Annotated in this window: 53 protein-coding genes (2 of these 53 cut by a window edge); 19 read left to right on the top strand and 34 right to left on the bottom strand. The window is 58.3% G+C overall.

What is annotated here, in order from left to right; translation table 11 throughout:
* On the top strand, position 1 holds a 1-nt sliver of the coding sequence (locus GRX64_RS04140) for a substrate-binding periplasmic protein (RefSeq protein WP_166263942.1). Its footprint begins 770 nt before the window's first position; just 1 of its 771 coding nucleotides falls inside the window; its start codon lies off the left edge, out of view; its stop codon straddles the left edge of the window (only 1 of its three bases is visible, at position 1).
* 48 nt (positions 2 to 49) lie between these two features.
* Here GRX64_RS04140 and GRX64_RS04145 read toward each other — a convergent pair whose 3' ends face one another.
* The 12 genes from GRX64_RS04145 to GRX64_RS04200 form a co-directional block, all read right to left on the bottom strand.
* Complete coding sequence (locus GRX64_RS04145; protein ID WP_166263944.1) at positions 50 to 931, bottom strand: alpha/beta hydrolase; 882 nt, start codon at positions 929 to 931, stop codon at positions 50 to 52.
* Between the two features lie 24 nt (positions 932 to 955).
* Positions 956 to 2,302 (bottom strand): catalase family protein, encoded by a 1,347-nt coding sequence (locus tag GRX64_RS04150; protein ID WP_207308726.1) that lies wholly within the window; start codon positions 2,300 to 2,302, stop codon positions 956 to 958.
* Positions 2,299 to 3,786 (bottom strand): Dyp-type peroxidase, encoded by a 1,488-nt coding sequence (locus GRX64_RS04155; protein ID WP_166263946.1) that lies wholly within the window; start codon positions 3,784 to 3,786, stop codon positions 2,299 to 2,301. Before GRX64_RS04155 ends, GRX64_RS04150 begins: the two co-directional genes overlap by 4 nt.
* A 17-nt stretch (positions 3,787 to 3,803) precedes the next feature.
* Positions 3,804 to 5,144 carry a hypothetical protein gene (locus tag GRX64_RS04160; protein ID WP_166263948.1) on the bottom strand — a complete coding sequence of 447 codons (1,341 nt, stop codon included), beginning with the start codon at positions 5,142 to 5,144 and terminating at the stop codon, positions 3,804 to 3,806.
* Between the two features lie 16 nt (positions 5,145 to 5,160).
* On the bottom strand, positions 5,161 to 5,745 hold the full coding sequence (locus GRX64_RS04165; protein ID WP_207308727.1) for a hypothetical protein: 585 nt from the start codon (positions 5,743 to 5,745) through the stop codon (positions 5,161 to 5,163).
* Positions 5,742 to 7,454 (bottom strand): GMC oxidoreductase, encoded by a 1,713-nt coding sequence (locus tag GRX64_RS04170; RefSeq protein ID WP_166263950.1) that lies wholly within the window; start codon positions 7,452 to 7,454, stop codon positions 5,742 to 5,744. Before GRX64_RS04170 ends, GRX64_RS04165 begins: the two co-directional genes overlap by 4 nt.
* A 24-nt stretch (positions 7,455 to 7,478) precedes the next feature.
* Positions 7,479 to 8,438 (bottom strand): alpha/beta fold hydrolase, encoded by a 960-nt coding sequence (locus GRX64_RS04175; protein WP_166263952.1) that lies wholly within the window; start codon positions 8,436 to 8,438, stop codon positions 7,479 to 7,481.
* A 3-nt stretch (positions 8,439 to 8,441) separates the two neighbouring features.
* Positions 8,442 to 9,116, bottom strand: a complete 675-nt coding sequence (locus GRX64_RS04180) for a COG1470 family protein (protein WP_166263954.1) — start codon at positions 9,114 to 9,116, stop codon at positions 8,442 to 8,444.
* Positions 9,117 to 9,142: 26 nt separating this feature from the next.
* Entirely contained in the window at positions 9,143 to 9,952 is an 810-nt protein-coding gene (locus GRX64_RS04185; protein WP_166263956.1) for a COG1470 family protein, read from the bottom strand.
* Positions 9,953 to 9,970: 18 nt separating this feature from the next.
* Complete coding sequence (locus tag GRX64_RS04190) at positions 9,971 to 10,471, bottom strand: hypothetical protein (protein WP_166263958.1); 501 nt, start codon at positions 10,469 to 10,471, stop codon at positions 9,971 to 9,973.
* A 240-nt stretch (positions 10,472 to 10,711) separates the two neighbouring features.
* Positions 10,712 to 11,524 carry an alpha/beta hydrolase gene (locus tag GRX64_RS04195; protein WP_166263960.1) on the bottom strand — a complete coding sequence of 271 codons (813 nt, stop codon included), beginning with the start codon at positions 11,522 to 11,524 and terminating at the stop codon, positions 10,712 to 10,714.
* Positions 11,521 to 12,930, bottom strand: coding sequence for a flavin-containing monooxygenase (locus tag GRX64_RS04200; protein WP_166263962.1), 1,410 nt, complete (start codon positions 12,928 to 12,930; stop codon positions 11,521 to 11,523). Before GRX64_RS04200 ends, GRX64_RS04195 begins: the two co-directional genes overlap by 4 nt.
* A gap of 116 nt (positions 12,931 to 13,046) precedes the next feature.
* Here GRX64_RS04200 and GRX64_RS04205 point away from each other — a divergent pair, with 116 nt between their 5' ends.
* Positions 13,047 to 13,688: a TetR/AcrR family transcriptional regulator gene (locus tag GRX64_RS04205; RefSeq protein WP_207308728.1), complete on the top strand. Its 642-nt coding sequence runs from the start codon at positions 13,047 to 13,049 to the stop codon at positions 13,686 to 13,688.
* Between the two features lie 141 nt (positions 13,689 to 13,829).
* Here GRX64_RS04205 and GRX64_RS04210 read toward each other — a convergent pair whose 3' ends face one another.
* A complete protein-coding gene (locus GRX64_RS04210; protein ID WP_166264129.1) occupies positions 13,830 to 14,051 on the bottom strand; it encodes a VF530 family protein in 222 nt (73 codons plus the stop codon).
* A gap of 149 nt (positions 14,052 to 14,200) precedes the next feature.
* Here GRX64_RS04210 and GRX64_RS19775 point away from each other — a divergent pair, with 149 nt between their 5' ends.
* On the top strand, positions 14,201 to 14,356 hold the full coding sequence (locus GRX64_RS19775) for a DUF1127 domain-containing protein (protein ID WP_166263966.1): 156 nt from the start codon (positions 14,201 to 14,203) through the stop codon (positions 14,354 to 14,356).
* Positions 14,357 to 14,475: 119 nt separating this feature from the next.
* Here GRX64_RS19775 and GRX64_RS04220 read toward each other — a convergent pair whose 3' ends face one another.
* The 3 genes from GRX64_RS04220 to GRX64_RS04230 form a co-directional block, all read right to left on the bottom strand.
* Positions 14,476 to 16,020, bottom strand: coding sequence for a SpoVR family protein (locus GRX64_RS04220; protein ID WP_166263968.1), 1,545 nt, complete (start codon positions 16,018 to 16,020; stop codon positions 14,476 to 14,478).
* Positions 16,017 to 17,303 (bottom strand): YeaH/YhbH family protein, encoded by a 1,287-nt coding sequence (locus tag GRX64_RS04225; RefSeq protein ID WP_207308730.1) that lies wholly within the window; start codon positions 17,301 to 17,303, stop codon positions 16,017 to 16,019. Before GRX64_RS04225 ends, GRX64_RS04220 begins: the two co-directional genes overlap by 4 nt.
* Positions 17,304 to 17,400: 97 nt before the next feature.
* The gene (locus GRX64_RS04230; RefSeq protein WP_166263971.1) at positions 17,401 to 19,323 is read right to left on the bottom strand and encodes a PrkA family serine protein kinase; all 1,923 of its coding nucleotides are present in this window, start codon (positions 19,321 to 19,323) and stop codon (positions 17,401 to 17,403) included.
* Between the two features lie 350 nt (positions 19,324 to 19,673).
* Here GRX64_RS04230 and osmF point away from each other — a divergent pair, with 350 nt between their 5' ends.
* From osmF to GRX64_RS04250, 4 genes are read left to right on the top strand one after another with little or no spacing between them, the layout of a single operon-like run.
* A complete protein-coding gene (gene osmF, locus GRX64_RS04235) occupies positions 19,674 to 20,594 on the top strand; it encodes a glycine betaine ABC transporter substrate-binding protein OsmF (protein WP_166263973.1) in 921 nt (306 codons plus the stop codon).
* Between the two features lie 25 nt (positions 20,595 to 20,619).
* A complete protein-coding gene (locus GRX64_RS04240) occupies positions 20,620 to 21,780 on the top strand; it encodes an ABC transporter permease (RefSeq protein ID WP_166263975.1) in 1,161 nt (386 codons plus the stop codon).
* 12 nt (positions 21,781 to 21,792) lie between these two features.
* The gene (locus tag GRX64_RS04245) at positions 21,793 to 22,740 is read left to right on the top strand and encodes an ABC transporter ATP-binding protein (protein WP_166263977.1); all 948 of its coding nucleotides are present in this window, start codon (positions 21,793 to 21,795) and stop codon (positions 22,738 to 22,740) included.
* On the top strand, positions 22,740 to 23,486 hold the full coding sequence (locus tag GRX64_RS04250) for an ABC transporter permease (protein ID WP_166263979.1): 747 nt from the start codon (positions 22,740 to 22,742) through the stop codon (positions 23,484 to 23,486). The genes GRX64_RS04245 and GRX64_RS04250 overlap by 1 nt, the downstream gene beginning before the upstream one ends.
* A gap of 1 nt (position 23,487) precedes the next feature.
* Here the strand turns inward: GRX64_RS04250 and tmpT are convergent, their stop codons facing one another.
* Complete coding sequence (gene tmpT / locus GRX64_RS04255) at positions 23,488 to 24,156, bottom strand: thiopurine S-methyltransferase (protein ID WP_166263981.1); 669 nt, start codon at positions 24,154 to 24,156, stop codon at positions 23,488 to 23,490.
* Between the two features lie 191 nt (positions 24,157 to 24,347).
* Between tmpT and GRX64_RS04260 the strand changes: the two genes are divergently transcribed.
* On the top strand, positions 24,348 to 25,283 hold the full coding sequence (locus tag GRX64_RS04260) for a D-2-hydroxyacid dehydrogenase (RefSeq protein ID WP_166263983.1): 936 nt from the start codon (positions 24,348 to 24,350) through the stop codon (positions 25,281 to 25,283).
* 82 nt (positions 25,284 to 25,365) lie between these two features.
* Here GRX64_RS04260 and GRX64_RS04265 read toward each other — a convergent pair whose 3' ends face one another.
* Positions 25,366 to 26,628: an OmpP1/FadL family transporter gene (locus GRX64_RS04265; protein ID WP_166263985.1), complete on the bottom strand. Its 1,263-nt coding sequence runs from the start codon at positions 26,626 to 26,628 to the stop codon at positions 25,366 to 25,368.
* A 200-nt stretch (positions 26,629 to 26,828) separates the two neighbouring features.
* Between GRX64_RS04265 and GRX64_RS04270 the strand changes: the two genes are divergently transcribed.
* The gene (locus GRX64_RS04270) at positions 26,829 to 28,148 is read left to right on the top strand and encodes a YihY/virulence factor BrkB family protein (protein ID WP_166263987.1); all 1,320 of its coding nucleotides are present in this window, start codon (positions 26,829 to 26,831) and stop codon (positions 28,146 to 28,148) included.
* 105 nt (positions 28,149 to 28,253) lie between these two features.
* Here GRX64_RS04270 and GRX64_RS04275 read toward each other — a convergent pair whose 3' ends face one another.
* From GRX64_RS04275 to GRX64_RS04340, 14 genes are all read right to left on the bottom strand, one after another.
* On the bottom strand, positions 28,254 to 29,297 hold the full coding sequence (locus GRX64_RS04275) for an HDOD domain-containing protein (protein WP_166263989.1): 1,044 nt from the start codon (positions 29,295 to 29,297) through the stop codon (positions 28,254 to 28,256).
* A gap of 151 nt (positions 29,298 to 29,448) precedes the next feature.
* Positions 29,449 to 30,384 carry an AEC family transporter gene (locus tag GRX64_RS04280; protein WP_166263991.1) on the bottom strand — a complete coding sequence of 312 codons (936 nt, stop codon included), beginning with the start codon at positions 30,382 to 30,384 and terminating at the stop codon, positions 29,449 to 29,451.
* Between the two features lie 143 nt (positions 30,385 to 30,527).
* Positions 30,528 to 31,748 carry a DUF445 domain-containing protein gene (locus GRX64_RS04285; RefSeq protein WP_166263993.1) on the bottom strand — a complete coding sequence of 407 codons (1,221 nt, stop codon included), beginning with the start codon at positions 31,746 to 31,748 and terminating at the stop codon, positions 30,528 to 30,530.
* Between the two features lie 35 nt (positions 31,749 to 31,783).
* Positions 31,784 to 34,978 (bottom strand): efflux RND transporter permease subunit, encoded by a 3,195-nt coding sequence (locus GRX64_RS04290; protein WP_166263995.1) that lies wholly within the window; start codon positions 34,976 to 34,978, stop codon positions 31,784 to 31,786.
* Complete coding sequence (locus tag GRX64_RS04295; protein ID WP_166263997.1) at positions 34,975 to 36,243, bottom strand: efflux RND transporter periplasmic adaptor subunit; 1,269 nt, start codon at positions 36,241 to 36,243, stop codon at positions 34,975 to 34,977. Before GRX64_RS04295 ends, GRX64_RS04290 begins: the two co-directional genes overlap by 4 nt.
* A 24-nt stretch (positions 36,244 to 36,267) precedes the next feature.
* Positions 36,268 to 37,011 (bottom strand): 16S rRNA (uracil(1498)-N(3))-methyltransferase, encoded by a 744-nt coding sequence (locus tag GRX64_RS04300; RefSeq protein WP_166263999.1) that lies wholly within the window; start codon positions 37,009 to 37,011, stop codon positions 36,268 to 36,270.
* 6 nt (positions 37,012 to 37,017) lie between these two features.
* Positions 37,018 to 38,367, bottom strand: a complete 1,350-nt coding sequence (locus tag GRX64_RS04305) for an adenosylmethionine--8-amino-7-oxononanoate transaminase (RefSeq protein ID WP_166264001.1) — start codon at positions 38,365 to 38,367, stop codon at positions 37,018 to 37,020.
* Between the two features lie 384 nt (positions 38,368 to 38,751).
* Positions 38,752 to 39,498, bottom strand: coding sequence for an amino acid ABC transporter ATP-binding protein (locus GRX64_RS04310; protein ID WP_166264003.1), 747 nt, complete (start codon positions 39,496 to 39,498; stop codon positions 38,752 to 38,754).
* A gap of 14 nt (positions 39,499 to 39,512) precedes the next feature.
* Positions 39,513 to 40,184, bottom strand: coding sequence for an amino acid ABC transporter permease (locus tag GRX64_RS04315; RefSeq protein ID WP_166264005.1), 672 nt, complete (start codon positions 40,182 to 40,184; stop codon positions 39,513 to 39,515).
* Positions 40,185 to 40,254: 70 nt separating this feature from the next.
* The gene (locus GRX64_RS04320) at positions 40,255 to 41,013 is read right to left on the bottom strand and encodes a transporter substrate-binding domain-containing protein (RefSeq protein ID WP_166264007.1); all 759 of its coding nucleotides are present in this window, start codon (positions 41,011 to 41,013) and stop codon (positions 40,255 to 40,257) included.
* 263 nt (positions 41,014 to 41,276) lie between these two features.
* Positions 41,277 to 42,146 carry a methylenetetrahydrofolate reductase [NAD(P)H] gene (metF, locus tag GRX64_RS04325; RefSeq protein ID WP_166264009.1) on the bottom strand — a complete coding sequence of 290 codons (870 nt, stop codon included), beginning with the start codon at positions 42,144 to 42,146 and terminating at the stop codon, positions 41,277 to 41,279.
* Positions 42,147 to 42,160: 14 nt separating this feature from the next.
* Entirely contained in the window at positions 42,161 to 43,555 is a 1,395-nt protein-coding gene (ahcY, locus tag GRX64_RS04330; protein WP_166264011.1) for an adenosylhomocysteinase, read from the bottom strand.
* 135 nt (positions 43,556 to 43,690) lie between these two features.
* A complete protein-coding gene (metK, locus tag GRX64_RS04335; protein ID WP_166264013.1) occupies positions 43,691 to 44,881 on the bottom strand; it encodes a methionine adenosyltransferase in 1,191 nt (396 codons plus the stop codon).
* 122 nt (positions 44,882 to 45,003) lie between these two features.
* A complete protein-coding gene (locus tag GRX64_RS04340) occupies positions 45,004 to 45,996 on the bottom strand; it encodes a metalloregulator ArsR/SmtB family transcription factor (protein WP_427901641.1) in 993 nt (330 codons plus the stop codon).
* A 238-nt stretch (positions 45,997 to 46,234) separates the two neighbouring features.
* Between GRX64_RS04340 and tkt the strand changes: the two genes are divergently transcribed.
* The 4 genes from tkt to fba all read left to right on the top strand — a co-directional run bounded on the left by tkt (position 46,235) and on the right by fba (position 51,602).
* Positions 46,235 to 48,235, top strand: coding sequence for a transketolase (tkt, locus tag GRX64_RS04345; protein WP_166264017.1), 2,001 nt, complete (start codon positions 46,235 to 46,237; stop codon positions 48,233 to 48,235).
* Positions 48,235 to 49,266, top strand: a complete 1,032-nt coding sequence (gene gap / locus GRX64_RS04350; protein ID WP_166264019.1) for a type I glyceraldehyde-3-phosphate dehydrogenase — start codon at positions 48,235 to 48,237, stop codon at positions 49,264 to 49,266. Before tkt ends, gap begins: the two co-directional genes overlap by 1 nt.
* A gap of 38 nt (positions 49,267 to 49,304) precedes the next feature.
* Positions 49,305 to 50,465 (top strand): phosphoglycerate kinase, encoded by a 1,161-nt coding sequence (locus GRX64_RS04355; RefSeq protein WP_166264021.1) that lies wholly within the window; start codon positions 49,305 to 49,307, stop codon positions 50,463 to 50,465.
* A gap of 72 nt (positions 50,466 to 50,537) precedes the next feature.
* Positions 50,538 to 51,602 carry a class II fructose-bisphosphate aldolase gene (fba, locus tag GRX64_RS04360; RefSeq protein WP_166264023.1) on the top strand — a complete coding sequence of 355 codons (1,065 nt, stop codon included), beginning with the start codon at positions 50,538 to 50,540 and terminating at the stop codon, positions 51,600 to 51,602.
* 322 nt (positions 51,603 to 51,924) lie between these two features.
* Here fba and GRX64_RS04365 read toward each other — a convergent pair whose 3' ends face one another.
* A complete protein-coding gene (locus GRX64_RS04365) occupies positions 51,925 to 53,208 on the bottom strand; it encodes a hypothetical protein (protein WP_166263879.1) in 1,284 nt (427 codons plus the stop codon).
* Positions 53,209 to 53,359: 151 nt separating this feature from the next.
* On the opposite strand from GRX64_RS04365, the gene GRX64_RS04370 reads away from it, so the two are divergent.
* The 3 genes from GRX64_RS04370 (at position 53,360) to GRX64_RS04380 (ending at position 55,560) form a co-directional block, all read left to right on the top strand.
* The gene (locus tag GRX64_RS04370) at positions 53,360 to 54,034 is read left to right on the top strand and encodes a Fe2+-dependent dioxygenase (protein ID WP_166264025.1); all 675 of its coding nucleotides are present in this window, start codon (positions 53,360 to 53,362) and stop codon (positions 54,032 to 54,034) included.
* Positions 54,035 to 54,249: 215 nt separating this feature from the next.
* Positions 54,250 to 55,215: a DnaJ C-terminal domain-containing protein gene (locus tag GRX64_RS04375; RefSeq protein WP_166264027.1), complete on the top strand. Its 966-nt coding sequence runs from the start codon at positions 54,250 to 54,252 to the stop codon at positions 55,213 to 55,215.
* Between the two features lie 9 nt (positions 55,216 to 55,224).
* Positions 55,225 to 55,560: a chaperone modulator CbpM gene (locus GRX64_RS04380; RefSeq protein WP_166264029.1), complete on the top strand. Its 336-nt coding sequence runs from the start codon at positions 55,225 to 55,227 to the stop codon at positions 55,558 to 55,560.
* Positions 55,561 to 55,617: 57 nt separating this feature from the next.
* Here GRX64_RS04380 and GRX64_RS04385 read toward each other — a convergent pair whose 3' ends face one another.
* Entirely contained in the window at positions 55,618 to 55,791 is a 174-nt protein-coding gene (locus tag GRX64_RS04385; RefSeq protein ID WP_166264031.1) for a DUF6435 family protein, read from the bottom strand.
* Positions 55,792 to 55,908: 117 nt separating this feature from the next.
* On the opposite strand from GRX64_RS04385, the gene GRX64_RS04390 reads away from it, so the two are divergent.
* The 3 genes in view from GRX64_RS04390 to GRX64_RS04400 are tightly spaced (each overlapping or abutting the next) and all read left to right on the top strand, a layout consistent with a single transcriptional unit that may run on beyond the window.
* Positions 55,909 to 56,754 carry a DUF6502 family protein gene (locus tag GRX64_RS04390; RefSeq protein WP_166264033.1) on the top strand — a complete coding sequence of 282 codons (846 nt, stop codon included), beginning with the start codon at positions 55,909 to 55,911 and terminating at the stop codon, positions 56,752 to 56,754.
* Positions 56,751 to 57,209, top strand: coding sequence for a hypothetical protein (locus GRX64_RS04395; protein ID WP_166264035.1), 459 nt, complete (start codon positions 56,751 to 56,753; stop codon positions 57,207 to 57,209). Before GRX64_RS04390 ends, GRX64_RS04395 begins: the two co-directional genes overlap by 4 nt.
* Positions 57,199 to 57,671 carry the start of a DUF5666 domain-containing protein gene (locus tag GRX64_RS04400; protein WP_166264037.1) on the top strand. It continues 973 nt past the right edge of the window, so only the first 473 of its 1,446 coding nucleotides appear in the window; its start codon is at positions 57,199 to 57,201; its stop codon lies off the right edge, out of view. The genes GRX64_RS04395 and GRX64_RS04400 overlap by 11 nt, the downstream gene beginning before the upstream one ends.

The raw sequence follows: 57,671 nt of genomic DNA on the forward strand, positions 1-57,671 counted from the left end.
GCGCTCTTCTTTTCCATCCTTCCCTGTACTGATCCCCTTCGGGTATCGCTCAGTGGGCTGCCGGTGACTCCGTCACTGTCTCGCCGGTGATGACGGTCGGATGCAGTTTTTCCATCAGTTTGCTGCTGCCCGTGTCCCGGGCCTCAAAACGTCTTTCCACAAAATGACTCAGGTAGTGCGCGTTCAGCAGATGCCCGCTGCCATCGCATTCGAATATTCGGCCGCTGAACCGGTCGGCATTGCCCAGCACGCCGATTCGCGCCACGTAGTCCTGGCGGTGGCAAAAATGCTCGGCGTATACCTGAGGCAGTACCAGCTCGGTGGCGGCACTGGCGAAGGTGTACAGCTCCAGTTTGTTGAGCAGCAGCGAGCGGCTGCCAGTGAGCTGGCGGGCGAGTTTGTAGAGCGCACCGGTGGCGATGATGCCGCCCTGGGAATGGGCAATCAGGACCACCTTATTGTGCGTATCCAAAGCCTCCATCAGAATTTGCGCAACGCTGGTTTCGAGGGTGGAGATCGGTTGCATGGTGCGGCCTGCCGCGCATTCCAGCAGATCCAGCACAATCCCGTCCGATGGATTGTGCATCAGGTAAACCCTACGCTGGAACAGGTCGGCGAGGGCCTTGCCATTGAGCCTCAGTACATTGCGATCGGTACAGATACCGTTGAGAAAATACCAGGCCTGATTGTCTTCAATGGCCTGGCCCTGTTCGGGCACCTCATACGGCAAGTGCGGCACCTCGCGAAACGGTGCGTACAGAGGCAGGACGGTGGCCCGCAAGGCATGGGCAAAATGATGGACGGACTCGTAGTTGCCCGGCCGGAATTCCGACCAGAGTGCGGTTTGATCCACTGGCGACAGGACGCCAGGCAAGTAAGTTAAGTTTTTGATGACAGTGACGGTGCGTTGTAATGCCTTGGCCAGGTCCATGGCGCTTCCCCCTTGTGTGTAGGGTCAGTGAAGGTGTTGCCCGGTCGCGTTCATGGCCTCCGACACGGCTTCGTCGGCCGTCGCCGGGCCTGCCGCTGTTGTAACAGGCGCAGTGGCGGACGTGGAGGCGGACGTGGTGTCGGGTGCAGTTGCGGGTGTCGGTGCTGGCGTGGTCGCCGTCGGGGCAAATTGCTCGTCGCCGGTGGGTTCCAGGTGAGGTTCGTCATTGATCGCCTGGCGCATACGGGATGTCGACAAATAGACGGTCTTGCGGGCCCGGTTCTGGTTGCCCAGTGGTCGATGCACCGGCAACGTGTGCCAGGGGTTGATGGTCAGGTTGCGGGCAAACGCATCTTGCGCCGGGTAGTCAAAGCGTTGCTTCGGTATGTCCAGGGTGGCGATGGTGATGAACGGTGACAGGCTTTCCGGCCATACCACCGAGGCATCCTCGATGGGCATGGCCACCGGGTCTTTCTGGAACTGAATGGCAAAGTCGAATGTGACGGCGGTTTTGGCCAGCGTGGCGATCATCGCCTCGCGCAGGTAATTGTCGGTCAATGGGCCGACCTCCGAGCGTTTGGACAGTCTTGGGATCAGTGCGTATTTGATGGCACGCTCATGCCCATTCTCACGGCCGTAGCGGTAAGGCACGCAGCTGTAATACGCCAGTTCGAGCGGGTTGGCATGAGTGCGGGCATAGAGACCCTGCATGATCATGTCGAGGTAGTGCGAATCCAGTGGGTTCAGGAAATACCAGGACGGTGTCCCTCGCGCAATCTGGTGCTGCAGTTTGACGTTTTCCTGCACGTTCGGGGTGGTGAAACTGGGGGAACTGATGCCCGAAAAATCCACCGTGTGCTGTTCATCGTCCAACAGTTTTCTGCCCGGTACGCCCATCAATTTGATACCGATACTGAGAATGCCATTGTCCTGGATGTCGGGCACCACTCGCGGTCCGGGGCCACCAAAGCGGACATAAGCCGGGTAGCTTCGACCCGGCTTGAAAAGCCCAACCTGGAGGCGTTTGGGTAAATTTGGTTTGACCGTCAACGTTGCTCTTACCAACCCATAGGTTTTGGTATTACCGGCTCGCTCGGCGGTTTTGCCGGTTTGCCGATACTCCTTGACCAGAAAGCGGTTCATGGTTTCGGTGATGTCCTGGGTAATCCGGGCCTCTCCCGGCTTGACCAGTTCTTCCCCGATCGCAAGCCCTTCATCTTTGAGGCGTCGGCGAATCAGGCGCTGGGTCATGCGTTCGATGGGCTGCCGGAAGCGTTGGTCAAAGGCGTCGCGATAGAGGGGGTCCAAACGCCGGGCAATACCAATAAAAAACGTTGCGCCGGCTTCAACCATCCGTGGAATCAGGCTCATGGAGTGGCTCCTTTACGAGTGCGGGGTCGCCGGCCATTGGCGGGCGGGGAAAACAGGAAAGTCAGTGCGCGACGGCTGGGTAAGAAGAAGTAGCCACCGCCGCGAGTCTGGACAAAGGCCGGCAAGTCCTGGAGCTTGCAGCGGGCCGGTCGTTGTTGAATGGTGAACTGCTGTTGCGGCAGGCCGTAGGCCTGGCGGGCACCAACCAAAGGGTCCGGGTCCTGGTACAGGCCGTTGAAGTTGGGGTTGTTGGCCCACGTGTGTTGCACAAATTCAAACTGGCGACCGATATTCCCATTGAGGCAAATAAAATGCAGGCCCCGGGCGACGGGCGCTTCTTCCCGGTCAAGGTCATCGAGAAAGCGGGCGGGATCCAGGCTGTCATCAAACGGAGTGCCGTAGACCCGCCCCCGCCGGAGCAGGCGGTGCCGGTTGCTGAAGGCGACCGATTTTTCAGAGCCGGGCTCCGGCGGCAAGCTGTCCCGGGGGTGCGTGCGTCGAATGTGCGCCCCCAGAGGGCATTTCAGACCCTCCTGGTCGGAGCGATGGTAGCGGAAATCGTCTTTGTCGATCACGCTTGGGTCATCCCGCGTGGGAGATTGCACCAGTGCTGTGCCGCTGGGCCAGCGGCCAACCAGTTTGGCGGCAATGCGGACCGGGTCGGCACGTTCATGGTCGGTTGCCTCGGCTTGGTGCTTCATGGCGTGCCAGAAACCGGGCACATCCTGATCCAGTTGCCGAAACACCAGGTAAGTGCCATTTAAACCGAGGTCGTGTTGATCACTGCCCTCCGGGTCAGCGGCGAGCAGGTTATGCTGGTCCTGTCCCGGTTCCACCAACGGCCGCTGGGTGAAGCGACCATAACCATTGGGGTAACCCAGCAGGAACTCTCCCAGTGGCACCGGGTTGGGGTGAGGGCGGTCCCACAGGTCAAATTCTGCGATGTAGGGTTGGCCAATGCTGTCCCGGAAGCCAAAATGTTCCTTGAAATCGGGCAGGGGTTCGGTATCCAGTCGGGCTATCTGTGCCAGACCGTGGTCGGTCATGCCGTCTCTGAGTTGGTGGCACAGGGTGTTGAGGGTGACGGTGTCCTGGCCAAAACACATCAGCAGCAGGTCCACCTGTGTCGTATTAGGGCCACCCCAAAGCCATTGTTCGGGGGCGTTATCACCCTCATCACCGAGGATGCGACGCTTGTGGGGCGTCGTCATGCCAGATCGGAATTCGTCAGAGAAACGCTCCAGAATGGTCTGCTCAATGCGCAGGTTGGTCAGCCCGTGGTAAGTGACGGCGAGGTTCACTGCTTGTTCGTCGGGGCGGTGACTGGCGTAACTGATCTGGCCGGTGAGCTCTCGCAGCCATGGCCTCGCCCGGCGGAGGTCCCGGATTTTCAGCAACAGATAGCAGGCCGCTGGCAGTGCACCGTAGCCCCTGATAACCAGGCCCTGAATGTCATCAAATTCGAGCGTGTCTGGAATTGCCATCGAAGATCATCCTTTAATTACAGTCGCCGTAACCAGGCTTGCGCCTGAGCCTCATCCATACCGCCCTGTAGCCCCTCTCGAATGGCCTCATTATTGGCAATGTTGACGGCCGTCAGATGTGGGTAGGGGGTGAACCAGACCTGGTTCTCAATTTGATGGAGACCGAGGTAGTCCTTGAAACGCTGCTCTTTGCGAGCGCCTTCGTGCACCAGCCAGCGAGTTCGGGGATAGCCAACGCCGTTACTGAATATCAGGTTCAGTCCCCAGGCCACCTTGTCGATGAAATCGACCATGTAGCTCTCCAGACTGCCGTCGTAATTGCTGGTGAACAGCAAGCGACGATCGTTGTCGAGCAGGGTCCAGCGGGCAAAGTGGATGGTATCGACTCCATCCAGTCCCAGGACGGGGACGCCGGCCAGGTCGCCCTTGTTGAAGACATGACGTAAGGTCGCCTGGGCTGCCGCCAGCAGCGCTCGGGCATTGGTGCGTCTCAGCCAGCCGGGTTTCACGTAACCGACGGCAGCAAACGGGTTGTGGGCCGCAATGTCCTCGGTGGCGCGCAATTGGTTGAGACGGCTGAGGGCCGGCCGGTGAGTGTATTCTTCATCGCTGAATTCACGCCCCCGTAGCACCAGAAGCCAAACCAGCAGAATCGGCCAGCCCCAGAACAAAATCAGGCCGCCAAGTGCCATCAGAGTGGCAAAACGGAGGTCTTCCACCGCTCGCCAGATCAGCGAGGGCCGGTTGGGGCTCGTCAGTGCCCAGGACAGTTCCGGGTTTCCGCTGACATACTCAATGATGATGCTCCGCAATTCCTGGGCGGTAACGATGTTGGCCGCGTCCAGATCACTGAGGAACGACTGCAGGGCTTGATGCAGTTCGTCCTCCTGCCGAATCTGGCGGGCACTGCGCCCGACGGTATTGATGTAAAATGCCTGCGAGTCGATGGTGTGGCGTCGCAGGTACGCCCGCCGGGAGGCGCGGGTACGCTTGCGTCGCGGAGGGTAACCGCGGCAGGCGTTCAATACCTGGTCCAGCCCATGGGCAACCTGTTGCACCATTTCGTCAATAAACTGCGTGGCGGATCCGTCCACATTGGCCATAAAGATCAACGTCGTACCATAGGTTTCAGGATCATTCGGGCCGTCCAGGAGCAGGAAGCGGGCAAAGTGCAGCTGGCTGAAGACCGAAAACGGCATCACCGGATTATCGGGCGGGTCGTCATTAATGTCGGCCAGCACCTGACGCAAGGTCGGCTCCCGCGAGGCAACCACCGGCATCCGAATGGTCAGTGCGTTCTGTGGCATTGGGTGCAGAGACGCCAATGCCACTTTGACGCCATGTATGACTCGCTTCATAAACTCGCGCTGCCCTTCAGGCATTGGCTGGGATGGGTGTCTCAAGGGCAAAGTCGAGTATTCGGCGCTTGCCCCACCAGACTTTGCCCAGGTAGACCCCCGGTTCCACCTCGCGAATTTCATCGCGAATTTTACGTGCCAGTAGCGACGTGCTGCGGTAGTCGATCACGATGGTCTCTTTGCCATCCATCCAGCTTTGGTCACGGTAGGTTTTGGCAACGATCAGGTTAAGTCCCAATGGGGTGATTTTATTGACCACCACGCCGTTGCTGTAGCCCGGAGAAAACAAGTCGAACACCTTGCCCTGCCACGCCAGCAGCCGAGCCAGCCCGGCAAATACCCGGGGCAGCGGACCGCCGGCCAGAATGGCCGTACCCCGGGTGTCACCCTGGGGAATGCTGCCGGGTTTGGCTTTTTGATAGAGTGAGTCGAGCTCCTCCCGGGACAGTTTCAGCCACTGCCGGACCGGGGAGTCCGTACGCTGTTCGCGCGTGCTGGCGGCCGCCTTACGGGTCGGGCGTTTGGCTTTGGTGGCCTGGGTTTTACGTTTGGTCGGTTGCTGTTTGGTGTCCGCGGTGGCGGTGTCAGTGTCAGCGTTCATGGTGCCAATTCCTTCTGGGTTGTGGTGGGTGCCCGTCTGCTCCCAGCCTCGACGGGCACGGGTAAACGAGCGGTGCGTTCGTTGGTCGGGGTGCTGGCGTCGTCCTCGCGCAGTTCCCGGCCATGGATAAGATGGAAGGCAACCCGTTCAGCAATAGCGCTAATGGTGGCTGACGGGTTCACACCAATGGCGGCCGGCATCAAGGCGCCATCGGCGACATAGAGACCCTTGTAGCCCCAGACTTCACCGCAATCGTTGGTGACGCCGGTCATGGGGGTGTCCGACATGGCGCAGCCGCCCAGTGGGTGTGCGGTCAGGGTTTTATGCAGGGGGAGGCCAATCAAGGGGGTGCGCCACAGGAAGCTGTTGATGAATCGGCCTCCCGATGCCTCGCTGAGGTTGCGCATTTGCTGCACCATGAAGCGGAACATTGGCAGGCTCTTGCGAGCCGACCACTGCAATCGCACATCGCCGTGCCTGTCCAGCGTCAGCACACCATTGGCGGCGTCGGTGCCCATGCCGAGGTAGGGTAAGACGTGGGTTAGAAATCCGTCTTCCAGCAACTCCTCCAACTGCAACTTCAGACCCGCGCCCAGCGCGTCACTGACATAGTGGCGGCCTTGGCGAAGCGTGCGCCGTAATCGGCCCCGGGTCGGAATCGCATGGTTGAAATGCCAGACAAACGGGTCGGGGAAACCGAGGTCTTCAATGTATATGTACTGGTCTTTTTCCTGACGGAATCCGACGCCGGCTGTAATGCTAGGCCCCCGGCCAGGATCGACGATTCGGTCCCGGTAACGGGTGCCGGCAAAAATGAAATCGCCGTTGCCGGAGAAGCGTTGTCCGAGCTGATCGGATAACCGTGGCAGCGTCCGGGTCTGAAGTTTGCAGCGGAGCAGCAACTCGTTGGTGCCCAACGTTCCGGCAGCGACCACCACCTGCTGCGCATAAAAGGTTTTAAAGCTGTCGCTGGGCGGATCGGCGGGCGGCGTCGTGAGGTCCCTGCAGGTGACGGCATAGCCCTGACCGTCCGGGGTGATGTTGAGAGCCTGGTGTTGCGGTAAGACCACCGCGCCATATTCTTCGGCCAACGGAATGTAGTTCAGGTCCAGCGTATTTTTGGCGTGCACATGACATCCCAACAGGCAGTTACCACAGTGCTCGCAGCCGGGCAGAACCCCTTCGGCGGTCTCCAGGTCAGCAAACCGCACGCAGACGGGCACCCGGTCGGCGTGACGTCCGATACTGTTGACCGCATCCTCAAATGCCTGGGTGCGACTGGGCACCGGCCTGGCGAAGTGATCACGGATGGGGGTGGCCCCCAGCATATCCGCGGCCAGCGTGTAATAGGGGCGCAAGCGTCGAAGTGTAATGCGCCGGGGCCAGGATGGCTGGTCAAAAATGAATGCGGGCGGTCGGATGTGTACATTGAAGTAATGCAGCGAACCACCGCCAACCCCGGTGCCTTGAATCACGTCCATGTTGCGAAATGCCCGGTATTCAATAAATCCATCGCCGTTGGCACGGTGTTTGTCATTGGCGAGGGCAAGCCGGGCGACTTCGCCGGAGCCTCTGGGGAAGTCAAGCCGATCCCAGCGTTTACCCTTTTCCAGTAAACAAACGGCGCGTCCGGCCTGGGCCAGCCGGCAGGCGGTGATCGCACCGCCGAAGCCGGAACCGATGACCACAACGTCGTATCGTGCTGTCATTTCCCTATCCCCCTTGCCGTGTGCTCACGCGGCGGTTTCCATGGATGACCGGGCTGCAGGTAGCCGATCGCTCTGATCGAGCAGCCGGTAGAGTTCTCGGGCCAGTAAATCCGGCGCTTCAAGATCGACAAAATGGCCAATGCCTTCGAGTGGGCGCCACTCGACCGGGCAGCCGGCGTCGCGGTGACTGGCCTGGGCCACCCGCGCAGACAAGGCGCCGTCCTCAAGCCCCCAGATCAGCGTGACGGGCACCTGAATCGGGTTGTCATAAACCTGTTCCAGTTGCGCACGAGTGCTGGTGTGAATCAGGGTTTTGACGAATTCCCGGTAATAATTCACCGGTCCCCGCAGGTCTTTCGGACGTTCGAAACGGTGGACGATTTCCCGCACCAGATCCCGATCCATATGCCCCCGCGAGCCTTTTCTCAGTGTGAACGACAGCGTCAGCATTGTGCGGCCCAGCCGTGTGGTCAGCAGACGTTCAGGCAGGCGGGGAATCTGGAACGGTGATACCCACGGGATGCGAAGGGTCTGAAAATCCTCAAACCTCAGCACCGCGCGTACCAGGGTGCGGGGGTGCGTGCAATTCACTACCACCAAACGGCTGATACGTTCGGGAAAACGGTGGGCGTAGATCCAGCCCAAGGCCCCGCCCCAGTCGTGGCTCAGCAGCACAGGTTTGTCCAGCCCCAGCTCAGTTATCAACTGATCGATATCGTCGGTCAACGAGAACACATCGTAGCCATTGCCGGCGGCATCGGAGGCCGGGTAGCCTCTTAAATCCGGGGCAAAAAACGCGACATCGGGCATTTGCCGCATCAATGGGCGCCAGCCAACCCAGCCTTCTGGAAATCCATGCAGGCACAGCACAGCGCCGCGGGCCGAGCTGACATGCCGATCATGCGGTTTGTCGGGGGCCGAGATGGCCACATGCAACGAGGTATCATTAACGGTAATGCGCCGGTGCCGGATCGTGTTTGCCATAGCTCAGCCCGCCTGTTTTGAGGGTTTAAAACAATCTTCTTCGCACTGGAAGTGGTTAAACCAGTGATGGGCCTTAATTCGTTTGGGAATCTCGCCCTGTTCGATGTGGCAGCAACACGCCTGCTTGGGGCGAACGACAAGCCAAACCTGAATGAATTGGTCGTACGCCCCGGCGACAGTGATGCGGGCACTGTAGGTGCTGCCCGCAAAGGTCTCGGGAACGGTAAAGCTGATGACGGCCGTCAGCGACTCACCCGGGGCAAGGGTTTTCTTGTCGGGAAAAACCTTGACGGTCTCTTTCGTGCACGGAAAAGGCATCGCGGTCAGGGTGAATTCCCGTTCAACATCGGCGGTATTGGTGACCTGGACCTGATACTGAAAACTGTCGCCCGGGCAGCCGGTCCAATGGATACGACCGACGCAGGCACTCGGGCAACGGGTTTCGGGAATGCCGCAACAAGGTTGGTGTTTGTCATGACGGCAATGACAGGCGGGGCAGAGGTCACCATAGCTGCCATCGAACGTCTTCCGGACCACGTCGGCTGCACCCTGCAGTGATGCTGCCAGCAAGCGGGGTGGCAGCAGGACCAGATTGAGTCCCGACGGCAATATCTTGAGTCGGTCCCCGGAGGAGGGATCGCACGTCAAGTCGGGGGTGGTGCAGGGGGCGTGGGTCATGGCGGTCTCCTTGGCTGGGTGGCTTCTTACGGCTGCCGTTTGGCTTGAATGGCTCGGCCGCTGCCGGTGCAATAGAGTTCCAGCCACACCCGGTCGTCGTTGATTTTTATAAAACCCAGGTAACGCCGGCCCTTTTTCAGGCCAGCAGGGAGCATGAGGCTTAAGGTGCGTTCAATGGCCTCCCCCGCTGACAAAGACGCCTCGATGGCGGGTGTGAACTGGATTCGGGCGGGCGCGATGAGTTGTTTGCGAAAGTCGTGCAGTAATCGATTGGCGAAATCTTCGTAGCTTTCATCCGGGCCGGTTTCACGCAATGAATAAACCAGCGTCCGGCCGATCCAGTCGTATTCCCGCAGCCACACCATGCCCACATCGCCAATGTCGACAGGCACGTTGCCAAGGTTCGAGAGGGTTATATTACAGCGAAGGGTCTGTCCGCTGACGCCCTGAAGCCGCAAGTGGGTCGGCTCTATCATCAACTCCTGATGGGCCAGTACCTCGACATTAACGGGGGTTTTTTGCTTGCCACAGATCACCGTGGTTTGGTAATGACCGGGCGGCGTACTGCTTGGCAGTTGCAGGGCTGCCATGGTTCGGCTTTCACCATGGGGAGCAATGCGTGCGGCCAGCACCATCCGGGTGGGTGCCAGTGGTTTGCTGTCTTTGCGATACCGCTGGGGCGGCCGGGTAGCCAGCGCCCGAACCTTGATTTTATGGTCGGAATTATTGACCAGGGTCAGCGCACCGCGGCACTCAAACGGAGCGCCGGAAAACGAGTAAGGGCCATCGGTCAAATGCCAATCCGAGCCGGGTTCACCTGAGTGTGTGCCTTTCACCGTCCGTCTCCTTGGTGTTTATTCGCACTGCTCCGCCGACTTGGCCTGGTAGTCTTCGGCGACAATCATGCCCTCGCCACACGTCTCAAACTCGAACACCTTGATCCCGAACAGGGTCAGACGAAAACGATAATTGAGCGGAAAGTGAAAGCGCATGGGTCGCAATCCAAGCTGCACGTCCAGTTGCGGGAGTTCCCGAATCCGGACGTCGAGGTCAAGGTCCACTTTGTTGTCAGTTTTAACCGTGCTGTCCGTGTTCAGACGGCTGTCGGAGTCCAGGGCGATGGTGGGCAGGTTGTCCACCGAGAGGGATACAATGACGTTAACATCGGGCAGATTGGTCACACCGATGTTGATGGCCGGCAGTTCTGTCACGCCGATACTGATGGGCGCCAACTCCCGGATTCGAATCTCATCGAGGTCAAAGTCGATACCCCCGGCGAATTCGATGCCTTGTCCTGCACCAGTATTGGGGAACTGTTTGATCCGGATATTGTCGAGGGGAACATCCACGCTCATAGCGGACTCCAGGTATTCAGTTTTGATCGTTTTGCGACGGTCAACTGAAACCGCAAGACTCCACAGCAGGGCGACGGCCAGAACAGCCAAAAGACGGAGTGTTCAGTTACGATTTGTGGGCAAAAAATTCAGGGAAGGACAGCAAAAATCCTTTTGCCATGGCCAGAGTCTGCAATAGATTGCCGGGGCGCGCAAGCGGGTTTTGATGAATTTCCCGGTCCTTTTCGGGTACGTCGTTTATTACGTCAGACCCTTTGGTGGCGCCTTCTCCAGCCATTTTAAGGTGCGATCAACGATGCCTTCCCAGCCCGGCTCTCCCAACAGCCAGTGTGCGTGCTGGGGGTACTCCCAATAGGTCAGGGCGTCACCGTACCAATTGGCCAGTTTTCGACTTACGGCCACCGGCACAATGCGGTCCCTCTGGCCGGCCAGGGCCAGCATCGGACAGGAAATACTGGGTTTATTGACCCGGTTGGTGTGCCGGAGATTCAATGGACCAAAAGCCACTTCGTACGCCACGTGCCCGGATTCATACACCAGGTCGGCCAGCAGGGGGGCATGGGCTTGCCGTGGCATGGCATTGAACAACAAATACGAAGCTTCAATGGGCGCCAGTTTGAATGCCTTGTGCCACAAACCGGGACGCGCAAAATGCCGGGCCATGCCCGGTAGTGTTTTCGGCCTTAAAGGAAAGATTGCCCCGGGCGCGGCCGGGTTAATCAATACTGCGGCGGCCAGCGATACCTCTGTGGCCAGTATCTGGGCAATCAAACCGCCCAGCGAATGCCCCATGACAATGGGCGGCTCCACCAGCGACTCAATAACGGTTGCGGCCGCATCAACGTAGTCCCGTAGCGTGGTTTTACCCAGCGTGCTGCGCGCCTGTTGGTCCAGGCTGACCCGATGCCCCGGCAGCCGTATCGCCAGGCAGTGGTAGCCTTCGGCTTCCAGCCGTGCCTGCCAGTTCGCCCAGACTTCCGGCTGGCTCCACATGCCGTGGATCAAAACCACCGGCGGTTTGTGTCGTTCGGCGCCGGCTATCACGTCGTTCACTGCCTCGCCCTCGCATGGCTGTTGTCGACCTGATGGTCGGTCTGGTTGGCCGCGGCGAAGTGCTTGTAGTATCCCGGCAACCCTTTGGGTGGCTGGCCAATATCGATACCCGCCTTTTTGAGTTCCACCTTCAGGTCATGACGGAATTTGTGGTAGTCCACTTGGGTTGAGTGACGGCTGCCCGTATCGAATTTGAGATGCGGGTGATCAATCTCGTGCTGGATGGCGCCGGCCAGGTCGGCAGGGCGTTGGTATTTCCCGAGAATCTCCAGGCACGCCAGCTTGGCTTGATAGTCCGCCAGTGGCCAAATGCAGCCCAGGGGCTGGAACAAACCAATGAAATACAGGTTCCGGTAGTCCGGGTGCATCATCTTCCGGTAAAGGGGCACCCGAGTGGCGTGCTCAAAATCGATAAAGGCTGTATCAAAAAACGGAAAGCTGATACGAAATCCGGTACACGCCACGATGATGTCATAGCTTTCGAAGCGCCCGTCGGTGAACTCGACGGAGTCGTCCTGCAAGGCTTTAACACCTGGGCGGGGCTTGACCCGGCCATGACGAATAAAGTCCAGCAAATCAGAATTGACCGAGGGATGATGACTCAGCACCAGCTTTTTCGGTTTGGGCAATCCGTATTTTTTGGCGTAGTCACCCTGTAACAACTTCAGGAGCACCGTAAAAATAAGCTGTCGGGCCTTGCCAGGCAGCCACGGTGTGCGGCTGCCGAGGACATCGGAGGGTAAACCGAACATGAACTTGGGCAGAAACCACTGAGGACTGCGCATGCTGAGCCCGACCCTGCCCGCCAGCCGAGCCGATTCCACCGCCACATCGCAGGCGGAATTGCCGGCCCCGATCACCAGCACGTTCTTTCCGCGCCAGCTGTCATCGACGCCTTTAAAGTCGTGGGAGTGCATGAAGCGGCCCTCGAAATGGCCGGGGTATTCGGGCATGCGGGGGTTCCAGTGGTGGCCGTTGGCCACCATCAGGTGGCTAAAGGTGGTGACGGACGTGTTGCCATCCGGACCGGTATGTTGAACGTCCCACTGGCCGTCATCGTTGCGGTGGATATGATCTACCGTGGTATCAAAGCGAATTCGCTCCATGACTCCGAAATGTCGGGCGTAGTTCTCGAAGTAGGCCTGCAGTTGTTGATGGTTGGGGTAATCCGGGTAATCTTCCGGCATCGGAAAATCTTCATATTCGGACCAGCTTTTCGAGCTGATGATGTGGGTATTGTCATAGACGCTGGAGTGGCCGGTTTTGGAATTGAACACCCAGTTGCCGCCGACCTTGTCGTTTTTTTCGAAGACGGTCACATTCAGCCCGGTTTCAAGGCAGTTTTTAGCGGCGGTCAGGCCACTGGGGCCCGCGCCGATGACGCACACGTGCACAGCTAAAGTCATGATTGCGCTCCTTAATTATTATTCTGGACGCTGTTATTATCGAAATAGTTTTTTTGAAATCTAACTTTTGTCGGATATAGTGTCAACGGACAACCCATCAAACTGGAAAGGTGCTCGTGGAAAGCCCCACCAAATCGCCGTCAATTAGCAACCGTAAGCCACTGCAAGGCCGTAGCAGGGAGCGGGTCAATAAGGTGCTGGCGGTGGCCGAGACGCTGCTGCTGGAGGTCGGCCCCGAGGGTCTGTCGATCCCGGATGTGGCCCGACAGTCGGGCGTGCCCAGGGCATCGATCTATCAGTTTTTCCCCAACAAATACGCGTTGTTGCTGGCCATCGCCGACATTCACCTGGGGCGTGTTGCGGCATTGATCGGCACGATAGAGCATCAACTTCGGGGCGCAAGCCTTGAGGCCCTGGGTACCATCACGACGCGTGCGGCGGCAGACTATTACAACCACCATCCGGTGGCGAGCATGTTGATTCTGGGTGGCCCGATGAGCCGCAATGCCTACCTGGCCCAGGAATTCACCATTCAGGATATTGGACGTCGGCTACGTGCGTTGCTGGCACGGGACCGGCCACAACTGGTGGTGCCCGACGACCCGGACGTAATGACCATCGCCGTGGAGATTGCATTCGCCTGTATGAAGCATTCCTATTTTACCCACGCCAGCATTACCGATGCGATGGCTGAGCAGGCGGCACAGGCGGCGGTGGCCTATTTACGATTGTGGCTGCCGGAGACGGCGTACGACTGAGGTTGCGGGCCGGCTTGTCGAGAGCGAGCAGTGACGTCACGCCTCCGCAAACCTCCCGCCCAAAACCCGGTCCGGCACGGTTTAGACACCACGGTTCCGCCGCCGCTCATGGGCTATTGGACCGTGAGAGGGGCGGGCATGCTAATCGGTAAACGTTGAAATATACAGATGCTCAACCTTGTCCCTTGCCCAGGGCGTTTTCCGCAAAAACTTGAGGCTGGACTTCACCGATGGGTCACTTTTAAAGCAATTGATACGAATTCGGCTCGCCAGACCTTCCCAGCCGTAGTGAGCTTCAAGCCGGACAACAATCTGTTCCAGGGTAATGCCGTGCAGGGGGTTGTTGGGTTGTGCGTTGTCCATGGTGACCGTGTTCGCTGTGCAGTGAGTGGGTTTACGGAGTGCTGATTCTCTGTGCATTGCGTATTCTGCGTATAGTGTGCTAGGGCAGAAATCTCTAACATAGTAGCCTCCTAACTAATTGACTCATTCAGTTTAGAGAGACCCTTTCTATGTTTAAGAAAATCAGAGCAAAACAGCAACTTTGGAACATCCGCAGAAGTTCGCGTAATCAGCTGAGCAAAATGGACCGTCACCTGTTGCGAGACATCGGTGTCACCCCGACAGACGCTCTCAATGAGATCCGCAAGCCATTCTGGCGCGGCTAAGCATAAGAGCGAGGGGGCAAGTTGTATAGGCTTTTCCCTGCATTGTGCTGACGGGCAATTCCCCGTCAGCACAATATTCCACGTTACTGTGCGTTAACAACACCAAGTTTTCCCTCCGATTATTCTCCATCCGCATCCAGATGCCTGACCGGGCAGTGAAACTCTTCCACCACGGTGCCGTCTTCGACACTTTCAAGGTGAACATCAAAACCCCAAAGCCGGTGAACGTGACGCAGTACTTCGCTGCTGGAGTCGTCCAATGGCACATTATTGACGGGGATGTGGCGCAGGGTCAGTGAGCGGTCGCCACGGACGTCGACGTTCCAGGCCTGAATGTTGGGTTCGCGGTAGCTCAGGTTGTATTGACGGGCGAGTTGCTCCCGCAAACGCCGGTAGCCCATTTCGTCGTGAATGGCGGTAATCCGGTACACGTCTTCCTCATCGTCGTCGGCGATGGCAAACAGCTTGAGATCCCGCATCACCTTGGGTGACAGAAATTGCAGGATGAAGCTCTCATCCTTGAAGTTCTTCATCGCGAAATGCAGGGTTTCGACCCAGTCGCTGCCGGCGATGTCGGGGAACCATTCCCGGTCCTCATCGGTCGGATGCTCACAGATGCGACGCAGGTCGGTGAACATGGAAAATCCGAGCGTGTACGGGTTGATGCCGGAATACCAGGGACTGTTGAAGGGCGGCTGATAGACAACCGCCGTGTGGCTCTGGAGGAATTCCAGTATGAAGCCATCGGTGACCAGGCCTTTTTCATACATCCGGTGCAGTAACGTGTAGTGCCAGAAGGTGGCCCAGCCCTCGTTCATGACCTGGGTCTGGCGCTGGGGATAAAAGTACTGTGCCAGTTTGCGCACGATACGGACGATCTCCCGCTGCCAGGTTTCCAGTAGCGGCGCGTTCTTCTCAATGAAATAAAGCAGGTTTTCCTGGGGTTCCGCCGGATAGCGTGTTTTCCGCCGGGCGTCATCTTCCTCGTCCAGTTCCGGTTTCGGGATGGTGCGCCACAGATCGTTCAGCTGGAGTTGCAGGTAGTCTTCCCGGTCTTTCTGGCGCCGCTGCTCTTCGGCGGCGGAAATAGGGGCCGGGCGCTTGTAACGGTCAACGCCGTAATTCATCAGGGCGTGACAGGAGTCGAGGATTTCTTCCACCGCATCCAGCCCATGGCGCTCTTCGCAATCGGCAACGTAATTACGGGCAAACACCAGGTAATCGATGATGGCACTGGCATCGGTCCAGGTCCGGAACAGGTAGTTGCCCTTAAAAAACGAGTTGTGGCCGTAGGAAGCGTGGGCAATAACCAGGGCCTGCATTGGCAGGGTATTTTCCTCCATCAGGTAAGCGATGCAGGGGTTGGAGTTGATGACGATTTCATACGCCAGCCCCATTTGCCCGCGCTGATACCCTTTCGAGGTGTTCAGAAATTGCTTGCCAAAAGACCAGTGGTGGTAGCCCACGGGCATGCCGACCGAGCTGTAGGCGTCCATCATCTGCTCGGCACTGATGACTTCAATCTGATTGGGGTAGGTATCAAGCCCATACTCCGCCGCGCACTTGGCGATTTCGTCGTCGTATTGCTGGATCAGGTCAAAGGTCCACTCCGAACCGGTGGAAATTGGCTCACGCACGCTGGGTTTGTCAATCGAAGCTGTCATGCCGCTTTCCTCTCGAACAACTGCCGGAAGACCGGGTAAATCTCTCCCGGGTCGGCAATTTGCTGCATCGCGAAACTCTGGGGGAAGCGCTCCATGATTTTTTCATACTCGTACCAGAGCATTTGATGGTCTTGCGGGGTAATTTCAACATAGGCGAAGTACTGCACCAAAGGCAGCAGGCTGTCGGCCAGTACCTTACTGCAGACCGGTGAGTCATCGTTCCAGTTGTCACCGTCGGATGCCTGAGCCGCGTATATGTTCCATTCCGAAGGCGAATAGCGCGACTGGATGATCTTGTGCATCAGTTTCAGGGCGCTGGACACGATGGTCCCGCCGGTTTCCCGAGAGTAGAAAAACTCCTCCTCGTCGACTTCCTTGGCGCTGGTGTGATGGCGGATGAACACCACGTCGATGCGCTTGTAGTTCTTTTTCAGGAACAGGTACAACAGGATGAAAAACCGCTTGGCGATGTCCTTGTGCATCTGGGTCATCGAGCCGGACACATCCATCAGGCAAAACATCACCGCGCTGGTGGCCGGTTGTGGTTGCTTCAGGTGCTGGCGGTAGCGTAAATCGATTTCGTCAATCCAGGGAATGCGCCGGATGTTGGCTTTTAGACGGCTGATCTCCGCCTCCAAAACCTCAATCTGGTCTTTGTGGCTGAACGCGGGGTCTTGCTCAAGGGGGCCGGCTCGCAAGCTTGCCAGTTCCTCTTCCAGTTCCCGGATTTTTCGTTTACGCGCCCCGCCCAGACTCAGGCGCCGGGCGTGTGCGCCCCGCAATGAGCGCACCACATCCAATTTGGCGGGAACGCCCTGGGTCGAGAAACCGGACCTGACATATTTGAAGGTCTCGGTGTCTTTCAGTTGTTTGCGGGCCAGGTTGGGCAATTCCAGATCATCGAACAGGAACTCCAGAAATTCGTCCTGGGTAATCTGGAAGGCAAACTCGTCCAACCCTTCGCCGTCCGGGCTGGCCTGGCCCTGGCCTTGGCCCTGGCCACCGCCCGGGGGTTTCGGCAGAGTGTCACCGGCCACAAACTCTTTGTTGCCCGGATGCACCATTTCCCGCTTACCGCCCTGGCCATGATGAAAAATCGGTTCCTGAATGTCCCGCGAGGGAATACTGACGCTTTCACCGCGTTCAATATCGGTGATCGAGCGCCGTTGCACGGCCTCGGCAACCGCTTTTTTGATGTGCTGACGATAGCGTCGCAGAAACCGTTCCCGGTTGACGGCGCTCTTGTTTTTGCCATTCAGTCGTCGATCGACTATGTGGGTCATACCCATAACTGCACTCCGGTTTTGGAGATTGGAGAGAGGGCGTTGAACGTCATTGTGGCCCGCGCCTCTCTCTGGCTCCCGAAATCACGAATCTGCGTCAGTGGGACTTGCGAACCCGCAGGTACCATTCGGCCAGCAATCTGACCTGCTTCTCGGTGTAGCCTCGATCGACCATCCGTTCGACGAACTGCTTGTGTTTTTTCTGATCTTCGTTGCTGGCCTTCGGGTTGAACGAAATAACCGGCAGCAGATCCTCTGTGTTGGAGAACATCTTCTTCTCAATCACGCTGCGCAGTTTTTCGTAACTGAGCCAGGACGGATTACGGCCCTGGTTGTTCGCCCGGGCGCGCAACACAAAGTTAACCACCTCGTTGCGGAAATCCTTGGGATTGCTGATGCCCGCAGGTTTCTCGATTTTTTCCAGCTCATCATTGATGGAGGAGCGATCGAGGATTTCGCCGGTTTCCGGGTCACGGTATTCCTGATCCTGAATCCAGAAGTCGGCGTAGGTCACGTATCGGTCAAACAGGTTCTGTCCATACTCGCTGTAGCTTTCCAGGTAGGCGGTCTGAATCTCCTTGCCGATGAATTCCACGTAGTGTGGCGCCAGGAATTCCTTAATAAAGCGCAGGTAGCGCTCCTGGGTTTCCTGTTGGAACTGTTCCTGCTCGATTTGTTTTTCCAGCACATAGAGCAGGTGAACCGGGTTGGCGGCGATCTCCGAATTGTCGAAGTTGAAGACTTTGGACAGAATCTTGAACGCAAACCGGGTGGACAGGCCGTCCATGCCTTCGTTCACCCCGGCCGCATCCCGGTATTCCTGAATCGATTTGGCCTTCGGGTCGGTGTCCTTGATGTTCTGGCCGTCGTAAACCCGCATCTTGGAAAATATGCTCGAGTTTTCCGGCTCCTTGGTGCGCGACAGAATCGAGAACTCGGCCAGCATTTTCAGGGTGTCCGGGGCGCAGGGGGCGCCGTAGAGCGAACTGTTGCGCAACAACTTCCGGTAGATGTCGATTTCTTCCGTCACTCGGACACAATAGGGCACTTTGACAATGTACACCCGGTCCAGAAAAGCTTCGTTGTGCTTGTTGTTGCGGAACGTCTGCCATTCCGATTCGTTGGAGTGGGCCAGAATGACACCATCGAACGGCACCGACCCCATCCCTTCCGTGGTGTTGTAGTTGCCCTCCTGGGTTGCCGTCAGCAGCGGGTGCAGAACCTTGATGGGTGCCTTGAACATCTCCACAAACTCCAGCAAGCCCTGGTTGGCCTTGCACAGGCCGCCGCTGAAGCTGTAGGCATCGGGATCGTCCTGGGAGTAGTCTTCCAGCATCCGGATATTGACCTTGCCGACCAGGGCAGAGATGTCCTGGTTATTGTCGTCACCGGGCTCGGTTTTTGACACCGCAACCTGGTCAAGGATCGACGGGTAGCGTTTGACCACGCGGAACTTGCCGATGTCGCCGCCAAATTCGTGCAGGCGCTTGACGGCCCAGGGCGACATGATCGGCTTCAGGTATCGGGTGGGGATGCCGAATTCTTCCTGCAGGATGCCGCCGTCTTCGTCCGGGTCGAACAGCCCCAGCGGCGACTCGTTCACGGGCGAATCCTTGATCGCGTAAAATGGCACTTTCTGAATGATTTGCTTCAGCTTTTCAGCCAATGAGGATTTACCGCCGCCCACGGGGCCCAGCAGGTAGAGAATCTGTTTCTTTTCCTCAAGGCCCTGAGCGGCGTGGCGGAAGAACGACACGATGTTCTCGACGGCTTCCTCCATACCGTAAAATTCGGAGAACTCCGGATAGCGTTTAATGACCTTGTTTGAAAAAATGCGGGACAGTCTGGAATCTCGGGAAGTATCAATTAATTCGGGTTCGCCTATCGCCATCAGCATCCGTTCGGCTGCAGTGGCGTAAGCGGAAGCGTCCTTTCTACAAATCTCCAGGTATTCCTCGAGAGAATACTCCTCCTCCTGAGTGGCGTCATACCGGTTTTTGAAATGCTGAAGAATGCTCATTTTAACCCCTCGCTCGCAGTGTAATTAGCTATCAATCACGCAAAAATTCCCCGATCAAATTCGGACCGCCGGTACCGGCGATTCATAGGTAGTTGGATGAAATGGATGGAATCTTATCACCAGATACGCCGGCGGACGGTTACTGGTTTGGATATTTTTAGCTTAGTTCAGTCTTCGGGGCTTGGACAGTGACAGATCTGTTTTGTTTCGTGTCTGGACGTATTTTCATGAAGTCCTTTTTATCCTTGCCTTCATCTGTGTGTCGCTTAGACTTTAAAGTGTGATTCGCGAATTTTGCGCCAGTATTTCGGGACCGAAACCGGTCTTTTCCCACAACATAAGGAGCGATCGTGTCTCTTCTAAAGAGCATTCGATGTGGTGTGTCTGTTTTACTTCTACTGGCGGTTGTCGGCCACGTGATTGCCGCCGATCCGGTGGTGGTGTCATCAAAAATTGATACCGAAGGTTCCGTGTTGGGCCAGATGATTCTGCAAAGCCTTGAGCGTGAAGGTATTCCGGTGGAGAACCGGATACAGCTGGGAGGCACCAGTATCGTGCGCAACGCCATCAAGGCCGGGGAAATCGACATCTATCCGGAATACACCGGTAATGCCGCTTTTTTTCACGGTAAAACTGACAGCCCGGTCTGGAAAAATGCGGAGCAAGCCTATGAAACCGCCAAATCCCTGGACTTCCAGGCTCACCAGATCGTCTGGCTGACACCGGCCAATGCCAACAATACCTGGGCCATGAGCGTGCGGGGCGATTTGGCCCGGGCGCAAAACCTCGCCACTCTTGAGGATCTGGCGGCATACCTCAATAAGGGCGGCGCCTTTCGCTTCGCTGCCAGTGCGGAGTTTGTGGAGTCGGCGAGCGCGTTGCCCGCCTTCCAGCAAGCCTATGGGTTTACGCTGGGCGCCGACCAGCTTCTGGTGCTGTCCGGTGGTAATACCGCCGCCACCATCCGGGCCGCGGCGCTTGACAGCAACGATGTAAACGGTGCCATGACCTATGGTACGGACGGTGGTCTCAGTGCGTTGGACCTGAAAGTAATGACCGATACCAAAGGCGTGCAGCCTGTGTACCAGCCTGCGCCGATTGTCCGGGCTCAGGTGCTGGAGCAATACCCTGCCATCGCAGACATCCTCAAACCAGTGTTTGACGCACTGGATCTTGAAACCTTGCAGCGTCTGAATGGGGCCGTTGCGGTCAACGGTGCCCCACCGGCGCAAGTGGCGAAAGAGTTCCTGGACAGTCTGAGCGGACGCTAGCGGATTGTTGGCGCCCGCCTCCGACATGCCCAATCGGGTTGTGCCCGTGTTGGCCAGCCTGGCGCTAGTCCTGATCTGGTGGTTGGATTTTGGCATTGTGCAGCCCAACCGTATTGTTCCGGGTACGGGGTACGGCCTGGTTGAGGCCATTGGCGCTGCGAACAGCGCCGGCCTGAGTGCCGGACTGCTGGCGCTGATGGTGATGGCGCGGCATCGGTTTCGTGCCCGTTTTTATGGGTTGGGCGCGTTGGTGGCGCTGCTCTTGATGTGGCAGCCGATTCTGTTGGCCGAGTTTGCCGATCGCCAGCTGCCGGCGGACGCAGCCTATGCCCGCACGGCGATTGGCGCAGGCTTTTGGTCGTTGTTGTTTCTACTCGGCCTGATGGCCATTGAAGTGCTCAGTCAACTGCCGTCACCCCGGGGGCATCATCTCATCCTTGTCGCCCTGGTGTTGGTGGTGTGGGGTGTCTGTGTGGCGGCCGGCCGGCTTGATAGCCTGTCCCTGGTGACCGAGTATGCCAGCCGTCCCGACCAATTCCGGCAGGCGCTGACCCATCACCTGGCGCTGTCGCTGAGCGCCGTGTTGTGCAGCCTGGTGATTGCCATTGCCCTGGCCATCATGATGATGCGCCGTGATCGCTGGCGTCAGCCGGTGCTGGCGACCGTCAGTTTTCTGCAGACCATCCCCAGCCTGGCGTTGTTTGGCTTGCTGATCGCACCGTTGAGCGCGCTTTCAACGGCCTTTCCCTTCCTGCAGACACTCGGCATTCGGGGGATTGGCTGGGCACCGGCGCTGCTGGCGCTGGTGGCGTACAGCCTGCTGCCCATCGTTCGAAACACCTACGTCGCGCTGTCGGAAGTTCCGGATGATCTGGTGGACGCCGGCCGCGGAATGGGCATGAGCGAGCGCCAACTGTTTTTGAAACTGAAACTGCCCCTGGCAATGCCCATCATCATCGAAGGCGTCAGGGTGACCACCATTCAAGCCATGGGATTGACCGCGGTGGCGGCATTGATCGGCGCCGGCGGCTTTGGCACCTTTATTTTTCAAGGTCTGGGACAGGCCGCAATGGATCTGGTGCTGCTGGGCGCACTGCCGACCATTGCGCTGGCGCTGGCCGCCGATGGGGTGTTAACGGCACTGGGTCAGGTTTGCCGGCCCGCCGGCCTCAAGGCCAATGGTTAAGGATTGCGAGCAATGATTGAGTTAAAAGGCGTCAGCTGTCGGTTCGGCTCAACGGTTGCGGTCGACGCCATCAACCTGACCGTGGAAACCGGCGAGGTCTGCGTGCTGGTGGGCAGTTCGGGATGCGGCAAATCCACGACACTGAGAATGATCAATCGCTTGCTACCGCACAGCGCCGGTGAAATCAGTGTTGATGGTCAGGACATTCGCCGCATCGACGTTCGCAAGCTGCGCCTCAATATGGGCTACGCGATACAGGGCACTGGGTTGTTTCCACACTGGACTGTCGCGCGCAATGTTGCCCTGGTGCCTAAACTGCTGGGCTGGTCCCGGGACCGGATCACGACCCGGGTCGACGAATTGCTGACTTTGCTGGGGCTGGCGCCGGAAACCTTCGCCAACAAATACCCAGAGCAGCTGTCCGGCGGCCAGGCCCAGCGGGTGGGGGTGGCGAGGGCCTTGGCAGCGGACCCCAACATACTGCTGATGGATGAGCCTTTTGGCGCGCTGGATGCGATTACCCGCGACAATCTGCAAAACGAGATGCTGCGCATTCAGCGGCAGGTTCACAAAACCACCGTGTTCGTAACCCACGACATTGACGAGGCCTTAAGGTTAGCCACACGCATTGCCGTCATGGATCAGGGGCGGATTCTGCAGCACGATACCCCGGAAAATATCCTGCGCAGCCCGGCCAACGCGTTTGTGGAAAACCTGCTGGGCAGCCAGGACCGGGGGCTGAAGCTCAGTGCGCTGCGACGGGTGGGGGACGCGATGAGTCGTCACCCGCAACCCTGCGAGCCAGATCTCGAAACGGATTGGCTGAGTGAAGATGACAGCCTGCGGCAAGCGTTGTCGGTCATGCTCTGGCATGAAGCGGAACAGCTGCCGGTACGCGACGCTGGGGGAGCCGAAATAGGGGTGCTGAGTCGTGACCAGATCTGGACCGGGGCCACCTGATGCGCGTGTTCATAAGGCCGTGTGTCTGGTTGCTGGCACTGTTGTTTTGCGCCAGCTTCATGTCAGTGTTCGAGGCCCTGTTTGGCTGGTTTCAGCCCGGACAAACGTCCCTTATCTATCAGCGTGCCGGGTTTTTATCCCTGCTTCAGAATCACGTGTTGCTGGTCTTGATCTCTGGCAGCATCGGCACCGCGATGGCGGTCTCGGCGGGGATTCTGGTGACCCGTGGCTGGGGGCGGGATTTCCTGCCCCTGGCCAGCCAGGTGGCGTCCATTGGCCAAACCTTTCCGCCGGTCGCGGTGTTGGCCCTGGCGGTGCCGGTGCTCGGCTTTGGCGAAGCGCCCACCTTAATGGCGCTGGTTCTCTATGGTTTGCTGCCCATCCTGCGCAACACCCTGGTCGGGCTGGATGGCATTGCCCCGGCGGTCAAGGAAGCCGCCAGCGGCATGGGTATGTCGCCGACACAGGTTTTGCTCAAGGTGGAATTGCCCTTGGCGGGCCGGGTTATCCTCGCCGGGGTGCGAACGTCGGTGACCATCAATATTGCCACGGCCGCCATTGGCTCCACCATCGGAGCCAGAACCCTGGGTGACCCGGTGATCGCCGGCCTGGTCAATGGCAACACCGGCTATGTGTTGCAAGGCGCACTGCTCATCGGATTGTTGGCGATCACCACAGACAGTCTGTTTGAGGCGCTGCAGCGGACCTGGAGCCAGCGGCTATTAGCCGCCGCCGTGGCAGGCTAGTTCACCCGGCGTTGCTGCGCCGCTTGAGTTTGAATACGCTCTCGGTGGCCCCGCTCAGGCCTTTGCGCTTGGCAAACGGGTGATCCTTGGCAAGGGCGTTGGTCAGTACGTGTTCAATGTGCCAGTCCGGGCCATACAGGGTGTGCACTTCGGCGTCGCTGACATTGAACGGCGGGCCCTGCATTTCATCATTCTGGTAATCCAGCGTGACCAGCAAAATGGCGCATTGGTCCGGCAATATCGCGGTGAGGTGTTCGACATAGTTTGCCCGCATCGCCGGCGGCAATGCGATCAGGGCGGCGCGATCGTACACCAGGCGTATGTGTTTGAGGTCGTCCGGGACCAGTTGGAAAAAATCGCCACACCAGAGTTGCAGGCTGTCATGGGTAAAGGTAGTGAACGGTTGTCCCGGATGAACCTGGGCCTTGGCGTTGCCTTCCTCAAAAAAGTCTTTGCAGGCCACATCGCTGAGCTCGACCCCCAGCACAGGGTGGCCCTGATCGTGCAGCCACCAGAGGTCTTTGGCCTTGCCGCACAGTGGAACAAACACCGCTTCTTTGCCCTGCTGGACCAGCTCCGACCAATGGTCATGGAGGTAGCGATTGATGGTGCCTTCATGAAATCCGATTTCCTTGTTGGCCCACCGGGTGTGCCAGAATTCGTGATCCATCGTGCTGTCCTGTTGGCAATGAATGTAAGGGACGCTTCAGTACCGCCTTAGACCAATGGAGGTCGGACAGAATTGATCAGCGCCTCCATGCTGAGTGTAAACTAGTCCATGGGGATGTGAAGTCGCTGTGAGCGACGTCGCTGTCAACAACAAGACAAGGTGCCTGTTTTTTAGCCACGAGGATGGACCGAATGAAAGCCGTGTTTCTGGATGCCGCAACGCTTGGATCGGACGTGGATCTCACGTCACTGAATGCCGTGCTCGACGAGTTGGTCCTGTATGACCACACTGCACCGGATCAAGTTCAGGCGCGCATTGACGGCTTTGACACCATACTCACCAACAAAGTGGTGTTGAACGCCGAGCATTTCAATGCCTGCAAAACTCTCAAGCGGGTGGCGGTAGTTGCCACCGGCACCAATAATATTGATCTTGCCGCGGCCAAGGCGGCGGGGATTCGCGTAATGAACGTGACGAATTACGGCCGCTCCACCGTCGCGCAGCACACCCTCGCCCTGATACTGGCGCTGGCGACCCGGTTGCTGGACTACGATCGCGACGTGCGGGCCGGGCGTTGGGCCAAAAGCGACATGTTCTGCCTGATGGACCATCCCATCATGGAGCTGGAGGGCCGCACTCTGGGCATTGTGGGCTACGGCGATCTTGGCCAGGGGGTGGCGGAGCGGGCCCAGGCCTTTGGCATGAACATTCTGTTGGGGGCCCGGCCAGGGCAGAAAGCCGGCGTAGTGGACGTTTATCCGCGCATTCCCCTGGATGACCTGTTACCGCAGGTGGATGTGCTCTCACTCCATTGCCTGCTCACCGAAGACACCCGCAATATGATTGGTGCCCGGGAACTGAAAATGATGAAGCCGGATTCGTTGCTGATCAATACCAGCCGTGGTGGCCTGGTGGACGAGCAGGCGCTGGCGGATGCCCTGCGGGCGGGCGACATCGGTGGCGCCGGTTTTGACGTGCTAACCGAAGAGCCGCCGCGTCATGGAAACCCGTTGCTGGCCGGCGATATCCCAAACCTGATCATCACCCCCCATTCCGCCTGGGCCAGCCGTGAGGCCCGGCAGCGAATTATTGAGATTACCGCCCGCAACCTCAGCTCTGTAGCCTGAGGGTATTCTTAAACCAAAAAAACCTCGGCGCCGAAACAGAAAAGCCCCGGCGTGGCCGGGGCTTTTGCTTGCTTGGAACGTGTCAGAAGGTCCAGCCCACGCTCGCGGAAACGCCAACCTGGTACATCTCCAGAGCAATCGTCTGGTTGGGCGCCAGCGGATTGGGGCCGGAGACCTGTTTCGTCGGCGAGAAGAAGGCCATCCCCGACAGTTCCAGGCGCTCGCTGAAGTGGTGGGTGAAACCGCCGGTGAAATGCCATTCCTGAATGCCCGGAGCGAGGATATTGAACAGCACATCCTCGCCAGAAATCGGGTTTTCACCGTAGCTTACGCCGGCACGCCAGGCGTGGTCCCGCGTTTGCTGCCACTGCCACCCCAGCTTCACGATGGTCATGTCATCCCAGCCAAAACCGGCACCGTCATCGTCCCCAAGCCGGGCGGTCTGAAGATTTGGTAGCAGTGGGTTGCCGACGCTTCTGATCTCGCTGTAACGGATGTGCTGAAGGTCAATCAGGAACCAGTGGTTTTCGATGCCGGACCAGGCGATGCCGGCGTTGAACATTTGCGGAATGTCGAAATCACCCTGCTCGGCAAAGAGGCCACGGTACTGGTCGAACTCACCCATTTTCAGGATGTTGCGCCAGCTGACACCGCCACGGAGGGTGTCGGTGATTTCGCCCTGCCAGCCAATCTGGTAGCCATAGCCCCAGGCTTCGTCATCGCCGTTGTTGGACAGGGCGCTGGCATCGGACGAAAACGGCGCAAAGTTCTGCAGGCCCTTTGCCTCAAACCGCTGGTAGGCGATTACCGGAGAGAATCCGATGGCTTGATGGTCGGCGAACTTCCAGGACCAGGTCGGAGCAATGAACAGCTGTTCCAGGTTGACGCCGGTGCGACCACCATAGAAGGGCCCGCCATTCCCGCCGTTCCCGTCTTGATAGTCGGTATTCATGCCGCCATTGGCAAACACAGACACCCCGAAGGCCGTCGTATCAGACAGTTGGCGATTGAAACCGAAATGGGGAATGGCAAAGCCGTTCCTGCTGCTTTTATAGGTACCCGGCTGCAGAGAAAAGGCCGGGGGTGGTGAAACCGGGCCATCAACGGTGTATTCCCTTCTCGGGGAAAATACCTCGACACCGCCATCAATACGGTTACCAATAAACGCCATGCCCGCCGGATTGGTGGCGGCGGCGATGCTGTCCTGCGAAAGGGCAGAGCCAGCCCCGGCCATGCCTTTGCTGATGGTGCCATAGCCATGGGCAAAGTAGCCGTTGGTGGCGAATGACGTCGCTGGCAATATAGAGAGTGCGCCGACAACGCCGAGAGCCAAAGTGAAACGCATAACTGAACACCTGTTCGGATAACGTGGCCATATATTAAGAGGGGCAGGTTGTACCGCAATCGCGTTATAAGAGGAAGTAACGATTATTAATATGTTTATATCGGAGGCGTTGCGCTCGTCCCCATGGCCATCAACCATACGTTGCTATGCCGGGTTATCTATCTGATACTCTGTATAAAATTCAAACTGCAGGAATTCGTGTGGCTTCTTTCCAAATTAAAGAACGGCTTCAGGCCGTCGAGGACTGGATTCTCGCAAACCCCAACCCACCCCATAAATGGCCCTGGACATGGCTTTACAGTGCGGGTCGAACGACGTACGCGCTGATACGGGATATCATTCATGGCAACCTCACTCTGCACGCCATGAGTCTGGTGTACACCACGCTGTTGAGTATCGTGCCGTTGCTGGCGCTGAGTTTTTCCGTGCTCAAGGCAATGGGTGTGCACCAGCGAATGGAGCCGTTTCTTTACCAGTTTTTTGAGCCGATGGGTCCCCAGGGTATTCAGATTGCCGAGCAGATTCTGGGGTTTGTCGACAACATGAAGGTGGGCGTTCTGGGCTCCGTCGGCTTGGCATTGCTGGTTTACACCGTGGTGTCACTGCTCCAGAAAGTCGAGCGCTCATTCAACATGATTTGGCGCGTGCCCGATATGCGTTCAGTGGCCCAGCGATTCAGTAACTACCTGAGTGTGATCATGGTAGGGCCGCTGCTGATGGTGTCGGCGATAGGTGCCAGTGCCACAATCTTCTCATCGAACTTTGTCCAGTCACTGATCGAAATCGAGCCGTTTGGCTCGTTGATTCTGGTGATCAGCCGCTTTACGCCATTCTTCCTGGTGGCCGGTGCGTTCACCTTTGTGTATGTGTTTATGCCCAACACCCGGGTCAAACTGAAGTATGCCGTTGTCGGTGGACTGATTGCGGGTGTGTCCTGGCAGGCTGGCGGTATGCTGTTCGCCTCGTTTGTGGCCGGGTCGGCCAAGTATGCGGCCATTTACTCCAGTTTTGCCATCGGCATCACACTACTGATCTGGGTGTACCTGAACTGGATGATTCTCCTGCTGGGCGCCAGCATTGTGTTTTACTTGCAGAACCCGGGGTCTGTTGCCAAGCGTCAATCGGTCCGGTTCTCGCCTGAGCTGCAGGAATACGTCGCAATGGTGGTCATGTGGATGGTGTGTAAACCGTTCAGCGAAGGCAAACCGGCCCCACAGCAAGAAAACCTGGAGCAGGCGCTGCGGGTGCCGGGTGAGGTCTCCCGGAGCATCAGCGACAAGCTTATACGCAACGGCTTGCTGTCCCTGGCCGGTGCCAATGGCGACTTGTTGGTGCCGGGCCGGTCATTGAACCTGATTACCGTCGATAACGTGCTTCAGGCGGTGCGAAAAGATGAAGACAGCATCGTGCGTCGATTACCCAAGGTGCTGCCGGTGGGCTTGATGGAGCGGGAAGGCGGCCACTCCAAAACGTTTGCGGAGTTGCTTCAGGTTGAGGCTTCGCCACCGGTTGCCGATTGACCGGAGAGCTAACGTATTGCGGGCGAATCAGGTCCGACACCGAATGCGAGAAAAGACTGTGGGGGACCAACAGGTCCCGGATCGGCAGGTTCTGGTTCGCCGTTATCAGGACGTAGATGATGTGGTCATGCCATCCCCGAGCATGTTCAGCACCCCTTTTCGGATTCTCGCAAACTGATCATCCGACAACCTTAAAACCAGGCGCAACTCTGCTTCTGGCAGGTTTCTCTGGTGCGCGTGCAGCAATACTTCACGAGTGCCGAGAATAAAACCGTCGTTCAGCGGCGTGTGGCTGCTGGTGGGGGCTGGCCGTTCAGCAGTCAGCAATTGAGCGTGGAGCGTGGGGGGCAGGTTCCATTCATTAGCCAGCATCTGGGTTGTTTGCCAGTCGAACTGCTTCATGGCCGCGCGCAGAACCTGAGGCTCAATCTCATGCATGGTCAGCTGAGACCGGTAAATACGCTGAACTTCGCGTCTGATGGTTATATAAGACAACGCCGGCAGTAACCCCACCATGAACAGCGCCTGGGTGTCGCCACCCTGACTCTGGGCGATCAGTTCCGCAGACCTTGCGCAGGCGAGCCCCCAACGCCATACCCGCTGGGCAAACAATGCCTCGTTACTGTTTCTCGCCGCCAGCATGGGGCGTAACAGGGTGGCGGAAATCACGCTGCGAATGCCATCAATACCCAGCACAAATATGGCTTGGTCGAGGGATTCAACGGTGTGTTCGCCGGGCCTGAAAAATGGGCTATTGACGACCTGAAGCAACTGTTGAACCAGCGAGGCGTCCGAGAGGATGATCTTGGCCAGCTTGTTGCGGTCCATGGTGTCATCCGACAGCGCCTGTAACAGCATCGGCAAACTCAGGGGCTGGCGTGGCAATTCGTCGAGTTTTTCAAACTTGATCCGATGGCGCAGCTCATCCAGCACCACATCCTGATGGCTGGAGGGCTGAGCAAAGGTGGAGGGCGGTGTATCCAGCAGCCAGCAAAACAGGTGGTCTTCCATGGCTTGCAGCTGCGGCTCGACGTCGTGCTCTACTTGACGGGTTTCGTGGGCGGGATTGAGTAGCCGCGAGGGATTTGCTGGCGCGATTGTCCTGCGCGGTAAAAACAGCCCTGTGAGTCTGGATAGAAATCTCGTCATCCTTATCCCTCGGAAGTAACGATTGTTGAAAGTAACGATTATTGAAAGTTACGGGTATCAAAAATAACGATTGAATGGCGCGGCAAGTTGCGACAATCAGCCAGTATAGATCCAGGATGCTCAGGGCGCATCCGGGGGCGATAGTTTATTATTATCCGGCGAGGCCAAGCCTCTGCAATCCGTAGACGCCCCCCGTTATTGTAACCAGCGACAGTATGGTCGTCAGCGCAATGATGTTAGCGGCAAGTTTGCCGTCACTGCCTGCCGCACGTGCCATGACATAGCTTGCCGCTGCAGTGGGGCTGGCCAGGAACAGGAAGAGAATGCCCAGTTCCGGGCCTTCAAACCCGACCAGCCAGGCCAGCCAAGTGAACAGGAACGGGTAAAAAACCACCTTGATCAGACTGCTGGCCAGGGCGGTTAAGCCGGAGTCTGCCAAGGATCGAAACGACAGTGCACCACCAATACAAATCAGGGCGACGGGCAGGGCGATGGCCGCCAGGTAGTTCCCGGACACCAACAGCCATTCGGGTAAGGGAAGGCGTAGGTAGGACGCGAGGAGTCCCGTCAGAACCCCCAGTATCAGGGGGTTGCGAAGCACGCGGGACAATAGCTGCAGCAAACTCGGCCGCGCCTGACCGCTGTATATTGACAGCACAATCACCGACAGGATATTGAACAGGATAACCGCCACGCCGGATAGCACGCCCCCACTGGCAAGGCCAAAGTCGCCATACTGGTTCGCGGCCAACGCGAGCCCCACGATGCCGCAGTTACCACGGAAAGCGCCCTGTACAAACAGCCCCCGCTGCTCGAACGGCACTCGCCATATCGACCAGGCCCAGGCACCGGCGAAACACAGCAGGGATGCCAGGCAAAAAAAGCCCGCCAATGCCGGACGAAACGCGTGATCGAGATCGGCGCGGTAAATGCTCAAAAACAGCAGTGCCGGCAGGGTGACGCGAAAGGTCAGGCTGGACGCGGTGGCGATGAAGGCATCGTCGATCCATTGGAATCGTTTCAACAGGATACCGACCAGCACCATCATAAAGATTGGGCCGGTGACAGTGAAAACCTGAGCCAGCATGACGTGCTTCCTGAGCGGGTGGCAGGTGGGCTGCCGAAAGGATGAAAGTTATTATTTTGCCACTGACCGGAAACGGCGGGCCATTAGACATTGAGGGATAATGCTGGCACGTGAGGCCGACAGTGGGAACCGGCCGTGAGGGCTCAGTAACCGAAAATAAACACCAGTTGCGCGACACCGGCCGCGAAACCGAGGAACGCGCCTACCAGAATCAGTTTGATCTCATCTTCCTGGAAACAGGGGCGCAGCAAATCCTGGAACTCCACCGATGACAGCGCGATCATCCGCTCGACCATGATGCTCTCAACTGCCTCGGCGCGGTCTTTCTCAAACACGGGATTGCTGAAGGAGGTTTTTGAAATCTCGATGGCTTTTTCACCAACCTGCTGTTTCAGGGTGGCAAAGCCGGTAGGGCCAAACGCCACCTGGGTTAACGCCTTGCCCAAGCCGGCGGTTTCATCCACCAGGGGTTTGATGTGCTTCTTGACCATATTGCGGGCCCGGTCGCCGTTGGGTCCGTTTAGAATCGCATGGATGATGTTGCCAACGGTGAGAATTTCGTGGGTAACAATGTGACAAAAAGACTGTGCGACTTCCGTCTGGCGCTTGAGGAACAATCCCTGAAGCCGAAGTGGCCCGACTTTTTTCTCATGCAGCGGGCGAAAAATCACATTCAAGGCAATCCAGTTGGTGGCCCAGCCCACCAGCAGGCCGAAGAATGGCAGCACCCACCAGCTCTGATAAAAGTACCACACGGTCATCTGAACCAGGCCAAACAGAAACCCGAAGTACAGGCCGGAGTTGACGATAAAGCGGAACTCCGCGTCGCCACACTCCAGAAAGATCTTGTTCAGTAGCGCCTTGTCCGTAGCGAGGCGGTCGATGACCATGCCTTTGATGTCCAACAGGCCTTCAATGTTCCCTGACACATCACCGACCAGGTTGTTGACCAGTTGCGGTGTGGATTTACGAACCCGGTCGTAGACCATGTTGCGGGCGGACGCCGGCAGGTTCTCCCAGAAGGTGGGGTGCTCCCGCAGCATCAGCTCATCCACATACTCTTCGGTACGCGGTTCGACCGAATGCAGGATATGGGCGGCGAGGAGCTTGGGATCAATCTGGTCAAATATCTCATGCACGGTGCCGATCTTGGAAATCGTGGCATCGACACTGATGGCGGCCATTTTGCGGGCCTTGGAAGGAATAATGCCCTGCCAACCCAGCAATGGTGGTTTGCCGACAAACTCCAGCGGGTAGAAGGTCATTTTTATGGCCAGCCAGTTCGTGCTCCAGCCGATCAGGGCCGCAATCACCGGAATGCTGAGGTATTGCCAGAATTCTACGCTTGTGAACAGCTCATTCATCCGAAAGCTCGCGGCTGGATCCATTGGTTACTGCGTTAGATATTGCGTTGGTCGGGATAATGTTCCGCCCTGTCATTATTGTCAATGACCGCTCCGGCGCCGGTTTCACGGCTGTTGCGGCCAATCCGGGCCGCAATGTCTTCGATGAGGGAGAGCAGCACCGGCACCACCAACAGGATGAGAAAGGTGCCGACCGCCAGCCCAAACGCGATGCTGGCTGCCATGGGAATCAGGAACTGTGCCTGCAGTGAGGTTTCAAACAGCAGCGGCAGCAACCCGCTGATGGTGGTCAGTGAAGTTAGCAAGACGGCCCTCAGACGCTGGCAGGATGCCTCAACCAGTGCCTCGCGGACTGGCATGCCCTCTTCCCGGAGCTCCTTGTAGAAGGTCACCAGGATGATGGAGTCGTTTATCACAATGCCCGACAGGCCAAACATGCCGAACAGCGATAGGATGGTCAGGTCGATGCCCAGCATCAGGTGCCCCAGCACGGCTCCGCACAGCCCAAAGGGGATGGCGATCATCACCGCAATGGGCCAGCTGTAAGCCCCGAAAACCCACGCAAGAATGATGTAAATCATCGCCAGACCGATCAGCGCACCGGATTTCATGTCGCTACTGGTTTCGCGCTGTTCTTCGGCTTTGCCCTTGAAGGTGGCCTCGATACCGTACTGGCTTAGAATCGCCGGCAAGGTGTCCTGCTGCAGATCGCTGATGACCTGGTTGGCGTTGGTCACCGAGGAGTCAACATCGGCGGTCACGCTGACCCCAAGCTGGCCGTTGGTATGGCGCAGTAGGGCCAGCCCGCGCCGTGATTCGAGGCGGATAATGTTCTCCAACGGGGCGGTGTCGCCGGAGGGCGTGACGATGGGCAGGCTGTCGAGCGTCCGCTGCAGCTCGCGCTCGGCCTTGGGCAGCAGGATGCGCACCTCAACTTCGTCGTGGGCATCGTAGAATACCTGCAACAACTGACCGTCCAGGGCGGCCCGCATCTGGCGCCCGACGTCTTCAATGTTCAGGCCAACGGATTGGGCCAGCGGCGTGAGGGTGAACAGGTACTGCTGCTTGCCCCAGGGCAGGTCGTCCAGAATGTCGGTGACACCCTCATAGTTACGCAGTTCGCTTTTGATGGCTTCGGCCGCGCTTTTGAGGGTATCGGCTCCGGCGCCGGTCAGGAAAATATCCAGCGGTTTGCCTGGGGGACCGCCTTGCGGGCTGGTGATGGACAATTGTTCGATACCGGCCAGTTCGGGCAGATTGTCGCGCCAGGCTTTGATGAACTCCGGGTTTCGCACCTCGCGGGCATCCGGTGTCACCAGCTCCACGGAGACCATGGCGTACTGTTCGCCCCGCTCGATGCTGGTGCCGCCGTTAAACGAGCCCTGGTTCAGTTGCAACAGAGCCACTTCGACCAGATCCTCGTCCGGTTTAAGCGCATCGTTAACTGCCCACAGGGCCTCTTCCATCCTGCGCCCGTAGGCCTTGACGTCCGACGGCGGCGTGCCGGCGGCAAATTTGACGCTGGCGACGATGCGGGAGGTTTCGGGCGTAGGGAAAAACGTGAAGCGGACGTGGCCGGTCGCCACCAGCGACATGCTGAGCGCCAGGGCGCAGGCGGTGCCCACCAGCACGATGGTGCGATTGTTCAGGCTCCACTCGGCCATGGGACGAAACTGCCGGTCGCGGAAGTAGCTAAAGCCGGCGTCCAGTTTCTGCCGCGCGCGCCCAGGCGTCCGATGGTGGTTCTTGTGGAAACTGGAGCGCAGGTGGCCGGGTAAGATCAGGAAGCTCTCAACCAGCGACGCCACGATCACGCAGATCACCACGAATGGGATGTCCCGCAGAATCTGACCGATGATGCCACTCACCAGCATCAGTGGCAGGAATGCGGCAATGGTTGTCAGCGACGAGCTCATGACCGGCACCAGCATGCGCCGGGCACCGCCCTCGGCCGCCTCCAGCGAGTGTTCACCCTTCTGGTAGTGGGTCATGGCGTCTTCGGCCACCACAATGGCATCGTCAACGATGATGCCGAGCGCCATGATCAGCGCGAACAGGCTGATCATGTTGATGCTGCCACCGTTGAGCCAGAGCACGGCAAGTGCCCCCATAAAGGAAATCGGGATGCCGGCCGCCACCCAGAAGGCGATCCGGCCATTGAGGAAGACAAACAGGATGCCCACCACCAGCATCAGGCCGCCGATGCCGTTCTTCAGCAGCAGGTTGATGCGGTCCAGAATCAGCTCGTACTGCTCGTCGAAGGTGATGAGCTGCATGCCGGACGGCAGGTCCTGGCGCGTTGTATCCAGCCACTTGGACATGATTTCCGCGGCTTTCAGTGCGTCGGAGGATTCGGTGCGCTGGAGTTTCATCAGCACCGCCGGTTGGCCCTGATAATAGATCTCGACGCTGTTGTCCTTGGGGCGTAACTGAACATCGGCGATATCGCCCAAAGTCAGACGCCGGCCGTCGGCGGTGGTCATAACGGGCATGCGGGCAAAATCGTCGGCGCTGCGGCCTTTTTCCAGGCTGCGGATTTCCCGAACCGACTCTTCTTCGCCCACGGTTCCGGCCGGAATGTCCTGGCTTTGCCGGATGATCCGCTGGCCGAGGGTGGGCAGGTCCATGCCGAGCGCCGAAATCATGGGGCTGGCCACCTCGATGGCAATTTCACGCTCGGGCAGCCCGGTCAGGTCGACCTTGGCAATGCCCAGGTCCAGCAATTCCTGTTCAAAACGGTAGGCCATGGGGCGCAACGCTTCGAGCCGGGCCGGACCGGTCAGGACAACGGTGGCGACGGACTCATTACGGACAATCTTGCTGATCTCCGGGCGCTCGGCGTCCGATGGCAGGTTGCGTACCAGGGAGACAAATTCGTTGACCTGGTCGAGGGCGATGCCCATGTCAGACTGTTCCTGGTACTCCACCACAATGCTGCTAAAGCCCCGGGACGAGGTTGACCGCATCTCCTTGACGTTATCGAGGTTGCGCAACTCCTGCTCCAGCGGGGTGGTGATGGAGCGCGCCACGTCTTCCGCGCTGGCGCCGGGCCAGACCACCCGGACCGTGATGTAGTCGAGCGCGAAGTTGGGGAAAAACTGACGGTTCAGATTGCTCAGGGAGTAGATCCCGGCCAGGATCAGGATCAACATCAGCAGGTTGGCCGCCACCCGGTGTTGGGCAAACCGGCCAATAATGTCTTCGCGGTGCGGAACCGGGCCCAGGGTCATGCGTCCGGCCCCGGCGTTACGACATCAACCTTGAGACCATTGATTGCATTGGGCAGTTGGGTGGAAAGCACCTGGTCACCGTTGTCCAACTGGGCAGATTGCACCAGCAGGCGTTGCTGGCCGTTCTCGAAACGATCCCCCACCCGCGTCACCTGAAGGGATTCCAGCCGGTCTCCGGCAATGCGGTAAACCGTCGCTTCATCGTACAACGCCGACACTGGCAATGAGAACACCCGGGACCGGGGAGAAAGATCCAGGAGCAGGTCCAGCGTCCGGTTCAGGGCCGCGGGAGGCTGGGCGCCGACGAACCGGAACAGGCCGTCGACGCCACCGGCGCCGGCATTCACCTGACCGCTCAGGCGGGCGAGTTCGAGCGTGTAGGTCTGGCCGGCAATCTGTGTGGCAGCGCTCAGTGGTTGGCTGGCGGCCAATGTCTGTGCGGCATCCTGGGTCCAGCGCATGGGCAGTTGCGCCCGGACTTCCAGTTGGTCGATGGCGTAGAGGCTCACCAGTGGCTCACCGGCCCGAACCCGTTCCCCGGGGCTGACCTCAATGCCGGTAATCACGCCGTCAAAGGGAGCCTTGATGGCGGTGCGTTCAAGGTCCAGCCGGGCCTGTTTCAGCAGCGAGTTCGCCCGCTGCAGCCGGGCCTCAAGGGATTGCATCTGGCTTTTGTGGTTGGCGACCGCCAACTCCCGGCTGATCAGCGACAGCTCCGCGGTTTGCAAGCTCTGGCGGGCCTGGTCGGTGCGGGATTGGCTGGTCAGGTTGGACGCCACCAGCTGCTGTTCGCGCTCCAGCGCACGACGGGCAATCTCGACCAGCGCCTCTTCTCGTTGCAAGAATCGCTGGTCGGCTTTGTACTGGTTTTGCTCACTGGCGCGCTGGGCCTGCAGTTCGGCGACATCGGCTTCGCGCTGGGCAACCAGCAGCGCCACTTCCGACTCGTCCAGTTGCACGATGATGTCGCCGGTGTTGACCGGTTTACCCTCCAGCACCGGTATGGCGGCGACATCCGCCGTCACGGCCGACGTGAGTGTTGAACGGAAGGGGGTTTCAACCCGGCCCAGCAGGCGTAACTGGGGTGCCCGTGCGGCTGCCTCCAAAGTCACCGTGCGGACCGGCCAGGAGCGCTCTTTTGCCTGGGACTCCGGCGGCTCCGGCTTGAGCGCACTGAATAGCCAGATCATGGCGACCGTCACCAGAATCAGCGCCAGTGGAATCAGGAAAAATTTGGCAATATGTTTCAGCCGGGTACGGGTCACGGGTCGATCTCTTATTAGTATGGTTTATTTTGTTGCCGGTTGGCCGTCGCCCCAAAGCCACTGACAGACCGCTAACGCCGCTACCGGAGCAGTCTCAGTGCGCAATACCCGGGGGCCCAGTGCCGCTGGCAAAAACCCAGCAGCCTCTGCAGTACGAATTTCATCCTCGGTCAGCCCACCTTCCGGGCCAATCATCAACGCCAGGTGGCCGGGTTGTGACAGCGTCGCCAGTGACCGTGCCGTGCGGTGATGGAGAACCAGCTTCAAATCGCAGGCGGTGGTTTGCCGATACCAGTCCTCCAATGTGGCTACCGCTGCGATTTCCGGTACCACCGCGCGCCCGCATTGCTCCGCCGCACTGATCGCGACTGACTGCCAGTGACGAACACGTTTGTCCTCGCGGTCGCCCTTCAGGCGCACTTCACAACGTTCGCTGACCAGCGGCACGATTCGGGAGACGCCCATTTCGACACTTTTCTGAATCGCATAATCCATCCGGTCGCCCTTCGACAGCACTTGCCCCAGCACGATCTTCAGGGGCGATTCCAGGTGGTTGTCGTGCGGCGGGCCGATCAGCACCTGGACGGTTTTTTTTCCGACGTCGCCAATCGCGGCCGGGTAATCGTAACCGTCACCGTTAAACAGACTCAGGGGTTGCCCCGGCTGCATACGCAACACCTTACCCACGTGTTGGGCAGCGCCGTCATCGAGGTAGGCGGTGTCACCGTCGTTCAGGGCGATGGGGGTATAAATACGGGGTATGCGCATACCAAATCAGTCCTTAACGGCGATCTCGATACCTTCGGTTGCCACCTGGGCCAGGTGTCGGATCTGTTCCTGAGTGATGACGTAAGGTGGCATGAAGTAAATCACATTGCCGAGGGGTCGCAACAGCGCCTGTCGCGTCAGCGAATGCTGATACACCCGCAAGCCACGTCGCTCCTGCCAGGGGAACGGCGTCTTGGTGGCCCGGTCTTTGACCATCTCAATCGCCAGTGTCATGCCGTGTTGGCGAATGTCGCCGACATTGGGATGGTCCGCCAGATGCGCGACTGAGTCGGCCATACAGGTCGACAACACCCGGTTGTTTTCAATCACCCGATCGTCCCGGAATATGTCCAGCGTTGCCAGTGCCACGGCGCAGCCAATGGGGTTGCCGGTGTAACTGTGGGAATGCAAAAAAGCGCGCATGGTTTCATAGTCATCGTAAAAGGCCTGATAGACGTTCTCGGTCGTGAGCACCACGGACAGTGGCAGATAACCGGCGGTCAAACCCTTCGACAGACACATGAAGTCGGGAGTAATGCCCGACTGCTCGCAGGCAAACAGGGTGCCGGTGCGGCCAAAGCCCACGGCAATTTCGTCGGCGATCAGGTGCACGCCATAGCGGTTGCAGGCTTCGCGGAGTTTGGTGTGGTAGATCGGGTGGTGCATCCGCATGCCGCCGGCGCATTGAATCAACGGCTCAACGATGACCGCGCAGATCTCCTCATGCTGGTCGGCAAGGATGCGCTCCATCGCTTCAAACTGGCGCAGCGCGTAATCTTCCTCGGTCTCACCGGGTTCGCGATTGTAGGCGTCGGGGGAGGGCGCGGTGATCACTTCCATCAACAACGGCTGGTAGGTGTCTTTGTAGAGCGCCACGTCGCCCAGGGCGAGCGCGCCCAAGGTTTCGCCATGATAGCTGTTGCCGAGATTGACGAAGTTTTTCTTGCCCGGCTTGCCGTGGTTTTTCCAGTAGTGGTAGCTCATCTTGAGCGCAGCTTCGACGGCGGATGAGCCATTGTCGGCGTAAAAACACTTGCTCAGCCCGTCCGGTGTGAGCTCAATCAGCCGCTCAGACAGGTTGACCACCGGTTCGTGGCTGAAACCGGCAAGAATTACGTGCTCCAACTGGTCGATCTGGTCGCGAATGGCGCCATTGATGCGGGGGTTGGCGTGGCCGAACAGGTTGACCCACCAGGAGCTGACCGCATCGATGTAGCGATTCTGTTCAAAGTCTTCCAGCCACACACCCTCGCCCCGCTTGATGGGGATCAATGGCAGGCTTTCGTGGTCTTTCATCTGGGTGCAAGGGTGCCAGACTGACTTTAAATCTCTCGCGACTAGATCTGCGTTGCGCATGCTTGTCTCTCCTGTCTTCCCAATGCGGGCAATATAGGGATGGGCTTTGAAAGCGGGCACCTATGATACTGGTGTGAGGCCCCGACGCGCCAGTCTGACCGGCCACTGTCTGGCATCTTGGCCGTCAGGGTGTGACCTGACGGCCAATGCAGAGCACCGGAGACCACGTCACATCCGACGGCATCTCAACGGAGCGCGGCTACTCGCCGATCGTGCGTTGTGACCGTCCTGTTATGGGTAAAACGTGGCGCGCTTTCCGGGGACGGGGCCGCGGGAGAAAATTGACAAGGAAACCCATGGGACACGGGCATTGCTGTCCTGGTTCATAGGGGGGCATGCGGGGATAGAACGAACCCGGCCGTCGCAGACGACCGGGTTCAGATCTCAGTGCTTGAGCACCCGGGACAAAAAGGACTGGGTACGTTCATTCTGAGGGTTATCGAACACCGCCTCAGGCTTGCCTTCCTCGACAATCTGGCCCTCGTGAATGTAGATCACCCGGTCGGCCACTTCGCGGGCAAAGCCCATTTCGTGGGTGACGACCATCATGGTCATACCTTCTTTGGCCAGTTCCCGCATCACGTCCAACACTTCGCCGATCATTTCCGGATCGAGTGCCGAGGTGGGTTCATCAAACAGCATCAGCCGTGGCTCCATCGCCAAGGCCCGGGCGATTGCAACGCGCTGCTGCTGGCCACCGGACAGTTGGGACGGGTACTTGTCAGCCTGGCTGCCAATGCCAACACGATCCAGCAATTTTTTGGCCGTGCCGGCGGCGGTTGCAGCGTCGGTTGCCTTGACCTTCATCGGGGCCAGCATAATATTCCTTTGCACCGTCAGGTGAGGGAACAGGTTGAATTGCTGGAACACCATGCCGACTTCCTTGCGGATGGTTGCCAGGGCCTTCGGATTGCTGCCTTTCGGTGCCAGGTGTTCACCATCGACCGTCAACTGGCCGGACTCATACTCTTCGAGGCCATTCACACAGCGGATCAGGGTGGATTTGCCGGAACCACTGGCGCCAATGATCACCACCACCTCGCCTTGCTCAACCGTGAGGTCGATGTCTTTCAGCACATGCAGGTCGCCAAAGTATTTGTTGAGGCCCTGCATTGTTACGATATTCGTCATCGGAGTCGCCCTCTTCAGGTAGATGCCAGGCCGCGTCGCTCAGCGTAACGCAGCAGCAGGGACAGAGTCAGCGTGATGCTCAGGTACATGATCGCCACCACGAAATACACTTCAAAGGCGGTAAAGGTGTTGGCGATGTAGACCTGCCCCTGACGCACCAGTTCGCCGACGCCGATCACCGAGAACAGCGACGTATCCTTGATGCTGACGATGGCCTGATTGCCCAACGGCGGAATCATGCGTCGAAACGCCTGAGGCCAGACGATGGACCAAAAGGTTTGCGGGCGCGACAGCCCCAGCGACAAGCCGGCTTCGGTTTGGCCCCGGTCGATGGATTGCACGCCACCGCGAACCACTTCCGAGATATAGGCACCGGAGTTGAGCGCAATGGCGGCGATGCCCGCGGTCAACGGGTCAATCGGTCCGCCGATCAAGTCGGGCAGACCGTAGAAAATGAACAATACCTGCACCAGAATGGGCGTGCCCCGAAATATTTCGATGTAGGTGGTCGCGGGCCAGCGCAAAAACCATTTTTTATTGATGCTGAGCAGGCCAAACAGAATGCCGAGGGCAAAACCGATGGCCAGGCCCCCGAAAGAGATTAACAGCGTGTAGGGTATGCCTTTGAGCAGAAACGGAATCGAGTCGATCGCCGCCTGCCAGTCAAACTGAAACTGGGACGCCACGGTTGGGATCTCCCTGCAGAAATAAGAAACGCGCCGGAGTCAGGCTCCGGCGCGCAGGGTGGTGGGACAGTTACTTGGTTTCAGGCATGGATCCGAACCACTTTTCATAGATGGCCTTGTAGGTGCCATCGGCCTTTATTTCGGCGAGCGCCTTATTGACGTCATCGACCCACTCGCTGCCGTCTTTCAGGGCAATGCCGTACTGCTGACCCTCATACAGCTTGCCAATGGTGGTAACGCGACCTTCGCCTTTGGTGCGGGCAAAATAGCCCACGTTGGGGGCATCGTAGAACACCGCATCGACACTGCCGGACATTAAGGCCATATACATGTCAGCACTGCCTGGGTAAGGCGTGACACCGTCGTTTTTTGCGAGATTTTTGGTCAGGAAGTCATAGCTGGTGCTGCCAATCTTGGTGCCGATTTTCTTGCCTTCCAGATCCTTGAGTTCTTTGATGCTGTCATCCCCGACTCGGGTCAGGATGCGCAGACCGGAATCGTAGTAGGGGTCGGAAAAATCGACGATCTGCTCACGCTCTTCGGTTATGGTGATGCCGGCAATGGCAATGTCCACGTTGCCAGTCTGGAGCGCGGGAATAATGCCGTTGAAATCCATGGTGTTGAGGTCGTACTCGAAGCCGGCACGCTTGGCGACTTCCGCGATGATTTCCATGTCAAAACCGATCATCTCACCGGTTTTCTGGTCCATCATCTCAAACGGAACGAAGCTTGGGTCGGTGACCACCCGCAGGGTTTCTGCGTTTAATGCGGTGGTGCTTACGGTCAGTGCAACAGCAGCCCCGAGGGTTTTTAGCCATTTGGTGTTCATACTGTCTCCTTGAGTTTTATCAATGGAACCTCTGGGTAGATATTCGCGAGGTTCTCAACCTGTTTGGGCAGCGTTTTGGCTACAACCCAACACGTTAGACTATGGTCGGTAAGGCGACCGGAAATCAAATTTTGGGCATTGGCGCAAAGTCGTATTGACGACTTTTCCGTGTCAGCCGCGATGCCCGGGCTGAAAGGTCGTGCGCACGATAAAAAAGGGGCTGCCTTCGAGAAGGTAGCCCCTTGATCAAACCCGCTAGCCGGTCAGAACGCGATTTTATCCCGTTCGCCCAAGCCCAGGTTTTTCCAGATGTTGATACTGGGTGCGGCCTGGTTGAGGGTGTAGAAATGCAGGCCGGGCGCCCCGGCGTCCAGCAACTTGCTGCACATCTCCGTCAGCAGGTCTTCGCCGAATTTGCGAATGCTGTCGCTGTCGTCACCGTAGGCTTCCAGTTGCTTGCGGATCCAGCGTGGAATCTCCGCTCCGCACATCTCCGAAAACCGAACCAGGTTAGAGTAGTTGATAATCGGCATGATGCCCGGCACCACGGGAATGGTGACGTTCATCTTTTCCAGCCGGTCGATGAAGTACAGGTAGCTGTCAATATTGAAGAAGTACTGGGTAATGGCGCTGTTCGCACCCGCTTCGACCTTGCGGGCGAAGTTTTTCAGATCTTCTTCGGCGTTGCGCGCCTGCGGATGGAATTCCGGGTAGGCCGCCACTTCAATATTGAACGTGTCGCCACTGTGTTCCCGGATAAACGACACCAGGTCATTGGCGTAGCGCAGCTCACCGGCGGCGCCCATGCCCGATGGCAGGTCGCCCCGGAGGGCAACGATGCGGTTGATGCCGTTGTCACGGTACAAATCCAGCAACTCCGCAATGCTTTCCCGGGTCGAGCCGACACAGGAAATATGCGGGGCGGTGGAAATGCCCTGCTTGTGCAGGCTGAGCACGGTATCAACGGTGCGGTCGCGGGTGGAGCCGCCGGCGCCAAAGGTGACCGAGAAAAAATCCGGGTTCTCTGTCGCCAGCTTGTCTCTTACGGCCTGAAGTTTTTCCTTGCCCTGATCGGTCTTGGGAGGAAAAAACTCAAAACTGAACCGACGCTTGAATTGTTTTTGAGATTGCATGAGCGTGCTCTCGATCAGTACTTGTATGACTCAGGCTTAAATGGACCGTCCACCGGTACACCGATGTACTGAGCCTGCTCGGGTGTCAGTTTGGTCATTACGCCACCGAACCCTTCCACCATGTCGCGAGCAACCTCTTCGTCCAGTTGCTTGGGCAGAACCTGGACGTAAACACCTTTGGCGCGCGCATCCTCGGGCAGGTCGGCAAACTTGCGCTCGAACAGATACATCTGGGCCAGCACCTGGTTGGCAAACGAGCCGTCCATGATCCGTGACGGGTGCCCGGTGGCATTGCCCAGGTTGACCAGACGGCCCTCGGACAGCAGGATCAGGTGATCGTTGCTGGCCTTGTCGCGGTAAACCACGTGGACCTGGGGTTTTACTTCGTCCCATTCCCAGTTTTTGCGCATGAAGGCGGTGTCGATTTCATTGTCGAAATGGCCAATGTTACACACCACGGCACCGGTCTTAATTGCCTTGAGCATGTTGGCGTCACACACGTTCATGTTACCGGTGGTGGTGACCAGCAGATCGGTGTTTTGCAGCAAGGCTTTGTTGATGCCGGCCTCGGTGCCGGTGTTGATGCCGTCATTGAACGGCGACACCACTTCAAAGCCGTCCATGCACGCCTGCATGGCGCAGATGGGATCGGATTCGGTGATCTTGACGATCATGCCTTCCTGGCGCAGTGATGCGGCAGAACCCTTGCCGACATCGCCATAACCGATCACCAGTGCTTTCTTGCCGGCCAGCAGATGGTCGGTCGCACGCTTGATGGCGTCGTTCAGGCTGTGGCGGCACCCGTATTTGTTGTCGTTCTTGGACTTGGTCACCGCGTCGTTGACGTTGATGGCGGGCACTTTCAAGGTGCCGTCGCGGAGCATTTCCTGAAGACGGTGAACCCCCGTGGTGGTCTCTTCGGTGACACCGTGGCACTTGCTCAGGAGTGCCGGGTACTTTTCATGGAGCAGGGCGGTCAGATCGCCACCGTCGTCCAGAATCATGTTCGGTTCCCAGCCTTCGACATCGGCCCCCACTGTGCGCTCAAGGCACCAGTCGTACTCTTCGTCGGTTTCACCTTTCCAGGCGAAGACAGGAATGCCCTGTTCGGCGATGGCCGCGGCGGCGTGATCCTGAGTCGAGAAGATGTTGCAGGACGACCAGCGCACACTCGCCCCCAACTCAATCAGCGTTTCGATCAGCACGGCGGTCTGAATGGTCATGTGGATGCACCCCATGACGTGGGCACCTTTAAGTGGCTGTGTGCTCTTGTACTTGTTACGCAAGGCGATCAGTGCCGGCATTTCGCCTTCGGCGATCTTGATTTCCTTGCGGCCGTAGTCGGCCAGGGAAATGTCACGGACTTTATAGTCGGAGGCGTTGCTCAGTTGTTCAGCTGTGTTGCTCATGACAGTACTCCTGATAGCGTGATTGGCCTCACTCTCTGGTGAAGGCCGCGATGTTCGTAGCGCCGATGCCGGGTCAGTAAACACGGGTAAACAACCCGAACCATCGGCGCGTTTTCAGCCGTTAGGCGTCGTGGTTCAAAGACCGGCAGCGTCTTTCAACACGGCGGCTTTGTCGGTTTTTTCCCACGGGAACGCAGTAAAGGACTTGCCACCCACGGTCATCTCATAGGGTTTGCGGCCAAAGTGGCCGTAGGCCGCGGTTGCCCGATACATGGGGTGCAGCAGATCCAGCATCCGGGTAATGGCATAAGGGCGCAGGTCGAAGTGCTCGCGCACCAGTTTGATGATCTTGTCGTCGCCGATCTTGCCAGTGCCAAACGTGTTGATCGAGATGGAGGTCGGTTGGGCCACGCCAATCGCGTAGGACACCTGGATCTCGCAGCGGTCAGCCAGGCCGGCGGCAACCAGATTCTTGGCCACATAACGACCGGCATACGCGGCGGAACGGTCCACCTTGGACGGGTCTTTGCCCGAGAACGCACCGCCGCCGTGGCGAGCCATGCCGCCGTAAGTATCGACGATGATCTTGCGCCCGGTCAGACCACAATCACCTACCGGGCCGCCAATGACGAACTTGCCGGTCGGGTTGATGTGGAACTGGGTGTTGCTGTCGAGCAACTCCGGCGGCAGCACGTGCTTGACCACCAATTCCATCATGGCTTCTTTCAGGTCGCTCTGGCTGACCTCGGGATCGTGCTGGGTCGACAGCACCACGGCGTCAATGCCGGACACCTGGCCATTCTCGTAGCGGCAAGTGACCTGGCTCTTGGCATCCGGGCGGAGCCAGGGCAGCTGGCCATTTTTGCGAGCCTCGGCCTGACGCTCCATCAACCGGTGGGCGTAGCAGATCGGCGCCGGCATCAGTACTTCGGTTTCATTGCTGGCGTAGCCAAACATCAAACCCTGGTCGCCGGCACCCTGATCTTCCGGTTTCTGGCGATCGACGCCCTGGGCGATATCAACCGACTGCTTGCCGATGATATTGATCACGCCGCAGGTGTCGCCGTCGTAGCCGACTTTGGAGGAGGTGTAGCCCACGTCTTTGATGACAGAACGCACCAGATCCTCAAGGTCGACCCACGCAGACGTGGTGATTTCACCGCCGACAATGGCGACGCCGGTTTTAACCATGGTTTCGCAGGCAACCCGGGCATTGGGGTCTTCGGTGAGGATGGCGTCCAGCACGGCATCGGAAATCTGGTCGGCCAGCTTGTCCGGGTGGCCTTCAGAGACCGATTCCGAGGTGAAGATGCTGTAGTCAGACATGGGTATAGCTCCTCTTGAGCGCTTATTCATTAAGCTTTTAAAGTGGTCTGTCGCTCTGGATGCTGAGTAACAGACTGTTTCGTTGTGTATCAAAATATTTTGATGTTGCCCTTGCTGGCATGTCAGGGGTGGCCTGACGATTTCCAGAATTCCCGAACCTGAACCTGAAACCCGTTGCGCAGCCCGATAAACAGGGATTCGCCCGCAGTCAGTCCGGCGTCATTTGCCCAGGCGGTGATTTCTTCCGGCTCAAAGCCAAGCCAGAGATCGCCGCAATTTTCCTTGGCCCAATCCTGGTCGTGACTGCACAGGTCACTGACCACCAGGCAACCACCGCCATTCATCAGGGCCGCGGCATCGAGCAGGATGTCGGCCGGGCTGGGCACGTGGTGCAGCACCATGTTCGCGACCACCAGGTCAAAGGCATCCCCCCGGGCCAACAGGGTGTCGGTGACGCCCTCAATCAGGTCCACGTTGTTCAGTTTTTCTTCAATGCAGGTCCGGGTCGCCTTGGCCAGCATGTCCCGGGAATTGTCCAGAGCGACCACTTGCGGGCAGAGCTCGGCCAGAACCGGCAGGAATCCGCCTTCGCCCGGACCAATTTCCAGAGCCGTCTCCCACTGTTGCCGCACCGCTCGCTGGCGAATCAGCGCTGCGACAGGTTCGGCGTAGAGGTCAAAGGCGGCAATCAGCTCCTGTTGCTCCCGGAATTGCTCGGCGTGCCGGGCAAAAAACGCTTGCGACTGACTGGCACGCTGCGTGCGGATGGCTTCAATTCGCTGTTGCAGGTGCTTGGGCAGGGCGATCTGGTCAACCATTTCAAATACCTGGCGCACGGTCTGGTCAGCGAGCTTGTTGCTCTCCAGGTGCAGGGGCCGGCGGTAGAAAATGGCGTTGCCTTCCCGCTGCGGCTCCAGCAAGCCGGCTTTGTGCATCACTTTCAGGTGGTGGCTCATGCCGGACTGGCGCATGTCGAACAACTGGCTCAGCTCCAGCACACCGAAGGTGTCACGCCGCAACACCCGCAAGATCTCCAGCCGCAACGGATCGCCGCTCGCTTTGTAGATCGGGGCCAGAGTGTCCACGGAGGACGAATCGGCAGGGGTGTGTGTCACGAGTGTATTCATAAGATCGAAGTGTAGTGCGCGAGAATGGCTCAATCAATAGCAATATCAAAAAAAATTGATATAGGTCTTGATTGGTGAGTTTGCTGGCGTTTCGGTAATCCACAGTGGCCGTTTGTCAGTCCGATTTGCTCCGGTGGTCACTAATCGGCGAAAATACGCGCCTCATTTTTGAACCGCGTCTTTCCGACGCTTCAATCCGTGCAGCAAGTCAGTGGAGAAACCATCAATGCCGTCTCGTAAAGATCTAGCCAATGCCATTCGTGCGCTCAGTATGGATGCAGTACAAAAGGCTAAATCCGGTCATCCGGGTGCACCCATGGGGATGGCAGACATTGCCGAGGTGCTGTGGAACAATTACCTGAACCACAATCCGGCCGATCCTGAGTGGGCCAACCGTGACCGGTTCGTGTTGTCTAACGGTCATGGCTCCATGCTCCAGTACTCACTGCTGCACCTCAGCGGGTACGACCTGTCCATCGACGATCTGAAAAATTTCCGCCAGTTGCATTCGCGCACACCGGGACACCCTGAGTATGGCTACACACCGGGTGTTCAGACCACCACCGGTCCGTTGGGTCAGGGCATTGCCAACGCGGTGGGTTTTGCCATTGCGGAGAAAGGCCTGGCGGCGCAGTTTAACCGTCCGGACCACAACCTGGTTGATCACTACACCTACGCTTTCCTGGGCGATGGCTGCCTGATGGAGGGCATCTCCCACGAAGTCTGTTCACTGGCGGGCACCCTGGGGCTGGGTAAGCTGATCCTGTTTTATGACGACAACGGCATCTCCATCGACGGTGAAGTGGAGGGCTGGTTTACTGACGACACACCGAAGCGGTTTGAGGCCTATGGCTGGCAGGTGATTCCTGCGGTTGATGGCCACGACGCCGATGCCGTCCGTCAGGCCATCGACGAAGCCCGGGCCAATACCACTCAACCCACCATGATCTGTTGCAAAACCATCATCGGCTTCGGCGCGCCCAACAAGCAGGGCACCGAGAGCTGTCACGGTGCACCGCTGGGCGACGACGAAATTGTTGCGGCGCGTGAAAACCTGGGTTGGAAATATGGGCCCTTCGAAGTGCCCAGCGAAATATACGCCCAGTGGGATGCGCGCGAAAAAGGCGCTGCCGCCCAGAAATCCTGGGAGACCAAGTTCGCGGCCTATGAAAAAGCGGAACCCCAACTGGCGGCTGAGTTCAAACGCCGTATGGCGGGCGATCTGCCCGCCGATTTCGCGGGCAAGGCCGATGCCTATATCCGTGAGTGTCAGGCCAAGGGCGAAACCATTGCCAGTCGCAAAGCCTCGCAGAACACCCTCAACGCCTACGGCCCGCTATTGCCCGAACTGCTCGGTGGCTCGGCCGATCTGGCCGGTTCCAACCTGACCATCTGGAGCGACAGCAAGGGTGTGTCGAAAGACGACGCCGGTGGCAACTACATCTATTACGGCGTGCGCGAATTTGGCATGGCCGCCATCATGAACGGCATCGCCCTGCACGGCGGCTTTGTGCCTTACGGCGCCACCTTCCTGATCTTCATGGAATACTGCCGTAACGCGGTCCGCATGGCGGCATTGATGAAGCAGCGCGCCATCATGGTCTTCACCCACGATTCGATTGGTTTGGGTGAAGATGGCCCGACCCACCAGCCCGTTGAACAGTTGGCCAGCCTGCGCACCACCCCGAACATGAGCGTCTGGCGTCCGGCGGATGCCGTCGAGTCGGCGGTCGCCTGGAAAGCGGCGCTTGAACGTAAAGACGGTCCGTCGGCACTGGTGTTCTCGCGTCAGGCATTACCGCATCAGGATCGTGACGACCAGCAGTTAAGCAATGTCGCCAAAGGCGGCTACGTGCTGTCCGACAGCGAAGGCACGCCGGAATTGATTCTGATTGCCACCGGCTCCGAAGTCGGGCTGGCCCAGGATGCCGCCAAGGCCCTGCGAGACAACGGACGCCAGGTGCGTGTTGTGTCAATGCCATCCACCGACGTGTTTGAGACCCAGAGTGCGAACTACCGTCAGCAGGTGCTGCCGCTGGATGTCACCAACCGCATTGCCATCGAGGCCGCGATTGAAGACTACTGGTACAAATACGTCGGCCTTGATGGCCGGGTGATTGGTATGAGCACCTTTGGTGAGTCGGCACCGGCCGGTGAACTGTTCAAGGAGTTCGGATTCACTGTGGACAACGTAGTGTCTGTTGCCCAGGACCTGCTGGACGCTTGATGACTGCTACCGGGACACCCTATCGGGTTGCCATTAATGGCTATGGTCGTATTGGCCAGTGTGTGCTGCGCGCGTTGTATGAAAGCGGCTTACGTGACCACTTGCAGGTGGTGGCGATCAATGAGCTGGCAGACATCGACACCATCGCGCATCTGACCAAGTACGACTCGACCCATGGCCGCTTCCAGGGCGAGGTCCGGGTTGAAGACGAAGCCCTGGTGGTCAATGGTGACCGGATCGAGGTGGTCAGTCAGTCCGACCCCTCGCATTTGCCCTGGGGGCTGCTGGGCATTGACCTGGTGCTGGAGTGCTCGGGGGCGTTTTCCGAACGTGCCATGGCGGAGGTGCATCTTGGCGCTGGTGCGCGCCGGCTGCTGTTTTCCCAGCCCGCCGAGTCCGACGTTGACCGCACCGTGGTGTTCGGTATCAATGAGCACGATTTACGGGCCACCGATAAAATTGTGTCCAGCGCCTCCTGCACCACCAACTGCATTGTGCCGGTGATCAAGGTGCTGAATGACGCGCTTGGGGTCGAGCATGGCACCACCACCACCATTCACGCCGCCATGAACGACCAGCCGGTGATTGATGCCTATCACCACCAGGACCTGCGGCGCACCCGCAGTGCGTTGCATAACATTGTTCCGGTAGACACCGGCCTGGCGAAAGGCATTGAGCGACTGTTACCGGAGATGCAGGGTCGCTTCAGTTCCGTGGCCATGCGGGTTCCAACCATGAATGTGTCGGCCATCGACATGACCGTCAACGTGCGCACCGCAACCTCGGTTGAGGCCGTTAATCGCTTGCTCAGACAGGCGGCGCAAGGCCCGCTGGCGGGCATTCTGGGCTATACCGACGAATTGCTGGCCAGTTCGGATTTTAATCATGACCCGCATTCCGGAATACTGGATGGCGGCCAGACCCGGGTAACCGGTGACCGCATGGTGAAGGTGTTGTGCTGGTTTGATAACGAGTGGGGCTTTGCCAACCGGATGCTGGATGTCAGCCGGAGTTGGCTGGACCTGCGCTGAGCGTTTTGAAATTTGAAACTTTAGGAAGAGACCGCGTTATGGCCATTAAAAAAATGACCGATCTGAAGCTTGCCGGCAAGCGAGTGCTGATCCGGGAAGACCTCAACGTACCCGTCAAAGACGGTAAAGTGACCAGCGACGCCCGCATCCGCGCCTCACTGCCAACCATCAAGGCAGCGCAGAAAGCCGGGGCCAAGGTCATGCTGATGTCTCATCTGGGTCGCCCGGACGAGGGCGTTTACGACCAGGCGGCGTCCCTGCAGCCGGTGGCGGATTACCTGACTCAGGCACTGGGACAGCCGGTGCGGCTGGTAAAAGAGTATCTGGACGGCGTCGACCTTGCGGAGGGAGACGTGGTCCTGTTTGAGAACGTGCGCTTTAATAAAGGCGAGAAGAAAGACGACGAGACTCTGGCAAAGCAGTACGCTGCGCTGTGTGATGTCTATGTGATGGACGCCTTCGGCACCGCTCACCGAGCCCAGGCGTCGACCCACGGTGTTGCCCGGTTTGCCCCGCAAGCGTGCGCCGGCCCGCTGTTGGCGGCCGAACTTGAGGCGCTGGGCAAAGCCCTGGACAATCCGGCCAAGCCGGTAGTGGCGATTGTCGGAGGCTCGAAGGTTTCCACCAAGCTGGATGTCCTGACCGCGTTGACGGGCCTTTGTGATCAGCTGATTGTTGGCGGCGGAATCGCCAATACCTTTTTGGCAGCCGCCGGCCACCCGGTAGGCAAGTCGTTGTGTGAGCATGAATTGCTGGACACGGCGCGGGCCATCGCTGCAAAAGTCGATATTCCACTGCCAGTGGACGTGGTCGTTGCCAAGGCGTTTTCGGAAACGGCGGAAGCCACCATCAAGAACATCAGCGATGTGGCTGAGGATGACATGATTCTGGATGTCGGCCCCCAGACGGCCAGCGACTTTGCCCGGCTGTTGAAGTCAGCCAAAACGATTCTCTGGAACGGTCCGGTGGGTGTATTTGAATTTGACCAGTTTGGTAATGGTACCCGGGCGCTGGCCGATGCAATTGCCGAAAGTGATGCGTTTTCACTGGCGGGCGGTGGTGACACGGTCGCCGCCGTCGACAAATACAACATCAGTGACAAGATTTCGTACATCTCGACCGGAGGTGGTGCGTTTCTTGAATTTGTTGAAGGTAAAACGCTGCCAGCCGTCGCTGTACTGGAAGAGCGTGGTGCTTAGTCTTTGTATGCCCGGGCGGTGAAACCACGGCCCGGCACCCGATTGCTTACTGATTAATTGAGGAGATTTTCGATGGCCCTGATTTCAATGCGCCAAATGCTGGATCACGCAGCTGAGTACGGATACGGTGTACCCGCATTCAACGTAAACAACGTGGAGCAAATGCGCGCAATCATGGAGGCTGCGGATAAAACCGATTCTCCAGTGATTGTTCAGGCGTCTGCCGGTGCGCGCAAATACGCGGGCGCGCCCTTCCTCCGCCACCTGATTTTGGCAGCGGTCGAGGAGTTTCCTCATATTCCGGTGGTGATGCACCAGGACCATGGCACCAGTCCCGCAATTTGCCAGCGCTCCATTCAGCTCGGCTTCAGTTCCGTCATGATGGACGGTTCCCTGGGTGAAGACGGCAAAACTCCGGCCGACTACGAGTACAACGTCAATGTCACCCGCCGTGCGGTGGATATGGCCCATGCCTGCGGTGTGTCGGTTGAAGGCGAGTTGGGTTGTCTGGGCTCCCTGGAAACCGGCCAGGCAGGTGAAGAAGACGGTGTGGGTGCCGAAGGTACGCTGGACCATAGCCAGATGCTGACCGATCCGGAAGAAGCGGCAGACTTCGTCAAGAAAACCCATGTGGATGCCCTGGCCATTGCAATCGGCACCAGCCACGGTGCCTACAAGTTTACCCGTCCGCCAACGGGCGACATTCTGGCGATTGACCAGATCAAGGCGATCCACAAGCGTATTCCCGATACTCATCTGGTCATGCACGGCTCCAGCTCGGTACCCCAGGAGTGGTTGGAAATCATCAACCAGTATGGCGGTAATATCTCGGAAACATACGGTGTGCCGGTCGAAGAAATCGTCGAGGGCATCAAGCACGGCGTGCGCAAGGTCAATATCGATACCGATTTGCGCCTGGCCAGCACCGGTGCGATCCGTCGTTTCCTGGCCCAGAACCCGGCCGAATTCGACCCCCGCAAATACCTGAAAGAATCCATCAAGGCCATGAGCGATATCTGTGTCGCTCGCTACGAGGCGTTTGGAACGGCGGGTAACGCAAGCAAGATCAAGGCCGTGAGCCTGGAAGAGATGTTCAAGCGCTATGAGCGTGGTGAGCTGGACCCCAAGGTCAACTAAGCCTCAGTTCGGCAACAAGGTCGGTTTGTCGCGCATCGTCGGCAAGGAAGCTCGGTTATGTGCGGCAGGCGCGTCGACCCTGGCCGCTGAGCTGCTCTTTGTAGCCGACGCTTCAGCTTCGGAGGGCCCGCCAGGGCCCTGGAAGTCAACCCGGCAGGCCCAGGGCCTGCTCCGAAGCTGAAGCGTCGGCTACACTGGCGGGAGGCAGCTTCGGTGACCGCGTGCAACGTTCGTGCGCCCACGCCAACCAGCAATGAGCCATAAAAAAAGCCGGTAGGGTGCTCTCGCACCCTCCGGCTTGTTCGGTTTGGCACCTCAGCCGTCAGAATTTGCTGGCCGCAAATTCGAAGGTCGCGATGGCGCCCGCCAGTTCGGATACCGTCATAACGGGTTTCTGGGGCGGCTTGACCGATGGCCAGGCCTTTTTGACCTGCGTGTATGCGGCCATCATCTCTTGGTAGCCATCCGCATTCCGATTTTTGAACAACCCTGACTTCGACGTCAGAATGCTCTCGCCCACCAGTACAAAGCCTCGGGCATCCTGATACTCCGCTGTATTCACGAAACGCTCGCCGTCCACGGCCTCACGGTATTCGCTCAGGGACGTCTTGAGCAGCGCCACCAATACCTTGCTAAGAAAACCCGGATCTTGCTTCAGGTCATCGTCGATGGCGTCCATGGCAGTCTGAATGCGGCCGATGGACGTTGCCAGCAGCGGCTTGATCTCGTCCCAGGATTCACCCTCTTCGGCTTCCTGTTCCAGGTGTTCAAGCACGTCCTCGAAGGGTGCGACGCCACGGCTCTTAAATGCCGCTTCAAGTGGTTCGTAATGCTCTGTCAGCGGGTGCTCGAAGTGAGCAATCGCATTCTCCTGCTGATTGGCCCGGTAAAGCTCACCGGCCACGGCCAGGTGGCCTTGCATCATCGCCAGGCTGCTGTAATAAACCCCTGGGTTGCTGGCCGACAGGGCAGAACTACCGCTCTCGCCACCTTCGCCACCTTCGCCACCTTCACCGCCTTCACCGCCTTCGCTTTCGGTTAGGTAAGCAAAGCCCGAGAAGGCTTCGGAGTTAAAATGGTGGGCGCCGGCCTCACCACCTTCACCGCCTTCGTGATGCTTGCCGTGCTCACCGCCTTCACCGCCTTCGTGGTGCTTGCCGTGCTCGCCGCCTTCACCGCCTTCGTGATGCTTGCCGTGCTCGCCGCCTTCACCGCCTTCGTGATGCTTGCCGTGCTCACCACCTTCACCGCCTTCGTGGTGCTTGCCGTGCTCGCCGCCTTCACCGCCCTCGGGATGCTTGCCGTGCTCACCGCCTTCACCACCCTCGGGATGCTTGCCGTGCTCACCACCTTCACCGCCTTCGTGGTGCTTGCCATGCTCGCCGCCTTCACCACCTTCGTGGTGCTTGCCTTGCTCACCGCCTTCACCACCTTCATGGTATTCGGTTTCGCCAGCCTCACCGGCGTCAGCCAGCAGCAAGGCGGACGCCGACCCTGATGCAACCGTGTCCGCTGGGGCATGAGATTCTGCAAAGGTATTGCCGGACGCACCCAGCAGTACGCTGGCGCCAACGCCAACCCATAGTTTCGTTCTGGTGTTACTCACGATACATTCTCCTCATGTTTTGGGCAGGTAGAAACCTTCGCGCTTTACCTGGCTACTGATCATAATTTTGCGGTAGCATGCACCACAGTTCTTGCTAATGCAAATTGTTCGCATTTAAATAACGATTCAGTAATGGGAGGCTGAGCCAAATATGATTCTGTGTATTGCTGATGTGATTCCGGTCGCCATGGTCGGGCAGCTACGCACTGCTTTGGCGGGTTTGCCATTTCACGATGGTCGGGAAACCGCCGGCTGGCACGCCCGAACCGTGAAGAACAACAGTCAGGCTGACAGCCGTCATCCCGAAGTGGAGGCCTTGCGGACCGATGTTGGGGCTTTGCTCCAGCAACACCCGTTATTTCAAATGGCGGTTCGGCCAAAACGCATCAAGCCACTGATGTTCAGTCGATACAGTCAGGGCATGAACTATGGCAATCATGTGGACGATGCGGTCATGAGCAGTCCCGACGGGCCGATGCGAACCGATATCTCCTACACCCTGTTTCTCAGCAATCCCGAGAACTACGAGGGCGGTGAGCTGATCATTGACGAAACCGCAGGCGAGCGAGAATTCAAACTGTCGGCCGGATCGATGGTCATATACCCGTCCTCCACACTCCATCGGGTTGAACCGGTCACGAAAGGCGAGCGACTGGCCGCTGTGGGTTGGTCTCAAAGTCTGGTGCGTAGCCCCGACCAACGGCAAGTCCTGTTTGACCTCGACACCACCCGCCGTCGGATGTTTGAGGGCAAAGGAAAAACCGAAGACTTTGACGCCATCTCGAAGAGCTATTCCAACTTGCTGAGGATGTGGGCCGACCTCTGACCTCAAGCTTACCCCCAAAACCACGTGGCCGCCCAAAGGGGCGGCTTGAGTCGCGAATTTGGGTGCGCCAGTCTCTAGCGTGTGATCTGGCGGGAACCTGACCCGGATCAAACGGCCCAGGCTCGGCTACTTGTAATCTTGAGCATTGCATCAATTGTATCGCTAGGAGCCTGTGGCAATTTTGGCTATGGGTTTGTGCAGATGCGAGGGTTCGAATGGAATTCAAAGACTACTACGCCACTCTCGGAGTGAGTGAGTCGTCCTCCCCCGAGGAAATCAAGAAGGCTTATCGCAAACTGGCCCGCAAGTACCACCCAGATATCAGCAAGGAGACCGGTGCGGAAGCCAAGTTCAAGGACGTTGGAGAGGCCTATGAGGTTCTGAAGGACCCCGAGAAACGTGAGGAATACGACCAGATCCGAAGCTACGGCCAGCGCCGCGATGGGTCCTTTGAGCCACCACCGGGCTGGGAATCGGCGTCAAATTTCTCTCGGGGTGGGTATACCGAGGCGGACGCCGGTCAGTTCAGCGATTTTTTCGAATCGATTTTTGGCGGCAGGGCACGACATGGCCATCATCGCCAGGGCGCCGGATTTGGCAGGACCATGCATATGCGGGGTGGGGACGTTCATGCGCGGCTGGCGCTTTTTCTTGAGGAGGCCTACAACGGCTGTGAGAAGAAAATACAGTTTGATGTGACTGAGCCGGACGCTGCTGGTGGAATGAAACTGCGACACAAGACGCTCAATGTGAAAATTCCAGCGGGCATGACCAGTGGTCAGCATATTCGGCTCAAAGGGCAGGGCTCACCGGGGATTGGGGGCGCGCCGGCCGGTGACCTGTTTATTGAAATTGAATTGGCGCCGCACCCGCTGTTTGCCCTGGATGGCCGCAATCTGGTGCTCACGCTTCCAGTTGCGCCATGGGAAGCGGCCTTGGGTGCCAGCATCAAAGTGCCCACGCTGGGCTCTGCGGTCACCGTCAAGATTCCGAAAGGCTCCAGCAGTGGGCAGAAACTTCGACTCAAGGGAAAGGGGTTGCAAGGTAAAACACCGGGGGATCTTATGGTCATTCTTCAGGTCGCACAACCGAAGCACCACAGTGAAAAAGCGGAAGAGCTTTATCGGCAGCTGGCGAAAGTGGAGTCGTCCTTTAACCCACGTAGTCGGTTAGGAGTGTGAGGGGCCTCGATGAGTAAACATACGCAATGGGTGGATGTCGGGACACTTGAGCAAACCACGTTCACGCTCAGCGAGATCTGTGATCACAGCGAGTTGCATGCGGAATTTGTCATCAAACTGGTCAATTACGGGGTGATCGCGCCGGTGACCGGAGACGATGCCAGAACCTGGTCGTTTGATTTGCCCGCCTTGACCCGCCTGCAAAAGGCCCAGCGGCTGCAACGGGATTTGCGCGTCAACCTGCCCGGCCTGGCCGTCTCCCTTGATTTACTGGATGATATTGACGCCTTGCGACGCGAGGTGGACAACCTTCATCAGCGTCTCAGGCAGCTTATGCAGGAATGACCAGCAACTGGGCCACGACTTCCCGGGCCGCCCGCAATGGGTTCCACCCGCGTCATGCTAGTTGGGGTTGTCGAGCTCTTTTATCCTGGCGTAAATGGCCTCCGCCTCCTGCTGCAGTGTGGAGTAGGTTCTCAAATCGCCATTGCGCTGATAGTGCAGGGCCTCGGACAGCTTTCTTTCATAGTCCTTTTGCAGTTTCTTTTTCGGATCTGACTTGAATAATCCAAGCATGTCGCTCGCCTTTCGTTGTCGGGTTCCTACAAGCTTACGCTAAAAATAGGGATTGGTTCACGGTTAGCGCCAGGGATGGGCGTTGACCTGATGGCTGTTTGGGAATAAAATCCCAAAATGTCTAACGCCCACGCACAAGCATTGCAAAGCGCACTTGCTCGCATCCTCAAACCGCTTGCTCGATTGCTGCTCAGAAATGGCATCGCCTTTGGCGATTTCGCCGAACTGGCGAGGCGTGCCTATGTGGAAGCAGCGCTGCAAGACTCCGGTGGCAAGGGCAAAAAAACCAGCGACTCCCGCGCAGCGATCATGACGGGGTTGACTCGCAAGGACGTCAAGCGGCTCCGGGAAGCCTTGGCCGGAGAACAGCCCGCCCCCGACAGCCAGTTGCATTCCAATCGGGCGGCCCGGGTGGTGTCCGGCTGGGTGCAGGACGCGGACTATCAGGACGCCAAGGGACAACCCGGCGTGTTGGCCTTTGAGGGTGATCACAGCTTTAGCGCGTTGGTTCGTCGGTACAGCGGGGATATGACGCCCCGTGCGGTTCTGGACGAGCTGGTGCGGGTGGGTGTGGTGAGCGATTCAGGCGGTCTCACCCTGCTGAAACGCGCCTACGTACCCACCGGGGACGACGCCGAACTGCTGAACATCTTCGGTGAGGATGTGGCGGATCTGATCAGCACCATTGACCACAACCTCTCGGCGCCCAGCCGCCATCAATCACCGCTTTACCAGCGCACGCTGACGTACAGCAAGATTCCCGTCGACGTGCTGGAACAGTGGCGGGCGCAGGCCGCAGCCCAGTCTCAAGCCCTGCTGGAACAGCTGGATCAGTGGCTTGCACCCAACGATCAGGATATCTCCGGAAATACCTCGACCAGCGATGTTGTGAGAACCGGTGTCAGTATCTTTTATTTTGAGGAGCCGGCATTAGCCACCGATGTTCGGGAAACACCGCTATGAACGCATCAACACACGCACTGATGGCGCGACGTTGGGATATTACCGGTTTGGCCAACAGTATCCTGTCTCCCGTTGCCCGTGAAGTGGTGCATCGATGGATAAATGATGACCGTTTTGTCGATGCCAGTGGCGAACCCGCTATGCTCTCATCCAATGGGGCGGGGTCAATGGACTTTTTTGGTTTGGTCAAGTGCGCGCGGGTGCACTGCTCCCCGACACGGTTACTGGCAGAATTATTGGGCTCCGGGTTGGTGGGGGAGGACTCGGCGGGGTATCTTTTACTGCGTCGCACCGCGTATGCACCGTGCCAGCCATGGGGGCAGTACGGCTGCGATGTGGATCCACTGGAGGCCGCCCGACGAGACCACGACCGCAGTGGGTTGAATAATGGCCGCTCGTCTTATGACCAGCAGGTGCATCCTTTACTTCAATGGAAAACACTCAATGATGTTTAAGCTGTTTCGCGCTGTGCCGGTCTGGTTAATGGTGACTGTTTTTGCCGGCTGCGGGGATGGCCTCGGTGGTGGCGTGGTTGCGGATGGCGGTATCCGTGGAACCGGCTCCAGTGTTGGACCTGTATCCGGTTTTGGCAGCGTCTTTGTGAACGGCGTCAAGTTTGAAACCAATGCGATCAACGGTGAAGTTGAGAGTAACGACGGTGTTGTGGCGGAACAGGCCATTGAGAAAGGCATGATTCTCAAGGTCGAAGGCGAGTGGCAAAACGCCGTGGCCGGCCGGGCGACCAGGGTTGAATATGATGACATCCTGCGCGGCGCCGTGACCGCAGCGACCTGGCTGGATGAAAAAAGGTCGGCCGGTACGATCGATGTCGCGGGCCAGGCCGTGGAGTTTGATGGGCAAACGGTCGTCGTCGGCGCCGCCCGATCGCTGCTGATTGCGAATCCAACCGGTTTCAG

Origin of the sequence: Marinobacter caseinilyticus (genome assembly GCF_011074955.1) — a bacterium.
Taxonomy (GTDB): Bacteria; Pseudomonadota; Gammaproteobacteria; order Pseudomonadales; family Oleiphilaceae; genus Marinobacter; species Marinobacter caseinilyticus.

Coding starts and splice junctions, on each gene's coding strand:
- GRX64_RS04260 (WP_166263983.1), top strand. CDS start 24,348: ATGAAAGCCGTGTTTCTGGATGCCGCAACGCTTGGATCGGACGTGGAT.
- GRX64_RS04395 (WP_166264035.1), top strand. CDS start 56,751: ATGAACGCATCAACACACGCACTGATGGCGCGACGTTGGGATATTACC.
- GRX64_RS04265 (WP_166263985.1), bottom strand. CDS start 26,628: ATGCGTTTCACTTTGGCTCTCGGCGTTGTCGGCGCACTCTCTATATTG.
- GRX64_RS04375 (WP_166264027.1), top strand. CDS start 54,250: ATGGAATTCAAAGACTACTACGCCACTCTCGGAGTGAGTGAGTCGTCC.
- GRX64_RS04300 (WP_166263999.1), bottom strand. CDS start 37,011: ATGCGCATACCCCGTATTTATACCCCCATCGCCCTGAACGACGGTGAC.
- GRX64_RS04175 (WP_166263952.1), bottom strand. CDS start 8,438: ATGGCAAACACGATCCGGCACCGGCGCATTACCGTTAATGATACCTCG.
- GRX64_RS04310 (WP_166264003.1), bottom strand. CDS start 39,498: ATGACGAATATCGTAACAATGCAGGGCCTCAACAAATACTTTGGCGAC.
- gap (WP_166264019.1), top strand. CDS start 48,235: ATGACTGCTACCGGGACACCCTATCGGGTTGCCATTAATGGCTATGGT.
- GRX64_RS04150 (WP_207308726.1), bottom strand. CDS start 2,302: ATGAGCCTGATTCCACGGATGGTTGAAGCCGGCGCAACGTTTTTTATT.
- fba (WP_166264023.1), top strand. CDS start 50,538: ATGGCCCTGATTTCAATGCGCCAAATGCTGGATCACGCAGCTGAGTAC.
- GRX64_RS04370 (WP_166264025.1), top strand. CDS start 53,360: ATGATTCTGTGTATTGCTGATGTGATTCCGGTCGCCATGGTCGGGCAG.
- GRX64_RS04155 (WP_166263946.1), bottom strand. CDS start 3,786: ATGGCAATTCCAGACACGCTCGAATTTGATGACATTCAGGGCCTGGTT.
- GRX64_RS04200 (WP_166263962.1), bottom strand. CDS start 12,930: ATGACTTTAGCTGTGCACGTGTGCGTCATCGGCGCGGGCCCCAGTGGC.
- GRX64_RS04160 (WP_166263948.1), bottom strand. CDS start 5,144: ATGAAGCGAGTCATACATGGCGTCAAAGTGGCATTGGCGTCTCTGCAC.
- GRX64_RS04145 (WP_166263944.1), bottom strand. CDS start 931: ATGGACCTGGCCAAGGCATTACAACGCACCGTCACTGTCATCAAAAAC.
- GRX64_RS04180 (WP_166263954.1), bottom strand. CDS start 9,116: ATGACCCACGCCCCCTGCACCACCCCCGACTTGACGTGCGATCCCTCC.
- GRX64_RS04245 (WP_166263977.1), top strand. CDS start 21,793: ATGATTGAGTTAAAAGGCGTCAGCTGTCGGTTCGGCTCAACGGTTGCG.
- tkt (WP_166264017.1), top strand. CDS start 46,235: ATGCCGTCTCGTAAAGATCTAGCCAATGCCATTCGTGCGCTCAGTATG.
- GRX64_RS04385 (WP_166264031.1), bottom strand. CDS start 55,791: ATGCTTGGATTATTCAAGTCAGATCCGAAAAAGAAACTGCAAAAGGAC.
- GRX64_RS04390 (WP_166264033.1), top strand. CDS start 55,909: ATGTCTAACGCCCACGCACAAGCATTGCAAAGCGCACTTGCTCGCATC.
- GRX64_RS04285 (WP_166263993.1), bottom strand. CDS start 31,748: ATGAATGAGCTGTTCACAAGCGTAGAATTCTGGCAATACCTCAGCATT.
- GRX64_RS04225 (WP_207308730.1), bottom strand. CDS start 17,303: ATGACCCACATAGTCGATCGACGACTGAATGGCAAAAACAAGAGCGCC.
- ahcY (WP_166264011.1), bottom strand. CDS start 43,555: ATGAGCAACACAGCTGAACAACTGAGCAACGCCTCCGACTATAAAGTC.
- GRX64_RS04165 (WP_207308727.1), bottom strand. CDS start 5,745: ATGAACGCTGACACTGACACCGCCACCGCGGACACCAAACAGCAACCG.
- metK (WP_166264013.1), bottom strand. CDS start 44,881: ATGTCTGACTACAGCATCTTCACCTCGGAATCGGTCTCTGAAGGCCAC.
- GRX64_RS04290 (WP_166263995.1), bottom strand. CDS start 34,978: ATGACCCTGGGCCCGGTTCCGCACCGCGAAGACATTATTGGCCGGTTT.
- tmpT (WP_166263981.1), bottom strand. CDS start 24,156: ATGGATCACGAATTCTGGCACACCCGGTGGGCCAACAAGGAAATCGGA.
- GRX64_RS04190 (WP_166263958.1), bottom strand. CDS start 10,471: ATGAGCGTGGATGTTCCCCTCGACAATATCCGGATCAAACAGTTCCCC.
- GRX64_RS04170 (WP_166263950.1), bottom strand. CDS start 7,454: ATGACAGCACGATACGACGTTGTGGTCATCGGTTCCGGCTTCGGCGGT.
- GRX64_RS19775 (WP_166263966.1), top strand. CDS start 14,201: ATGTTTAAGAAAATCAGAGCAAAACAGCAACTTTGGAACATCCGCAGA.
- GRX64_RS04305 (WP_166264001.1), bottom strand. CDS start 38,367: ATGCGCAACGCAGATCTAGTCGCGAGAGATTTAAAGTCAGTCTGGCAC.
- GRX64_RS04230 (WP_166263971.1), bottom strand. CDS start 19,323: ATGAGCATTCTTCAGCATTTCAAAAACCGGTATGACGCCACTCAGGAG.
- GRX64_RS04210 (WP_166264129.1), bottom strand. CDS start 14,051: ATGGACAACGCACAACCCAACAACCCCCTGCACGGCATTACCCTGGAA.
- GRX64_RS04250 (WP_166263979.1), top strand. CDS start 22,740: ATGCGCGTGTTCATAAGGCCGTGTGTCTGGTTGCTGGCACTGTTGTTT.
- GRX64_RS04280 (WP_166263991.1), bottom strand. CDS start 30,384: ATGCTGGCTCAGGTTTTCACTGTCACCGGCCCAATCTTTATGATGGTG.
- GRX64_RS04355 (WP_166264021.1), top strand. CDS start 49,305: ATGGCCATTAAAAAAATGACCGATCTGAAGCTTGCCGGCAAGCGAGTG.
- GRX64_RS04275 (WP_166263989.1), bottom strand. CDS start 29,297: ATGACGAGATTTCTATCCAGACTCACAGGGCTGTTTTTACCGCGCAGG.
- GRX64_RS04220 (WP_166263968.1), bottom strand. CDS start 16,020: ATGACAGCTTCGATTGACAAACCCAGCGTGCGTGAGCCAATTTCCACC.
- GRX64_RS04320 (WP_166264007.1), bottom strand. CDS start 41,013: ATGAACACCAAATGGCTAAAAACCCTCGGGGCTGCTGTTGCACTGACC.
- metF (WP_166264009.1), bottom strand. CDS start 42,146: ATGCAATCTCAAAAACAATTCAAGCGTCGGTTCAGTTTTGAGTTTTTT.
- GRX64_RS04380 (WP_166264029.1), top strand. CDS start 55,225: ATGAGTAAACATACGCAATGGGTGGATGTCGGGACACTTGAGCAAACC.
- GRX64_RS04240 (WP_166263975.1), top strand. CDS start 20,620: ATGCCCAATCGGGTTGTGCCCGTGTTGGCCAGCCTGGCGCTAGTCCTG.